Origin of the sequence: Anaerotignum sp. (genome assembly GCF_051877975.1) — a bacterium.
In the GTDB taxonomy this organism is placed as follows: Bacteria; Bacillota; Clostridia; order Lachnospirales; family Anaerotignaceae; genus Anaerotignum_A.
Genome location: NZ_JBJEJK010000015.1, coordinates 1 through 57,671, shown reverse-complemented (window position 1 = coordinate 57,671; position 57,671 = coordinate 1). Strand labels below are relative to the sequence as shown.

Annotated in this window: 53 protein-coding genes, 1 tRNA gene, 1 other RNA gene, 1 pseudogene and 1 other annotated feature; of the genes and pseudogenes, 10 read left to right on the top strand and 46 right to left on the bottom strand. The window is 46.8% G+C overall.

The features are described from left to right. Nucleotides 1-134: 134 nt before the first annotated feature. Both ACI39P_RS02530 and ACI39P_RS02525 read right to left on the bottom strand, forming a co-directional pair. The gene (locus tag ACI39P_RS02530) at nt 135-1,091 is read right to left on the bottom strand and encodes an ROK family glucokinase (protein WP_439719137.1); all 957 of its coding nucleotides are present in this window, start codon (nt 1,089-1,091) and stop codon (nt 135-137) included. Then, nucleotides 1,088-1,612, bottom strand: a complete 525-nt coding sequence (locus ACI39P_RS02525; RefSeq protein WP_439719136.1) for a GNAT family N-acetyltransferase — start codon at nt 1,610-1,612, stop codon at nt 1,088-1,090. Before ACI39P_RS02525 ends, ACI39P_RS02530 begins: the two co-directional genes overlap by 4 nt. Nucleotides 1,613-1,746: 134 nt before the next feature. Between ACI39P_RS02525 and ACI39P_RS02520 the strand changes: the two genes are divergently transcribed. Then, the gene (locus tag ACI39P_RS02520; protein WP_439719135.1) at nt 1,747-3,018 is read left to right on the top strand and encodes a stalk domain-containing protein; all 1,272 of its coding nucleotides are present in this window, start codon (nt 1,747-1,749) and stop codon (nt 3,016-3,018) included. Between the two features lie 86 nt (nt 3,019-3,104). Here the strand turns inward: ACI39P_RS02520 and ybaK are convergent, their stop codons facing one another. The 9 genes from ybaK to rpsT all read right to left on the bottom strand — a co-directional run bounded on the left by ybaK (nt 3,105) and on the right by rpsT (nt 9,606). Continuing rightward, nucleotides 3,105-3,584 carry a Cys-tRNA(Pro) deacylase gene (gene ybaK, locus ACI39P_RS02515; protein WP_439719134.1) on the bottom strand — a complete coding sequence of 160 codons (480 nt, stop codon included), beginning with the start codon at nt 3,582-3,584 and terminating at the stop codon, nt 3,105-3,107. Between the two features lie 13 nt (nt 3,585-3,597). Next, nucleotides 3,598-4,824 (bottom strand): hypothetical protein, encoded by a 1,227-nt coding sequence (locus ACI39P_RS02510; protein WP_439719133.1) that lies wholly within the window; start codon nt 4,822-4,824, stop codon nt 3,598-3,600. Continuing rightward, a complete protein-coding gene (locus ACI39P_RS02505; protein ID WP_439719132.1) occupies nt 4,814-5,224 on the bottom strand; it encodes a DUF6762 family protein in 411 nt (136 codons plus the stop codon). Before ACI39P_RS02505 ends, ACI39P_RS02510 begins: the two co-directional genes overlap by 11 nt. A 142-nt stretch (nt 5,225-5,366) precedes the next feature. Next, on the bottom strand, nt 5,367-5,915 hold the full coding sequence (locus ACI39P_RS02500; RefSeq protein WP_439719131.1) for a GNAT family N-acetyltransferase: 549 nt from the start codon (nt 5,913-5,915) through the stop codon (nt 5,367-5,369). 98 nt (nt 5,916-6,013) lie between these two features. Then, complete coding sequence (locus tag ACI39P_RS02495) at nt 6,014-6,196, bottom strand: rubredoxin (RefSeq protein ID WP_439719130.1); 183 nt, start codon at nt 6,194-6,196, stop codon at nt 6,014-6,016. A gap of 46 nt (nt 6,197-6,242) precedes the next feature. After that, nucleotides 6,243-7,430, bottom strand: coding sequence for a phosphopentomutase (locus ACI39P_RS02490; protein WP_439719129.1), 1,188 nt, complete (start codon nt 7,428-7,430; stop codon nt 6,243-6,245). Nucleotides 7,431-7,434: 4 nt separating this feature from the next. Beyond that, nucleotides 7,435-8,751, bottom strand: a complete 1,317-nt coding sequence (locus ACI39P_RS02485; protein WP_439719128.1) for a thymidine phosphorylase — start codon at nt 8,749-8,751, stop codon at nt 7,435-7,437. Between the two features lie 117 nt (nt 8,752-8,868). Further along, a complete protein-coding gene (locus ACI39P_RS02480; protein ID WP_439719127.1) occupies nt 8,869-9,285 on the bottom strand; it encodes a C-GCAxxG-C-C family protein in 417 nt (138 codons plus the stop codon). A 60-nt stretch (nt 9,286-9,345) separates the two neighbouring features. Continuing rightward, the gene (gene rpsT, locus ACI39P_RS02475) at nt 9,346-9,606 is read right to left on the bottom strand and encodes a 30S ribosomal protein S20 (protein WP_439719126.1); all 261 of its coding nucleotides are present in this window, start codon (nt 9,604-9,606) and stop codon (nt 9,346-9,348) included. A 252-nt stretch (nt 9,607-9,858) separates the two neighbouring features. Here rpsT and gpr point away from each other — a divergent pair, with 252 nt between their 5' ends. Then, a complete protein-coding gene (gpr, locus tag ACI39P_RS02470) occupies nt 9,859-10,872 on the top strand; it encodes a GPR endopeptidase (RefSeq protein ID WP_439719125.1) in 1,014 nt (337 codons plus the stop codon). Nucleotides 10,873-10,929: 57 nt separating this feature from the next. Here the strand turns inward: gpr and ACI39P_RS02465 are convergent, their stop codons facing one another. After that, nucleotides 10,930-12,387, bottom strand: a complete 1,458-nt coding sequence (locus tag ACI39P_RS02465; RefSeq protein WP_439719124.1) for a nicotinate phosphoribosyltransferase — start codon at nt 12,385-12,387, stop codon at nt 10,930-10,932. A gap of 329 nt (nt 12,388-12,716) precedes the next feature. Then, nucleotides 12,717-12,959, top strand: a binding site (T-box leader). Between the two features lie 189 nt (nt 12,960-13,148). On the opposite strand from ACI39P_RS02465, the gene ileS reads away from it, so the two are divergent. Further along, the gene (gene ileS / locus ACI39P_RS02460) at nt 13,149-16,268 is read left to right on the top strand and encodes an isoleucine--tRNA ligase (protein WP_439719123.1); all 3,120 of its coding nucleotides are present in this window, start codon (nt 13,149-13,151) and stop codon (nt 16,266-16,268) included. Nucleotides 16,269-16,464: 196 nt separating this feature from the next. Here ileS and ACI39P_RS02455 read toward each other — a convergent pair whose 3' ends face one another. The 4 genes from ACI39P_RS02455 to nth all read right to left on the bottom strand — a co-directional run bounded on the left by ACI39P_RS02455 (nt 16,465) and on the right by nth (nt 20,154). Continuing rightward, the gene (locus ACI39P_RS02455; RefSeq protein ID WP_439719122.1) at nt 16,465-17,472 is read right to left on the bottom strand and encodes an aldo/keto reductase; all 1,008 of its coding nucleotides are present in this window, start codon (nt 17,470-17,472) and stop codon (nt 16,465-16,467) included. A 115-nt stretch (nt 17,473-17,587) separates the two neighbouring features. Further along, nucleotides 17,588-18,475, bottom strand: coding sequence for a LysR substrate-binding domain-containing protein (locus ACI39P_RS02450; RefSeq protein ID WP_439719121.1), 888 nt, complete (start codon nt 18,473-18,475; stop codon nt 17,588-17,590). A 53-nt stretch (nt 18,476-18,528) separates the two neighbouring features. Next, on the bottom strand, nt 18,529-19,398 hold the full coding sequence (locus ACI39P_RS02445) for a DUF6612 family protein (protein ID WP_439719120.1): 870 nt from the start codon (nt 19,396-19,398) through the stop codon (nt 18,529-18,531). Nucleotides 19,399-19,497: 99 nt separating this feature from the next. Further along, nucleotides 19,498-20,154 (bottom strand): endonuclease III, encoded by a 657-nt coding sequence (nth, locus tag ACI39P_RS02440; RefSeq protein WP_439719119.1) that lies wholly within the window; start codon nt 20,152-20,154, stop codon nt 19,498-19,500. A gap of 256 nt (nt 20,155-20,410) precedes the next feature. Between nth and ACI39P_RS02435 the strand changes: the two genes are divergently transcribed. Beyond that, nucleotides 20,411-20,827: a transcriptional repressor gene (locus tag ACI39P_RS02435; RefSeq protein WP_439719118.1), complete on the top strand. Its 417-nt coding sequence runs from the start codon at nt 20,411-20,413 to the stop codon at nt 20,825-20,827. Nucleotides 20,828-20,859: 32 nt separating this feature from the next. Here the strand turns inward: ACI39P_RS02435 and ACI39P_RS02430 are convergent, their stop codons facing one another. The 15 genes from ACI39P_RS02430 to ACI39P_RS02360 form a co-directional block, all read right to left on the bottom strand. Further along, entirely contained in the window at nt 20,860-21,678 is an 819-nt protein-coding gene (locus ACI39P_RS02430) for a VanW family protein (protein WP_439719117.1), read from the bottom strand. 329 nt (nt 21,679-22,007) lie between these two features. Beyond that, entirely contained in the window at nt 22,008-22,793 is a 786-nt protein-coding gene (accA, locus tag ACI39P_RS02425; protein ID WP_439719116.1) for an acetyl-CoA carboxylase carboxyl transferase subunit alpha, read from the bottom strand. Next, nucleotides 22,790-23,650: an acetyl-CoA carboxylase, carboxyltransferase subunit beta gene (gene accD, locus ACI39P_RS02420; protein ID WP_439719115.1), complete on the bottom strand. Its 861-nt coding sequence runs from the start codon at nt 23,648-23,650 to the stop codon at nt 22,790-22,792. The genes accA and accD overlap by 4 nt, the downstream gene beginning before the upstream one ends. Next, a complete protein-coding gene (locus tag ACI39P_RS02415) occupies nt 23,651-24,976 on the bottom strand; it encodes an acetyl-CoA carboxylase biotin carboxylase subunit (protein WP_439719114.1) in 1,326 nt (441 codons plus the stop codon). It lies immediately after the preceding gene. Nucleotides 24,977-24,982: 6 nt separating this feature from the next. Next, complete coding sequence (locus tag ACI39P_RS02410) at nt 24,983-25,396, bottom strand: 3-hydroxyacyl-ACP dehydratase FabZ family protein (protein WP_439719113.1); 414 nt, start codon at nt 25,394-25,396, stop codon at nt 24,983-24,985. A 12-nt stretch (nt 25,397-25,408) separates the two neighbouring features. Further along, nucleotides 25,409-25,954, bottom strand: coding sequence for an acetyl-CoA carboxylase biotin carboxyl carrier protein (gene accB / locus ACI39P_RS02405; protein ID WP_439719112.1), 546 nt, complete (start codon nt 25,952-25,954; stop codon nt 25,409-25,411). A 74-nt stretch (nt 25,955-26,028) separates the two neighbouring features. Beyond that, nucleotides 26,029-27,258 carry a beta-ketoacyl-ACP synthase II gene (gene fabF, locus ACI39P_RS02400; protein ID WP_439719111.1) on the bottom strand — a complete coding sequence of 410 codons (1,230 nt, stop codon included), beginning with the start codon at nt 27,256-27,258 and terminating at the stop codon, nt 26,029-26,031. A gap of 14 nt (nt 27,259-27,272) precedes the next feature. After that, nucleotides 27,273-28,004: a 3-oxoacyl-[acyl-carrier-protein] reductase gene (gene fabG, locus ACI39P_RS02395; protein WP_439719110.1), complete on the bottom strand. Its 732-nt coding sequence runs from the start codon at nt 28,002-28,004 to the stop codon at nt 27,273-27,275. After that, nucleotides 27,998-28,912 (bottom strand): ACP S-malonyltransferase, encoded by a 915-nt coding sequence (fabD, locus tag ACI39P_RS02390; protein ID WP_439719109.1) that lies wholly within the window; start codon nt 28,910-28,912, stop codon nt 27,998-28,000. The genes fabG and fabD overlap by 7 nt, the downstream gene beginning before the upstream one ends. After that, nucleotides 28,900-29,847, bottom strand: a complete 948-nt coding sequence (locus ACI39P_RS02385) for a nitronate monooxygenase (protein WP_439719167.1) — start codon at nt 29,845-29,847, stop codon at nt 28,900-28,902. Before ACI39P_RS02385 ends, fabD begins: the two co-directional genes overlap by 13 nt. Before the next feature lie 32 nt (nt 29,848-29,879). Next, the gene (locus tag ACI39P_RS02380) at nt 29,880-30,104 is read right to left on the bottom strand and encodes an acyl carrier protein (protein ID WP_439719108.1); all 225 of its coding nucleotides are present in this window, start codon (nt 30,102-30,104) and stop codon (nt 29,880-29,882) included. A 103-nt stretch (nt 30,105-30,207) separates the two neighbouring features. After that, nucleotides 30,208-31,164, bottom strand: coding sequence for a beta-ketoacyl-ACP synthase 3 (locus ACI39P_RS02375; protein WP_439719107.1), 957 nt, complete (start codon nt 31,162-31,164; stop codon nt 30,208-30,210). A 277-nt stretch (nt 31,165-31,441) separates the two neighbouring features. After that, the gene (locus ACI39P_RS02370) at nt 31,442-31,750 is read right to left on the bottom strand and encodes a zf-HC2 domain-containing protein (protein WP_439719106.1); all 309 of its coding nucleotides are present in this window, start codon (nt 31,748-31,750) and stop codon (nt 31,442-31,444) included. Beyond that, nucleotides 31,734-32,240 carry a sigma-70 family RNA polymerase sigma factor gene (locus ACI39P_RS02365; RefSeq protein WP_439719105.1) on the bottom strand — a complete coding sequence of 169 codons (507 nt, stop codon included), beginning with the start codon at nt 32,238-32,240 and terminating at the stop codon, nt 31,734-31,736. The genes ACI39P_RS02370 and ACI39P_RS02365 overlap by 17 nt, the downstream gene beginning before the upstream one ends. A 21-nt stretch (nt 32,241-32,261) precedes the next feature. After that, nucleotides 32,262-32,921: a phenylalanine--tRNA ligase beta subunit-related protein gene (locus ACI39P_RS02360; RefSeq protein WP_439719104.1), complete on the bottom strand. Its 660-nt coding sequence runs from the start codon at nt 32,919-32,921 to the stop codon at nt 32,262-32,264. 149 nt (nt 32,922-33,070) lie between these two features. Between ACI39P_RS02360 and ACI39P_RS02355 the strand changes: the two genes are divergently transcribed. Continuing rightward, a complete protein-coding gene (locus ACI39P_RS02355; protein ID WP_439719103.1) occupies nt 33,071-33,478 on the top strand; it encodes a hypothetical protein in 408 nt (135 codons plus the stop codon). 36 nt (nt 33,479-33,514) lie between these two features. Here ACI39P_RS02355 and ACI39P_RS02350 read toward each other — a convergent pair. Next, nucleotides 33,515-33,588 (bottom strand) — tRNA-Pro (locus ACI39P_RS02350). Nucleotides 33,589-33,702: 114 nt separating this feature from the next. After that, a complete protein-coding gene (aspS, locus tag ACI39P_RS02345) occupies nt 33,703-35,511 on the bottom strand; it encodes an aspartate--tRNA ligase (RefSeq protein WP_439719102.1) in 1,809 nt (602 codons plus the stop codon). Between the two features lie 244 nt (nt 35,512-35,755). On the opposite strand from aspS, the gene ACI39P_RS02340 reads away from it, so the two are divergent. Next, nucleotides 35,756-36,358, top strand: coding sequence for a cytidylate kinase family protein (locus tag ACI39P_RS02340; protein ID WP_439719101.1), 603 nt, complete (start codon nt 35,756-35,758; stop codon nt 36,356-36,358). A gap of 217 nt (nt 36,359-36,575) precedes the next feature. Here ACI39P_RS02340 and ACI39P_RS02335 read toward each other — a convergent pair whose 3' ends face one another. From ACI39P_RS02335 to ACI39P_RS02310, 6 genes and pseudogenes are all read right to left on the bottom strand, one after another. Further along, entirely contained in the window at nt 36,576-37,031 is a 456-nt protein-coding gene (locus ACI39P_RS02335; RefSeq protein ID WP_439719169.1) for a hypothetical protein, read from the bottom strand. 45 nt (nt 37,032-37,076) lie between these two features. Continuing rightward, nucleotides 37,077-37,322 (bottom strand): annotated as a pseudogene (locus tag ACI39P_RS02330) (DUF2089 family protein); the annotation flags it as partial. A 254-nt stretch (nt 37,323-37,576) separates the two neighbouring features. Continuing rightward, nucleotides 37,577-39,871 carry a SpoIID/LytB domain-containing protein gene (locus ACI39P_RS02325; protein ID WP_439719100.1) on the bottom strand — a complete coding sequence of 765 codons (2,295 nt, stop codon included), beginning with the start codon at nt 39,869-39,871 and terminating at the stop codon, nt 37,577-37,579. 91 nt (nt 39,872-39,962) lie between these two features. Next, nucleotides 39,963-45,605: an S-layer homology domain-containing protein gene (locus tag ACI39P_RS02320; RefSeq protein ID WP_439719099.1), complete on the bottom strand. Its 5,643-nt coding sequence runs from the start codon at nt 45,603-45,605 to the stop codon at nt 39,963-39,965. A gap of 267 nt (nt 45,606-45,872) precedes the next feature. Next, nucleotides 45,873-46,062: non-coding RNA, 6S RNA (ssrS, locus tag ACI39P_RS02315), on the bottom strand. A gap of 46 nt (nt 46,063-46,108) precedes the next feature. Then, complete coding sequence (locus tag ACI39P_RS02310) at nt 46,109-46,567, bottom strand: signal peptidase II (protein ID WP_439719098.1); 459 nt, start codon at nt 46,565-46,567, stop codon at nt 46,109-46,111. Between the two features lie 126 nt (nt 46,568-46,693). Between ACI39P_RS02310 and fba the strand changes: the two genes are divergently transcribed. Both fba and ACI39P_RS02300 read left to right on the top strand, forming a co-directional pair. Then, nucleotides 46,694-47,641, top strand: coding sequence for a class II fructose-1,6-bisphosphate aldolase (fba, locus tag ACI39P_RS02305; protein ID WP_439719097.1), 948 nt, complete (start codon nt 46,694-46,696; stop codon nt 47,639-47,641). 196 nt (nt 47,642-47,837) lie between these two features. After that, nucleotides 47,838-48,725, top strand: a complete 888-nt coding sequence (locus ACI39P_RS02300) for an MBL fold metallo-hydrolase (RefSeq protein WP_439719096.1) — start codon at nt 47,838-47,840, stop codon at nt 48,723-48,725. Nucleotides 48,726-48,777: 52 nt separating this feature from the next. Here ACI39P_RS02300 and ACI39P_RS02295 read toward each other — a convergent pair whose 3' ends face one another. From ACI39P_RS02295 to ACI39P_RS02270, 6 genes are all read right to left on the bottom strand, one after another. Further along, on the bottom strand, nt 48,778-49,902 hold the full coding sequence (locus ACI39P_RS02295) for a radical SAM protein (protein ID WP_439719095.1): 1,125 nt from the start codon (nt 49,900-49,902) through the stop codon (nt 48,778-48,780). Nucleotides 49,903-50,012: 110 nt separating this feature from the next. Further along, entirely contained in the window at nt 50,013-51,212 is a 1,200-nt protein-coding gene (gene bioA / locus ACI39P_RS02290) for an adenosylmethionine--8-amino-7-oxononanoate transaminase (protein ID WP_439719094.1), read from the bottom strand. A 12-nt stretch (nt 51,213-51,224) separates the two neighbouring features. Next, nucleotides 51,225-51,908 (bottom strand): dethiobiotin synthase, encoded by a 684-nt coding sequence (bioD, locus tag ACI39P_RS02285; RefSeq protein ID WP_439719093.1) that lies wholly within the window; start codon nt 51,906-51,908, stop codon nt 51,225-51,227. Further along, the gene (gene bioB, locus ACI39P_RS02280; protein WP_439719092.1) at nt 51,901-52,869 is read right to left on the bottom strand and encodes a biotin synthase BioB; all 969 of its coding nucleotides are present in this window, start codon (nt 52,867-52,869) and stop codon (nt 51,901-51,903) included. Before bioB ends, bioD begins: the two co-directional genes overlap by 8 nt. A 6-nt stretch (nt 52,870-52,875) precedes the next feature. After that, the gene (locus ACI39P_RS02275; RefSeq protein WP_439719166.1) at nt 52,876-53,406 is read right to left on the bottom strand and encodes a biotin transporter BioY; all 531 of its coding nucleotides are present in this window, start codon (nt 53,404-53,406) and stop codon (nt 52,876-52,878) included. A 39-nt stretch (nt 53,407-53,445) separates the two neighbouring features. Then, nucleotides 53,446-54,420 carry a biotin--[acetyl-CoA-carboxylase] ligase gene (locus ACI39P_RS02270; RefSeq protein ID WP_439719091.1) on the bottom strand — a complete coding sequence of 325 codons (975 nt, stop codon included), beginning with the start codon at nt 54,418-54,420 and terminating at the stop codon, nt 53,446-53,448. A gap of 252 nt (nt 54,421-54,672) precedes the next feature. Between ACI39P_RS02270 and ACI39P_RS02265 the strand changes: the two genes are divergently transcribed. Further along, on the top strand, nt 54,673-55,209 hold the full coding sequence (locus ACI39P_RS02265) for a DUF308 domain-containing protein (protein WP_439719090.1): 537 nt from the start codon (nt 54,673-54,675) through the stop codon (nt 55,207-55,209). Nucleotides 55,210-55,275: 66 nt separating this feature from the next. Continuing rightward, complete coding sequence (locus ACI39P_RS02260; RefSeq protein ID WP_439719089.1) at nt 55,276-56,670, top strand: radical SAM protein; 1,395 nt, start codon at nt 55,276-55,278, stop codon at nt 56,668-56,670. 256 nt (nt 56,671-56,926) lie between these two features. On the opposite strand, the gene ACI39P_RS02255 is transcribed toward ACI39P_RS02260, so the two are convergent. After that, nucleotides 56,927-57,487, bottom strand: a complete 561-nt coding sequence (locus ACI39P_RS02255) for a TetR/AcrR family transcriptional regulator C-terminal domain-containing protein (protein ID WP_439719088.1) — start codon at nt 57,485-57,487, stop codon at nt 56,927-56,929. Nucleotides 57,488-57,671: the final 184 nt, after the last annotated feature.

Genomic DNA, 57,671 nt, shown 5'->3' with positions numbered 1-57,671 from the left:
AAAGTGGATAGTTCCTGTTATTCTTTAAATTCTCCAAAAGTCTGCGCATTCCTTTTTTTTTGCGCACATTTTTTATTGTTTTTTTGAATTTGGCTTTTTTCACAAAAACGTGAATACATTTTTATTTACTATTCCTACAAATTCTTTTCTGCCTGCAGGATCAGCGCCGCCGCCCCTTGGATGCCGGCATCATTGCCCAGCTTTGCCAGGGCAAACGTTTTGTTTCTGCTATGTTCAAAGACCTTCCCTTGATATGCTTTTTCGATCTTATCCAGCAGGAATTGCCCCGCCGCGCAAACACCGCCGCCAATGACGATCCGCTCCGTATCTGCAATATAAATGGCATTGGCCAAGGCATTCCCCAATCTGTCACAGACAAAATCTGTAATTTCATTGGCAAGGGCATCGCCGTTTTTTGCCGCATCCCAAAGGTCTTTGGCAGAAATCGCTTCCCGCCGGCGCAAGACAGAGTCCTCCGTTTTTTCTGCCAGAAATTTTTCTGTCATGCGCACCATGCCCGTAGCGGAAGCATATTGTTCCAAGCAGCCTTTTTTCCCACAGTTGCAGGCTTCCGTTTCATAAGGGTCTATGGTCATATGTCCAATTTCCCCGGCAACACCGCTGTCGCCCATCAGGATATTCCCCTCCAGCACAACACCGCCGCCAACGCCTGTTCCCAATGTCACCATCAGCATGCTTTTCGCCCCTGCGCCTGCGCCATAGATGGCTTCGCCAAGGGCCGCCACCCGGGCATCGTTGCCGATACGAACAGGAGAAATGCCGATGATACCTTCTGCTTCCGCCGCCAGGTCTACATCGCCCCAGCCAATATTCACCGCACCGTGGAGCACGCCATCCGCCGTTACCGGGCCGGGCGCCGCCATACCAATGCCAAGAATATCCTCCTTCGGAATCTTTTTCTCCCGCAAGCAGCTTTCCAGCGATGCTTTCACATCTTCCAAAAGCCCCTTGGGGTCGCTGCCTTTTCTGGTTGGAATTTCCCAATTGGCCGCAATCCTGCCGGTTTCCGTGACCAATCCTATCTTTACTGTTGTTCCGCCGATATCGATACCAAAACAATATCTCATCATAGATCACCTTCATATCGATACACATTGCTGTGTATCAGTTTTTTATATCTTTTGTAGGTCGTTTCATCGATGGCAGCGGGCTTTGTCATCAATTTCAGTGGAAGTACATCCTGCCCCCGGCGCATGGGCGGCTGCAAATAGGGATACCCATTGTATACAAACCCATGCCGCTCATAGAAGCCGATCCGCCGTCTGGTCAGTTCATCCTCCGGTTCTTCCACCTCCAGAACCGTCGGCCTGCTTTTTTCTGCCAGAAAAGCATCTAAAAGCTTTCCGCCATAGCCACCATTGCGATATTCTTCCTTTACCGCAAAATGCTCGATGTATAGAAAATCTGCAATCTCCCATGCGGCAAAGACCGCGGCAAAGCCGCCATCCCTTCGTGTGCCGTAAAGCCCATAAAGGGGTTCCTGCAGCATTGCTTTCTGCCGTTCCTTTTCCCGCAGTTCATTTTCAGGGAAATTGTTTTCCAGCAATGGAAAGATCTCATCGAAGGTCGCTTCTGTAATGCGTTCAAACATAGTCTTCCACCTCCGCTTACAAAGGATACTATAAACTTTTAAAAAAAGCAAACCTTTCCTCAAATTCTTAAATTTTTCTAAAAAACACCCCAAAGGTTTCTTTCTATGCTATACTGAATTTATAAAGAAAGGATGTGATTTCACTGAAACGAATTTTAAGAGGCACAGTCCTCTTTCTTTTATTATGCACCTGTTTTATTTATACAGCCACGGCGGCATCTATCCGCATCACCCTGAACGATCAGGCTGTTTCCTTCGATGAAGCGCCTTTTATCGAAAATGACCGGGTGCTGGTGCCTGTCCGGGGCATTTTGGAATCTCTGGGCTATACCGTCCATTGGCAGGAACATACCCAAACTGTTCTTGCCCTCAGCGATGATGTAACAATTTCCCTGTCCATCAACAGCAAAACTGCCCTTGTTAACGGCGAAAGCGTCTCCGTTGATGCCCCCGCAAAGATCAAAAACGGGCGCACCTACGTTCCCCTCCGTTTTCTGGCAGAATACAGCGGTGCAGAAGTAAATTGGGACAGCCGCACATCCACTGTTTCCATCTATGCCGCAGATGCCACAGCAGAAAACACCATGAAAAAATCTGTGGTCTATATCCAGACCAATAAAATGCAGGGCAGCGGCGTTATTCTTTCTTCCGATGGGCTGATCGCAACAAATTACCATGTCATTGAAAATGCTTCCACAGCACAGTTCATCTTCTCCGATGGTACGATTTACCAAGGGGCAACCACTGTAGTGGGCCTGAAACCGGAATCGGATATCGCACTTTTGCGTATTAGCAAGGATGGGCTGCAGGCAGCCACGCCGTCCCAATCCTTCCAGGTGGGTGAAGCTGTGACGGCCATCGGTTCCCCCGGCGGGCAGCGAAATACCGTCTCTACCGGTGTTATCAGCGCCTACGATAGGGATTATATCTCCACCACTGCGGTCATTTCCCAAGGCAGCAGCGGCGGCGGGCTTTTCCGTTCCAATGGACAGCTGATCGGTATCACTTCCGCCTATGGTGATGGGCATTATTTTTCTATCCCCATTTCTCAGGTCTTGCAGGTATCTCAAAATCTTTCTGTCCCCCTGAGCCAAATGAAAAACTATACCTATACGCCTCCCGCGCCTCAAAATCTGCGGATGCAAGTGGAAAATGACGGTTATGCTTACGTTTCCTGGTCTCCGGTTTATGCCGCAGAATACTACCGTATCTACACATCAGCTTCCCCCGATGGGCCTTTTACCCCCATGAAAAACCCGAATAACAACAGTGAAAAATGGTATTGGGGCTTTCCTTACTGCTTCGGTATTTCTGCCAATCAAGGCCAGAGCTACTATCTGCATATCTCCGCAGTGGTAAACGGGCAGGAAACCCTCCCCAGCGAAACTATAAAAATCAGCAGGTAACAACCTTAGATTGTTCGGCAAACTAAAAAACAGCCACCCGATTCTACTTGTATCCGGGTGGCTGTCTTTGTTTTCTCTTCATTTTTTCATGCCATTTCTTTTGTCACATCTGCCTGAACGGCTTCTGTATATCGAATCAGATCGTTGGGGGAAAGAATGATCTGCTCCCCTCTTACCCCCGCACTGACGGCAATCTCGTCGAATAAAATGCAGGTCTCATCGATAAAGGTGGGGTATTTTTTCTTCATCCCAATGGGGGAACAGCCGCCGCGGATATATCCTGTCAGCCCCAGCAGTTCCTTCATATGGGTCATTTCAACTTTTTTATTTTTAGATACGACAGCCGCCTTTTTCAAATCCAGCTCCATATCCACAGGGATACAAAACACATTGATCCCCGTTTTATCTCCCCTCGTTACCAGAGTCTTGAACACCTGCTCCGGCGCCATGCCCACCTGTTCTGCCGCATGAAGCCCCGAAAGGTTCGATTCATCGTATTCATATTCCGCTGTGCGGTAAGCAATCCCTGCCGCTTCCAGCAGACGCATCACGTTGGTCTTTGTCATAAAAAGCACCTTCTTAATCGTCCAGAATGATAAAACCATAGTCTACCCCTGTCCGCTCCATAAAATAATTCTTTGCCGCAATATCCGAGGAAACCGGCGCCGCTGTCCAATATTCCCCATTCATATAGGCCACATAACGGGAACCATCCGTCAGGCGGAAATAGGCACAGTTTGCCGTTGCACACTGATATTTGATCTGGCTCTTGCTGGTGATATAGTAATTGCTGAACATGGCTGCCACAGCGCCGCCCTGTTCTGCTTTCACATAATTTTTCCACGCCGCCAGGTTATATTTCGGCAGCAGCTCCACATTAAAATCGGGAATCAGTTTATTCACCGCGTTGATAGGGTAAGCATCCATCTGCACATTGGGATAGACCACTTCCCAAAAACCATTATCATTTTTCAGGATATACTGCTTGATATTTGCTGTATTGGTCGTAGTAGAAAATACAACGACTGCATACTTATTGTCTTTTCTGATCTCGCGCACAAAGAAATCCGAAAATTTCCCTTCATACAGGCAGATATAGTTCAGGATACGACCATATTCCGCAGATGCAGAAGAAAGCCGCCCCACTGTGCCATGGCTCTGGTTATATTTTGCCAGCAGGGAGGTATAATCCTCCTGAGAAATCTGCCCTGCCTTGCCGCTGGCAGAAGCCAGCAGATATTTGCCGTTTTGCTTGACTGCGGCAAATACACAGAATGTATTGCTGTCAGAAGGCACACTGGCCCCGCTGTACTGAGCCAAGTCACTGCCGTCGATAAGCAGGATCTCATATCCTGCCGTATCCAGCCCACTCTCCAGATATCCTTCCTTCACCAACATGGAAGGGGTTATGTAACAGCCGTCATAATAACCGTAGAGCTTGCCGTTTTTGCTCATCCAGCCCCGTTTCGGCCCGTTGATCCTATAATCCTGCTGTGCCGCCGCTGCAACTGCCGTCAGCGTCTCATACTGCTTGGAAGTTTCGCTCTGCCAAAAAGGTTTGGACTGGGTGATCTGCTTTTTCGTATCTGTTTTTTTCTCTTCTTTTTTTTCTTCTTCTGTCTTTTCCTCTTCTTCCTCAGGTGTATCTTCTTTTCCATTGGGCACGATGATCTCTGTGGTGCGGCCGTCCTCCTTTTCTTCCTGCGCCGAAACCGTCTGCTCCACACTGCCAAAATCACACCCACTGGTCATAAAAATACAGAATCCCAAAAGAAGGCAGAAAAGCCGCCGTCTTTTATTCCCCACGGTAATCATCCTCTTTGTCTTTGATCGCTTCATAAACAGAAAGCAGTTCTTCCTTATGGGCATTCAAAATTGTCGTCAGTTTTTCTTCCATAGCATCCTGTTCTTTTGTAAAGGGGAAAGTCACTACCCAAACAGGGTCGTAATGACCATCCTCTTCTTCGATGGAATCCACCAATGCACCTACTGTTTCTGTATCATAATAATCATATACCGCGTCGTATTCCCAATCCTGCAGTTCTCTTTCACAGGTCAGGCGCATCACAACCTGATCCTCTTCCCCTTCTGCATAAATATTGAAAATCAACTCGCTGTTTTCGGAAAGGGAGTAGGCCCCCAATTCCTTTTCCAGAAAACCGGTTTCCGCATCTTTCAGCATGATTACGATTACTGTTTCTTCCATATATGATCTCCTTATATTTATCAATATACATAGTTTTCTATTCTATGATTATACTACAAAAAACTACCTGATGCAACAAACCCCGCCGGATTGCAGGGCTTACTGTATATCTGACGGAAAATCTTAAGATTCTGTTCCCTTTTTATACAGTAATTTCTGGGTAAGGGATAAATTCCTGCGGCGGGTCGGGGTGTTCTCCCAGGGATTTTTCCATCCAGACCATTCCCAGCCACTGCCCCAGCTTATAGGCACAATCAGTAAATTTCCCCGCCTGATGATAGCCCATGGCTTCATGGAAGGCAATGCTGTGAGGGTTGGGATAGGCAATGCAGGCATTTACGTTCTGCACGTTCTGCTTCCGCAGGGCTTCTTCTAAGGCTGCATAGAGCCTCCTTCCGATGCCCCTGCCCCTTTCTTCCATCTTCAGATAAACCGTTGCCTCTGCCGACCAGATATAGGCTCTCCTGGCGTGGAAGGCAGAAGCATAGGCGTAGCCGATGATTTTCCCCTCCTCCTCTGCCGCAAAATAAGGATATGCCTGCAAGGTATGTTTGATGCGTTCCCGAAATTCTTCCAGAGAAGGCACATCATATTCATAGGTCACCGTCGTTTCTGTCACATAGGGTGCATAGATAGCCAACAGCTCCTCTGCATCCCCTTCTGTCACTGGTCTGATTCTGATTTCTCCCATAAATATTCCCCCTTTTTTCTCCGATTGTATCTTATTTTCTTTCTCCTGTCATAATATCTACAGAAAAAGCCCCGAAGAATCATTCTTCAGGGCTTTTCTCATGCCTTGATGGTGGTTTCCGCTTCCACCAGAGCGAAGGCTTCTTTATTGACCCCGCAAATGGGGCAAACATAATCCTCCGGCAAATCCTGCCATTCTGTCAGTTCCGGAATGCCGTTTTCAGGTTCTCCCTTTGCTTCGTCATAAATATAATCACAGGTATTGCATTTGTATTTTTTCACCCATACCACTCCCTTCTAAAAAGCAGTATGACCGAAAAAATCCATTTTATCCTTCTTTCAGAATATCCTGCAAAAAGCTCTCTGCTTCAAATTTCGCCCCCAGCCCCAGATAATCGGAAATGGTCTGCCCCAAATCCGCAAAGGTCTTTCTGATGCCCAGGTCAACGCCTTCTTTCACAGGCTTGCCATATACCAGCACGGGAACATATTCCCGGGAGTGGTCTGTACTAGGGGTTGTGGGGTCGCAGCCATGGTCTGCCGTGATAAACAGGAGATCCTCCTCTTTCATCTGAGCTATGATTTCCGGCAGCTTGCCATCGAAATATTCCAGTGCAGATGCATAGCCCTCTACATCGTTTCTATGTCCATAGATCATATCCGTATCCACCAAGTTGGTAAACAAAATGCCTTCAAATTCCTCTTTGGCATACTGGATGGTCTTTTCGATGCCATCATTATTATTGGTGGTATGGTCGGTACGGGTCATGCCGCGATGCTCGAAAATATCCTCGATTTTCCCCACTGCCGTCACATTCATGCCCTTTTCCTTGGCCAAGTCCAGAATGGTCACGCCGGTCGGTTCCAGGGAGAAGTCCTTTCTGTTTTTGGTACGGGTGAAATCGCCGTTTTTGCTGCCGATAAAGGGTCTGGCAATAACACGGGCCACGCCGTGTTCTCCCGTCAAAATCTTTCTGGCCTTTTCACAGATTTCATACAGCTTTTCCACAGGAATGATTTCTTCATGGGCTGCAATCTGGAATACGCTGTCTGCAGAAGTATACACGATGGGATAGCCCGTTTTCATATGCTCTTCTCCCAGCACATTGATGATTTCTGTGCCGGATGCGGCATAATTGCCTAAAGTTTTTGTGCCGATAGCTGCTTCAAAGGCATCCATGACCTCCTTGGGGAAGCCTGTTTCCGTATAAGTAGGAAAGGGGTTTTTTGTAATGACGCCTGCCATTTCCCAATGGCCTGTGGTGGTATCCTTCCCGATGGATTTTTCCCCCATCTTGCCAAAGGCTCCCTTCGGTGCATCCACCTTCCCCAGCAGTTCGATTTCCTCCCCTTGAATATTGCCCAAGCCCAAGGCGCAGAGATTTTTCAAATTCGTCTGAGGTCTTGCTTTTTTAATATTAACCAGGGTATTGCTGCCAACGTCGCCAAAATCCGCGGCATCCGGCAGTTCTCCGATCCCCACACTATCCAATACGATGATGATCGCTCTTTTCATATCTTCAATCCTCCTGTCTGATGATTTTCCAAATCAGCGGCGGCTGTTCTGCCGCCTGTATTTCCTCAATGGTGATCGCCTGTTTCAGGAAATCCGCCGCAGAGCTGCATTTTTCCTCACTTTCACTATACACGACGGCAAAGGGTTCATCTGTTGCAATTGCATCACCTATACGTTTTTTCATCACAATACCTGCACCAAAATCCAAAGGCTGCCCTTTGAACATACGGCCTGCCCCCGTTTCCTGAGATGCTCTGCCAATCAGTGCCGTATCCATACGGGTGATGTATCCGTCTTTCTCTGCCTTTACCTCCAGCTTCACAGGGGACAAGGGCAACAGCCCATAGTTATCAATGATGCCCACATCGCCCCCCTGCTGCATCAACAGCTCTTTAAACTTTGCAAGACCCTTGCCGTTTCTGATCTGCTCCAACAAAAGGGCTTTGCCCGCCTCTTCCGTTTCCACTCTGCCTGCCAAGAGGAGCATATTCGCCCCCAGGGTCAGGGAAACCTCCAACAGATCGCCGCCAACATTGCCTTTCAGCACCTCCATGGCTTCTATCACTTCCAGACTGTTGCCGATATACATGCCCAAGGGCTGATCCATGCCGCTGATGACTGCCGTCACCTTTCTGCCCACATGTCTGCCCATATCCGCCATGGTGGCCGCCAGCTTTTCTGCGCTTTCCAAATCCTTCATAAAAGCACCGCTGCCGCATTTTACATCCAGCACGATACCATCTGCCCCTGCCGCAATTTTCTTGGACATGATGCTGGCAGCAATCAGGGGAATGCTGTCCACCGTCCCTGTGACATCCCGCAGGGCGTAAAGCTTTTTATCCGCAGGGGTCAGGTTATCCGTCTGGCTCATCAATACGATGCCGCTTTTCTTTCCAAAGCGCAATGCTTCTTCCTCCGTCACATCCACCCGAAAACCGGGAATGGATTCCAGCTTATCGATGGTGCCGCCGGAAAAGCCCAAGCCTCGCCCGCTCATTTTCACCACCGGCACCCCCACAGAGGCGACCAATGGCGCCAGAATCAGCGTTGTGGTATCTGCCACGCCGCCGGTGCTGTGCTTATCCACCTTAAACCCATCGATGGCGGAAAGATGGAACATACCGCCGGAATGGGCCATTTCCATGGTCAGGCAGGCCGTTTCTTCCGCATCCATGCCCTTCAGCAAAATTGCCATCAATAAAGCAGAAATCTGATAATCTGGCAGAGAGCCATCCGTCACGCCCTTTACAAAAAAGGAAATCTCTTCGTTGGTCAGCTTTCCGCCGTCTCTTTTTTTTATAATGATATCCACAAAGTTCATCAGGATACCTCCTTTCGGAGAGCCTATTTGCATATTTTTTATTCATTATACCATGATTTTCTTCCCTTTGAAACAAAGAAAAACGCCAATATCCAAAGATATCAGCGTCCCTTTCTCTTATGATTTCTTTTCCTGCAGCAGATATTTTTCCACGATCTCCGCCGCATCCTGCATACAGCCCAGGCAGCTCCTCAAGGGCACCCCTGTATCTACGCCTTTCAGCTTCCGGCATTCCAATGATTTGTTTTTTGCCAGAAATGCCTCCTGCATGGGCTTCAGGGTATTGTAACAATCCAGTTTTGTCTTTGGATGTTCCAAATCTGCATCGGAAAGCTTCAGCCCCACCAAATACGCCATAGCCGAAACCGCCCCGCAGGTTCCCATCGTGGACATGCCTCTGCCAAAGCATTCCGTCGCGCGAAAAGCTTCTTTTTCCTCCACGCCGAACAGGTCGCTGTAGGCGCAGGCCACCGCCTGAGCGCAGTTATAGCCTTTGGCATGTTTTTCTGTAACCTTATCATATCTCTCTGTCATATTGTCATTCCTCCACAAAAAAAGGATATCCTATAGGATATCCTTTTCGTTCGGTTTTCATTACAGGCTGTTTACCAGTCTTGTCAGAGAAGATTTTTTTCTAGCCACTGCGTTTTTGTGGTAGATGCCTTTGATATATGCTTTGTCGATTGCGGATACAGCATTTTTCAGAGCTGCTGCAGCTGTTTCTTTATCACCAGCATTTACAGCAACGATTACTTTCTTCATCGCTGTTTTTACCTGAGATTTGATCATTTTGTTTCTCAGTGTTTTTTTGTTGATTACTTTGATTCTTTTCTTAGCAGATTTAATATTAGCCAATGTAATTTCCTCCTAGAATACTTTTAATGTGGTTTTCTCTGTCGATATTGGGGGAATATCGCTCTTTCTTCTTACCATTAACCACCTTTGAGGGCTTCTCCCTCCGACACGGTTTGGGGCTTTTTTCACACTCTCTCGAGCACCCCGTGGTTAACTCAACGGATATATTTTACCCTATGAATCAAAATAAGTCAATGAATACTTTTCAAAACTGCGAAAAAAATAAACAAAAAGCAGAAAGGCTGTGAATCCATGAAACAGAAAAAAGAAAATCCGGCAAAACACCCCTTTTCCGTCCGGACAGACCTGGCCATCGAAGCCAGAGAACTGGCCCAGGGCGAAGCCGCCAAAGCCGATGAAATAGAGGGCGTGGAGGTGGAAACAGAAGAACAATCGGATTACGCCCTCACCCATGTACGCATCATTTCCCCGCAGGGCAGCCAGCTGATGGGCAAGCCTATGGGGAATTATATCACCTTAGAATCGGAAAAGTTAAAGGAAAATGATGTGGAATGTCACGAAAAGCTCATTGCCATTCTGGCGGAAAATATCCGTTCTCTGGCAAAGCTGAAAGAAGATGACTGTATCCTTGTAGCAGGCCTGGGCAACTGGAATATCACCCCCGACGCACTGGGGCCGAAGGTTGTCGCCAAAATCCTTGTGACCCGCCATCTGCAGGGTACCTTGCCGGAAGAAATCGACGCCACAGTGCGCCCTGTAGCCGCCATCAGCCCCGGTGTCATGGGCATCACCGGCATCGAAACCGGGGAAATCATCAAGGGCATTGTAGACAAACTGCACCCTTCCCTGCTCATCGCCATCGATGCTCTGGCCGCCCGCCATTCCAAGCGCATCAATGCCGCCATCCAGATGAGTGATACTGGCGTTGCCCCCGGTGCAGGGGTCGGCAACCAACGGATGATGCTGGATGAAAAAAGCCTTGGTATCCCTGTCATTGCCATTGGCGTGCCGACTGTGGTAGATGCCGCCACCCTCGTCAACGATACCATGGATCGCATTTTAGGGGAAATGATTCAGCAGACGAAAAAAGGCAGCGAATTTTATCAAACCCTTCGTTCTCTGAAACAGGAAGAAAAATATCAGATGATTGCCGAAATTTTAGGCCCCTATACGGGAAATATGTTCGTCACTCCCAAGGAAGTGGATGCCGTAGTGGATCGTCTGGCAAATATCATTGCCAACAGCATCAATATCGCCCTCCATCCCGGCGTCACCATGGCGGATATCAATAAATATAATTTCTAGCAAAAAAGCCCAGATAAAAATCTGGGCTTTTCCAATATTTTATTTTCCATTAAAAACTTACATTCCGCTCATGGCTTCGATCAGCTTCAGCTTCATGGCGCTCAGCTTATCGGAAAGATCCACAGGAACGATATCGGGGTTTTTCAGGCGCTTCTGTTCATCCCACAGGGTATCCTTTTCTCTATTGCAGTAAGCCTGAATATCCATGGTTTCCGGACATTCATACACCTGCTTCCCGTCAATAAAGACAGGAACCAGCAATTCTCTCAGGGTATAGGTGCCTGTGGGAAGCTGCATGCTCTTCCATTTTGCATTGGTGTCATAGATATGCAGATCCATATCCTCTGTAAAAACTTCATCCTCCAATGCCAGCAAGTCTGCTTTGATCTTCCCTGTCTTTTTATCATAGATACGAACAATTTTCTTGATGCCGGGGTTTGTCACCTTTTCCACATTATTGGACAATTTGATCTTCGGTTCAAAATCGCCGTCCTCTGTCTGTTCTGCCGCCAGCTTATACACGCCGCCGAAAGCGGGGCAATCGTCAGAAGTGATCAGTTTTGTGCCAACGCCCCACAGGCTGATAGTGGAACCCTGCAATTTCAGGCTGGTAATCAGGTTTTCATCCAGATCGCTGGAAGCGGAGATGATTGCATCGGGGTAGCCTGCTTCATCCAGCATCTGTCTTGCCCGTTTGGAAAGATAAGCCAAGTCGCCGCTGTCCAGGCGGATGCCATAGCCTTTTTCCGGCAGAGTGCCCGCTGCCTTCATTTCGTCAAATACACGGATGGCATTAGGTACGCCGCTCTTCAGGGTATTATATGTGTCCACCAGCAGGATACATGCGTTGGGGAACAGCTTTGCATAGGTGCGGAAGGCTGTCAGCTCATCAGGGAAGCTCATAACCCAGCTATGGGCATGGGTGCCCTTGACAGGAACATTAAACAGCTTCCCTGTCAATACGTTGCTGGTTGCCACGCAGCCGGCAATCACAGCGGCTCTCGCCCCCAATGTGCCCGCATCAGGGCCCTGGGCACGGCGCAGCCCAAATTCCAGAACAGGGTCACCCTTGGCAGCATGTACCACACGGGATGCCTTTGTAGCAATCAGGCTCTGGTGGTTGATGATATTCAGCAGCGCAGGTTCAATCAGCTGTGCTTCGATGATGGGTGCCTTGATCCGCATCAGGGGTTCATGGGGAAATACCACAGTCCCTTCCGGAATGGCATATACTTCCCCTGTAAAGCGGAACTCTTTCAAATATGCAATAAATCCTTCTGAAAAGATATGCAAACCTTCCAGATATGCAATGTCTTCTTCTGTAAAGTGCAGTTCGTTCAGATATTCGATGGCCTGCTGCAGCCCTGCCACAATGGCAAAGCCGTTGCCGCTGGGGTTCTTTCTGTAAAACAGATCGAATACCACCTGTCTTTTATACGCACCGGTTTCATAGTAGCCCTGCATCATGGTCAGCTCATATAAGTCTGTCAGCAGTGCAAAGTCTCTACCTTTCATTTTAAAATCTCCTTTTTCTGGGTCGACAGGGTGCGGGTTCAGATACTTTTTGGACACATCCTGTCAAAACTTAACATTACCGCAAAAAGTATATGTTATTGATTATACATAGTTTTGATAAGAAAATCAAACTTTTTGGGTGTCTTTACATCAGAATTTACATATTATTCGCAAATCATCCCTTTTTATCCTCTTTTTTTCCCAAAATTTCTCCGAAAAAACAGACTTCCTGTATACAGTGGACTTGCATACAACATACTTTTATTTTTCCGCAAAAAAAGGCTTTACAACCCATTTTTCAGATTGTATAATACATTGGTAAATACGTTAGAAACACTATGAAGGAGACAGTATGTATCCTCAGCCTGAGCACAGAGAGATGGGAAAAGGTGCGATCCCGTCCTTGGGGAAGATGCAGAAAATCACTCCGGAGTGGCAGACCGAACAGCTTCGCTCAGTAGGCTCTGTCGTGGCCCGCGTTAAGGGAAAACATCATGATGGTGATGTGTCTAAGCTGGGCGGCGTTTTATGCCGTCAAATCAGGTGGTACCGCGAGCTCCTTCGTCCTGTGTGGATGAAGGGGCTTTTATATTTTCAGAATAAAAGGCGGAAAAACCGCACCATCATACATACCAAAGAAAAAAATACAGAAGAAAACACAAAAGAAAAAACACACCAAAGAAAAACCGATTAGGATACAAAAGAACACATTATCTTCGAAAAGTATCTACAATCATCATTTTAATTAAGGAGGAATTCAAATGTACGACAAAGTCCCCAATAATATGAACTTCGTCGAAAGAGAAGTACAGGTTGAAAAGTATTGGAAAGACAATGATATCTTCGGCAAAAGTATCAAAGCAAGAGAAGGCGCCCCCGTATTCACCTTCTACGATGGCCCCCCCACAGCCAACGGCAAACCCCATATCGGTCATATCATCACCCGTGCGGTAAAAGACCTGATCCCTCGTTATAAAACCATGAAGGGCTATAAGGTTCTGAGAAAAGCCGGCTGGGATACCCATGGCCTGCCCGTTGAACTGGAAGTAGAAAAAACACTGGGGCTGGATGGCAAAGACCAGATCGAAGGCTATGGCGTAGAACCTTTTATCCAGAAATGTAAAGAAAGCGTATGGACATACGAACAGGAATGGCGTTCCATGAGTGACCGTGTCGGCTTCTGGGCAGATATGGATCATCCCTATGTCACATACCATAATGAATATATCGAATCCGAATGGTGGGCACTGAAACAGATTTGGGATAAAGGCCTCTTGTACAAAGGTCATAAAGTTGTTCCCTACTGCCCTCGCTGCGGCACAGCCCTTTCCTCCCACGAAGTGGCACAGGGCTATAAGGATGTAAAAGAAACATCTGCCATTGCGAAATTCAAAATGGAAGGCACAGAAAACACATATTTCCTGGCATGGACAACAACCCCCTGGACACTGCCCTCCAACGTCATCCTGTCCGTAAATGCCAAGGAAACCTATGCAAAAGCAAAATATGAAGATTATTATGTTATCATGGCAGAAGCCCTGATGGACAGCGTTCTGGGCGAAGGCAAATATGAAGTTGTGGAAAGAATGAAGGGTGCCGATCTGGAATATGTGAAGTATGAACCCCTGTTCTCCTTCCAGCCTCATGGCGAAGATTTCAAAGGTTATTTCGTAACCTGCGATGATTACGTAACACTGACAGATGGTACCGGTATCGTTCACACCGCTTATGCGTATGGTGAAGACGACTACCGTGTATGTAAAAAATATGATGTTACTTTCTATCAGAATGTAGATACAACCGGTCATCTGACCTCTCTGGCTGGCCCCTTTGAAGGTCTGTTCGTCAAAGACGCTGACCCTGTTGTTCTGAAATATATGGAGGAAAATGGTTCCCTGTTTGCGGCTCTGCCCTTCGAACATAACTATCCTTTCTGCTGGAGATGCGACACACCCCTGCTGTACTATGCAAGAAGTACATGGTTCATCAAAATGACAGCATTGAGAGATAACCTGGTTCGCAACAACAGAACCATCAACTGGTATCCCGATAACATCAAAGAAGGCCGTTTCGGCAACTTCCTGGAAAATGTAATCGACTGGGGTCTGTCCCGTGAAAGATACTGGGGTACCCCACTGCCCATCTGGGAATGTGAATGCGGCCACAGACATACCATCGGCAGCATCGCTGAACTGAAGGAAATGTCTCCCGACTGCCCCGAAGATATCGAACTGCATAAACCCTTCATCGATGCGGTACACATCACCTGCCCTCAGTGCGGCAAGCTGATGACCCGTGTGCCCGAAGTAATCGACTGCTGGTTCGACAGTGGTTCCATGCCCTTCGCCCAGTGGCATTATCCTTTTGAAAATAAAGAAATCTTCGATGAAAACTTCCCTGCGGATTTCATCTCCGAAGCCGTTGACCAGACCCGTGGCTGGTTCTATACCCTGCTGGCAGTCAGCACGCTGATCTTCGATAAAGCACCCTTCAAGAACTGTATCGTTCTGGGCCATGTACAGGATAAAGACGGCCAGAAGATGTCCAAACACAAAGGCAACGTTGTCAACCCTTGGGATGCATTGAATAAACAGGGTGCCGATGCCGTTCGCTGGTACTTCTATGCAAACTCCGCTCCTTGGCTGCCTTCTCGTTACTACGATGAAGCCGTATCCGAAATGCAGAGAAAATTCATGGGTACTCTGTGGAACACCTACGCATTCTACATCCTGTATGCAGAAATCGACCAGTTCGACCCTACAAAATACGCTCTGGAATATGATAAACTGACTCCCATGGATAAATGGATCCTCTCCAAGCTGCAGACATTGAACAAATTTGTAGATGAATGTCTGGACAGCTATAAGCTGACAGAGCCCGCCCGTGCTATGGTAGATTTCCTGGATGATCTGTCCAACTGGTATGTAAGAAGAAGCCGGGAACGTTTCTGGGCAGAAGGCATGGAACAGGATAAAATCAATGCTTATATGACTCTGTACACTGTTCTGGAAACCATGGTAAAACTGGCTGCTCCTTTCACCCCCTTCATCACAGAAGAAATCTATGCAAATCTGGTGAAGAAGGTAGACACAAATGCGCCTGAATCCGTTCACCTGTGTGATTGGCCCGCATACCACGAAGAATGGGTAGATGCTGACCTGGAAGCAAATATGGACTTTGTTCTGAAAGTCGTTGTAGAAGGCCGTGCGGCTAGAAACGCCAGCGCAATGAAGAACAGACAGCCTCTGGCTATGATGTATGTAAAAGCGGAACAGACACTGCCTGAAACTTTCTGCGATATCATCAAAGAAGAACTGAATGTCAAAGCAGTTGCTTTCACAGATGATGTGGAAGCCTTCACAACATACACCTTTAAGCCTCAGCTGAGAACACTGGGCAAGAAATACGGCAAGCTGGTGCCCGCGATCGGCGCATATCTGAAAGAAGTAGATGGCTCCGCCTTCATGGCAACCCTCCGTGCAGAGGGCAAGGCTTCCTTCACTGTAGATGGCAGCGAAGTTGTTCTGGAAATGGATGACGTGCTGATCGATACAGCGGAAAAAGACGGCTTCGTATCCTCCGGTGATAACAACCTGACTGTTGTTCTGGATACCAACCTGACACCTGAATTGGTAGAAGAAGGTTTCGTTCGTGAAATCATCTCCAAGGTACAGACCATGCGGAAAGAAGCTGACTTCAACGTAACAGACCGTATTCGTGTTTACCACGACGGTAATGCGAAGATCGCAGAAATCCTGGCTGCAAATGATATCAAAGCCGACGTTCTGGCGGAAGAAGTTGTTGCTGGCAAAGGCGGCGAACTGAGCAAAGAATGGAATATCAACGGTGAAAAAGTAACTCTGGGCGTTGCTAGGGTTTAATTTTTCAAAACAATAAAAATAATCCCGAAGGAAAATTCCTTCGGGATTTCTTTTTTTCAGGGACCCCATCCCCGAACCCCTGCAAGGGGGATAATCCCCCTTGACCCTTATTTGCAGAACCAAACATGGTTCTGCGGTATCAGGTTCTTAGGGGGTGACCCCCTAAGTAGGAGTTTGAGGCAAAGCCATCAAGGTTTTATTCGCCAAACTTAGCTGCTGCGTCCTTCAGCATTTCTCTGATGGGCAGGTTATAAGGGCATCTCTTTTCACAGGCACCGCAGCCGATACATGCACTGGCCTTTACAGGCATCGCCCCATATCTGTCCCTTGCCCAATCCCCCAGGCCATATCTGTCCAGATATCCCTGGAACAGGAATACACTGGGAATACCGATGCCAACGGTACAAGGGGCACAGTAATTGCATCTGCGGCAGAAATTATTGCCCAGCTGGCTTCTGATTTCCTCCATCTTCGCCAGTTCCTCTTCGCTCAGGGGTGTTTTATCCTCGCAAGCCGCCAGGTTCTGTTCAATCTCCTTCAAATCGAACATACCAGGGATCACAACGGTTACATCGGGATTCGCACAAATAAAACGGATTGCCAGCGTAGCATCTTCAATCGCACCGCCTGCCAATGGCTTCATGGTGATAAATCCAATGTTCTTTTCAGTACATTTTTTGATCAGTTCCACTGCCTGTGTTTCCACGATATTATAAGGGAACATGATGGTTTCCACCCAATCCAGTTCCAAGGCCTTTTCAAAGACCTCCAGAGAATGGGCAGTCACGCCGATATGCCTGATCTTCCCGGCAGCCTTTGCTTCCTGCAAGGCTTCCAGAGCGCCGCCTGCGGCAATGACCTGTTCCAGCTGTTCCATGTTGGGGTTATGTACCTGATACAGGTCGATATAATCTGTACGCAGATTGCCCAGGCTGATGTCGATATCCTTCGCCATGGCTTCTTTTGTGCGGGACATGCTCTTTGTCGCCAGTACGAATTTATTGCGCAATCCTTCCAAGGCTTCCCCCAGATAAGATTCGCTGACGGTATAACCCCTGGCCGTATCGATATAGTTGATGCCTTTTTCTGCCATGGCTTTCACCAGTTCTTTTGTCACAGAGGCATCTACTCTCTGGATGGGGATGCCGCCAAAGCCCAAACGGGAAATTTTCAATCCTGTTTTGCCTAATGTTACATATTCCATGAAAACTCCTCCTGATATGCAAAAAATTCTCAAAATCCTCTGAAATAAGGATAGCACGAAAATAAAAACACGACAACCAACCCCAGAAAAAATACCCATCTTTTGATGGGTATTTTTATTCCTCCGTTTCTCTTGCAAAATCCATGAGCTTTTTATATTTTCCTTCAAAGAGGCTGTTCTTCATATAAACATAATTGAATTCCCGATAGATTTCAAAATCATCGATATCCAACTGCACCAGGCTGCCTTCCTCCAATTCCCTCTTTACCACAGGAAAATAGGAAAAAGTGATGCCCAAGTTAGCCTTCACCAGCTCCTTGATGGCAATAAAATTGCTGATTTCCTGCACAAAAGGAAAACTGCCGATGGTGAAATTATTTCCCTTTAAAATTTCTTCCAGAATCTCACGGGTGCCGGAGCCTTCTTCCCGCAGGATCAGGCCTTCCGTCCGGATATCCCCCAGCTTCAGTTTCCTTCCTGCCAACTTGCATTCCCTGCTGCAGGTGCCGATGAATCGTTCTTTGCGATACAGCTGATAGGCATATTTATCCTTATCGAAAAAGCCTTCCAGTATCGTAAAATCCAAATCCCCTTTTTCCAACATCTGCAGCAGATTTTTCGTATTATCCACATATAAATGCAGGCGATATTGGGGATTTTCCCGCAAAAACCGACTCATAATGGAAGGAAATACAAATTCGCCAATGGTTTTTGTGGCACCGATCCGCAGATGGATCTCCTCTTCTTCTGTTCGTGCCATTTCCTTCTGGATTCCAATCTCGTTGGCCACCATTTCCGATGCCAGGCGGCGCAGCAATTCACCTTTTTCCGTCAGCTTCAGCAGTTTTCCCGTATAAGAAAATAAACGACAGCCGTAATGCTCCTCCAGATAGCGGATATGTTGGGTCACCGCCGGCTGTGTGATATGTAACGCCTCCGCCGTCTTTGTATAATTCATTTTTTCACATAATTTTAAAAATGTCAGGATACGATTATCCAGCATTGGCTCACCCGCTTTCCAAAAAAGCCCCGCTTTTCCAGCGGGGCCATCCTTCTTTATTCCTCCACAGTCAATACTTTTGCGCTTTTCGCTTCTGCGGGAATCGTAATTTCCCCTACGGCATTGAAATCGCTGCAGACCATAGAAATCATAGTCTTTTTGATAGAAACGGAAACATCCGCTTCTGTTTGCCCCACGGCACCCATGGCTGCATCCATGATTTTCTGCATCAATTCTGTCAGGTCCATTTCATATTTCAACACATAGCCCTCTGCATCGATCCACATGGCAATCGGCAAGTCGCCCATATCTGCATACATCGCCTGCAGCTGTTCTTCTGTTACGCCCATGCTGACAGCAGATTCTGCCACGCCGCTTTCTAAAATCGCTTCTTCCATAGCATCGCCGGAGATAACGCCTTCAATCTTTGTGGTCTCTGTACCATTTATAGTCTCTTCTCCGCTGGCCTGGAAAGATTCAATATTATTCAAATATAATTCCAGATTCTGCTCCGCGTTATACTGCCCCAAATCCCCCAATTCCATAGTCTGTGCATACCATGTATCTGCGGAATACATATAGGTCATCAATTTTCCGTCCACTTCTTCCGCATACAGTTTCATCTGCTGCCCTTCGGAGCCATCCTCCATTTTTACAGACATATCCATCTGCATCTGCAAAGGATTTTGCCTGGTCAGAATATTCGCCACTGTAGTGGTTTCCATCACCTCATCGCCCAGAGACATGTCCATTTCCATGGTCATTTCCGCTGCCATGCTTTCCACCGCTGCCATCGTTTCCTGAGATTTTGCCAGCAGGGCTTCCACCTCCGCCGTATCCATCTGCACTGTGCTGCCGCAGCCCGCAGAAAAAATCATCAGGATTGCAGCCATTGCAGCCGCAAAAAATTTTCTGTTCCCGCTCATCATCCATACCTCCCAAATCAAACTTTTCCAAATCTCATTTGCATCGTATTTTTATTTTAACACATTCTTTCAAAATTATCTTTTACGAACTCTTTAAGATTATGCCTTTTTCCCCTTTTCTTTTTCCTTTTTCTGCCCACCGGTGCAGTAAGGCAGCAAAAAGCATTCCTGACATTTCGGTCTGCGGGCGATGCAGATTTTTCTGCCGTGAGCAATCATCTGGGTATTGATATCGATCCATTTTTCCTTTGGAACAATCTTCATCAGGTCAAATTCAATCTTTACAGGGTCTTCATTTTTTGTCAGCCCCAGAAGATTGGAAACCCGCTTCACATGGGTATCCACCACCACGCTGGGGATATGATACCAATTTCCCCGAACCACATTGGCTGTCTTTCTGCCGACCCCGGCAAGGCTCGTCAGTGCGTCCAAATCAGAGGGCACCTCCCCGCCGTATTCCGAAAGGAGCTTCTGGCAGCAGGCGATGATATTTTTCGCCTTATTGTGGTAAAAGCCTGTGGAATGGATATCCTGCTCCAATTCCTTCAGGTCTGCTTCCGCAAAATCCTGAATGGATGTATATTTTTGAAATAAATCCTTCGTCACCATATTGACCCTATCGTCGGTACATTGGGCAGACAGCATGGTGGCAATCAAAAGCTGCCAGGGGTTTTCATGGTTCAGATAGCATTTCGTGGGGCCATAATGTTCCTGCAGCAGATCTAAAATGATGGTTACTTTTTCTTTTTTTGTCATTCTTTCCGACTCCTTCCCGAAGGGAGACTATTTCCCGAAATTTCCCGAGAAATATTTCCCTTTATCCAATTTGCTGTAAAACCATCCTGCCTTTTGCAGAGAAATAGCCCTACAGCAAAGTTTTTCGCACTTTTTCTGTTTCCTTCTTTCATCCTACCAAACCTGTCTCTTTTTTGCAATATGCGCTTTTTTCCTTCATTGACAAACGCCTTTTCCTATACTATCATGGAAAAGACAGAAGAAAGGGGAAACAAAAATGGAACAGAACATCTTAAAAAAAGCCGAATTAAAATCCACAAAAAAACGCCAGATGCTGCTGTTCCTGCTGCAGAAACAGGCGCGCCCTATGACGGCGGAAGAGCTGCACGAAGCAGCCAACAATATCCTGCCTATGAATGTTTCCACTGTATACCGTACCTTAAACACCCTGACGGAAAAGGGCTTCCTCATCCGTTCTGTACGACAGGACGGCAAAGCTTATTATGCCCTGCCGAAAAAAGACCACTACCATCGTCTGGTCTGCGATCTTTGCGGCAAGGTCATCCCCATCGAAACCTGCCCCCTCAGCGAACTGGAGGAAACCCTGCAGGAAAAAACAGGCTTTCGTATCACCGGCCATTCTTTGGAATTTACCGGCCTTTGCCCGGAATGTGCCGAAAAAACAAAGCTGTAACCAGCAACAGGATCCCTTTTGGTATCCTGTTTTTATGTTTCTTCTATTTTTAATCCCGCCGTATCATACATCACGCAGGCATGGTTTTTCCGCAAAAGCTGTCTTTCTACAGTCTTTCCTGTTTTCTTATCCATCTTGGAACGATAGACCTCCCCTACCCGATACACAATGCCATCCTCCCGCAGAAACTTCTCTTTCTCCGTCTTGATATGGTAACAAAACGCCATAGGCTGATCGCAGCGAAGCTCTCCCCTCAAATAGGTATCATCCACGGCAATCAACAGTTGATAGGTCTTGTCCGTGCCATTATAAAAACGATAATCCAAATAATTGTAGAATATGGAAGTTCCCGTTCCAAAAGGCACCTGCCGCCCAAAATCGGGGAACAGGTCATATCCATCATGGTGATGATGCTCCACGATCTTCAAATCTGAATGCAGCACCATCCAATGGATCAGATTGGTGAACTGGCACATGCCGCCGCCAATGCCGCTGTCGCTCTGTCCTCCCTTCAAAATCAAGCCTTCCCGATAGCCCCGCTTTGCCGTCGTATCCCCCACCAATCTCCAAAAAGAAAAGGTCTCTTCCGGGTGAATCAGGATATGAGATACCTTTGGTGCCGCAATGGCAAGGTTTATGGCTTTGTTTTCCTGCAGACGCGGGTCTACATTGCCCAGCGTTCTGCGGATCAGCGAGCTATGGCGATAAACTGTCACCGGAAGGGGCTGTCCCTTCTCCTTTGCAAAAACCTTTTGGGAAACCATATCCTGCATCCGCCGCTGCATCCTGTTTTTCTTGACAGAAATACGGTATGCCATAGGTGAAAGCTGACAAAACAATCTTCTTTTCATGCCCATTTCCCCTTTTTCTTTTCAGCATAGCATAAAAGGGAAAGAATTGGGAGATTCTTCAGAAATCTTTGATCTTTTGTAAGAAATAATAAAACACGACGACAAAAAGCCCCTTTTTGTTCCCACTGGAAAGAATTACATTTGCATAGTTATTACAGAAATGTTAATATCATTACGTAATCGCGATACAAATTCTTAATAGGAGGTTAACAATTATGTGCAACTTTAATTTTTCTTCCATTCTGGAAATTCTGTGTCAGCTGTGTGGTTTCGGCTGCTAATGACTACATAAAAAAGCGACCTTGCCTTTGCAAGGTCGCCTTTTTCTTTTATTCTGCCCAGCGTCCCAATTTGCGGAACCGCTGATATCTTTCTTCTGAAAGTTCTTTCCCTGTTTTTTTCGACCATCCTTTCAAATCCAGGATGAGCTTCTCTTTCATGCCTTCGCACATGGAATTGAAATGATTGAAATCTTCTGTAATGATTTCCTCTGCAACGCCAAATTCCACCATATCCTTTGCTGTGATATGCAGACATTCCGCCGCATCGGGAGCCAGCTTCGCATCTTCCCACAGGATGCTGGCGCAGCCTTCAGGAGAAATAACAGAAAATACCGCATTTTCCAGCATATACAGCTTATTCGCCACAGAAAGACCCAGTGCGCCGCCGCTGCCGCCTTCCCCGATGACAATCGTAATCACCGGCGTTTCCAATGCCATCATCTGCATCAGGTTATCGGCAATGGCCTGGCCCTGACCCCGTTCTTCTGCTTCATCGCCGCAGAAAGCGCCGGAAGTATCTACAAAACAAATGATAGGTCTCTGGAATTTTTCCGCCTGCTTCATCAGCCGCAGGGCTTTCCGATAGCCTTCCGGCATGGGGCAGCCGAAATTGCATTTAATCCGCTCTTCCAGATTTCTGCCTCTTTCAATGCCAATGAACGTAGCAGGAATTTCCCCCAACATGCCGATACCGCCGATAATCGCCGCATCGTCTGCATATTTTCTGTCTCCGTGCAGCTCTGTTCTCTCTATAAACAGCTTTTCAATATAGGAACGAGCTGTGGGACGGTTCTGATCACGGGCGGTCTGTAATTTCTGATATGCATTCATCATTCCAGCCCTCCCTTTCTGTTATGCTGTCTCAAAAGTTTTTCCAGCGTGCCTCGCAATTCTGTTCTGGGCACAATAGCATCTACAAAACCATGCTCCAGCAAAAATTCCGCCTTCTGGAAATCATCCGGCAGCTTTTTCTTCGTTGTCTGTTCGATGACCCTGCGGCCCGCAAAGCCAATAGTGGCATTGGGCTCAGAAAGAATAATATCGCCCAGCATGGCAAAGCTTGCTGTAACGCCCCCTGTGGTAGGGTCGGTCAATACAGTGATATAAAGCCCACCCCGCTTGCTGTGGTAATCCACAGCGCCGCTGGTCTTTGCCATCTGCATCAGGGAAAGGATCCCTTCCTGCATACGGGCACCGCCGGAGGCTGTAAAGCCTACAACGGGCAAGTCCTGTTCCGCCGCATATTCAAACAATCTGGCGATCTTTTCGCCTACGACAGAACCCATACTGCCCATCATGAAGCCGGGCTCCATAACAAATATCGCACAGGGCTGACGGCGAATCGTAGCTGTTCCGCAGATGACGCCTTCTTCTTCACCAGAAGCATATCTGCCTCTGTCCATCTTATCCTGATAACCGGGAAATTCCAGCGGATCGATGGTTTCAATATTTGTAAACAGTTCCTGAAAGCTATCCTTATCAAAGAGGGCTTTGATCCTCGTTCTTGCGCCAATGCGGAAATGATGCCCGCAATGGGGGCATGTCACCTTATGTTTGGCAATTACCCGCTTTGTTTCATAGGATTTGCATTCGGGACAACGTACTTTCTCTTCAAATGTTGATTTTGGCGTAATACCGCCTTTTTCCAATGTATTTTTGGACTTGCGAAAGTAACCCATGATGTTACTCATTTATCTCACGTCCTTTTTTAAAATTTCCGGCAAAATCAGGGTATCATATTCCCCCTTCTGGAATGCCTTGCTGCGTACCAGCCGCAGCTGATCTTCAATATTCGTATCCACGCCGACAATGACCATTTCGCAAAGGGCCGCTTCCATCTTACGGATGGCTTCTTCACGGGTGTTAGCATAGACAATCAATTTACCAAGCATGGAATCATAAAACGGCACAACCTCGCAATCCTGCATCAGCGCCGTATCAAAATGGATTCTTCTGCCGCCGGGAATATGCAGGAAATCTACCTTCCCTGCAGAGCGGGCATTGATACGACATTCCATGGCGTGCCCCTTCAGGCTGATATCATCCTGTGTCATATCCAAAGGCACCTGACAGGCAATCCGAATCTGCCATTTCACGATATCCACATCGCTGATCTCTTCTGTGATAGGGTGTTCCACCTGCAGACGGGTGTTCATTTCGATAAAATAAAACTGTCCATCGGGAGCCAGCAGAAATTCTACTGTACCCGCATTGGTATAATTTGCCGCTTTCGCAGCCAGAACTGCCGCATCCATCATTTTTTGGCGAATTTCTTCCGTCATCACGGGGCAGGGCGTCTCCTCCAGCACCTTCTGCTTATTCAGCTGCAGAGAACAGTCTCTTTCCCCCAGGCAGAGGATATTCCCTTCGTTATCCGCCAACACCTGCATTTCCACATGGCGCACATGGGTCAGATATTTTTCCAGAAAGACATCCCCATTGCCAAAAGCGCTTTCCGCTTCCCGGGAGGCTGTATGGAACGCTTCTTCCAGGTCCTCTTCCCGTTTCACCACGCGAATGCCTTTGCCGCCGCCCCCTGCTGTGGCTTTCACCAGCAGAGGATATCCAATCTCCTTCGCCAAACGCTTCGCTTCTGCAGCATCCCGCAGAATTTCTGTACCGGGCACCACGGGTACGCCTACCTTCTGCATCAGCTGGCGGGAAGCATCCTTATCCCCCATAGCAGAAATCACGTCCCCCTTGGGGCCAATGAATGTGATGCCGTTTTCTTCGCACAGCTTGGCAAATCCCGCATTTTCGGAAAGGAACCCATACCCGGGATGGATAGCTTCCGCATTGGTCGCCATTGCTGCGCTGATGATGTTTTTCTGATTTAAGTAGCTGTCTGCCGCTGCGTTTCCGCCGATACAAATGCGTTCATCGGCCAAAGCAACGGGCAGAGAATTTCGATCCGCCTCAGAGTAGACAGCCACCGTCTCGATGCCCATTTCCTTGCAGGCACGGATGATGCGGACTGCCACTTCCCCTCTGTTGGCAACGAGAATTTTAGAAAACATACGCCATTACTCCTTGATAAGCGCGAAAGAAAATTCCGCACTGATACATAATTTACCGTCTACATAGCCTTTGCCTTCTGCCCAGTAAAAAGGGCCTTTGTGTTTCAGCAAAGTACATTCTGTTTCAAAGACATCCCCGGGGCGTACGCTGTTTTTGAAGCGCACCTTATCCAAACCTGTGAAGAAGGGAGTGATCCCTTCCGCTTCGCCGGAAAGCAGCACACAAGCAGACTGTCCCAGAATTTCGCAAAGGATCACACCGGGCACGATAGGATTTCCGGGGAAATGCCCCTGCAGGAAAAACTCGTCTCCGCGGATCGTCTTTTTGCCATAAGCCTTGCCCTCTCTCAGTTCTGCTTCATCAATGAGAAGCATATGGTCTCTGTGGGGCAGGATTTTTTTGATTTCTTCCTGATTCATGTTTCTTCCTCCTTATTCTGGAAGGATACGAACCAAAGGCTGACCAAATTCCACGATCTGCCCGTTATCCACACAGACCTCTTCGATCGTCCCCTCCAGTTCCGCTTCGATGTTATTGAACATCTTCATGGATTCCACGATGCAAAGGACATCGCCCTTTTTCACCTTGTCACCCACTTTTACAAAAGGCTCTGCCCCCGCCTGAGGTGCCAGATAAACCGTCCCCACCAGAGGGGATTTCTGTTCCACGCCGGCTGGTGTTTCTGCCTGTTCCGCAGCCACGGCTGCTTCCACAGGCATTTCCGCTGCTGTTTCCACAGGAACGAAAACAGGGGCTTCCACTGCTGCAGCTCTGCCGCTTGCCGCTTCCAAAACAATGCGGTTATCGCCTTCTGTCAAATCCAGTTTTATCAGCTGATTCTGGCGCAAGATTTTCGCCAGTTCTGCAATTTTATTTGTATCCATAGTCTCATCAATCCTTATATATTGTAAAAGTCCTGTCAGCCCCACCCGTGCCCGTTTCTGCAAAAGGCTGGAGTTCTGACAGGCTAACAGCATAGGCAGCCCCCTTCCGTTTGGAACCTCCGCCGGAAAGTCTTACAAATGCCGCTGCGGCCGTAAGCAGCCAACTTTTAGATTTTTCTAAATGCTACACAGGCGTTATGCCCGCCGAAGCCCAAAGATGTAGACATCGCACCTTCTACGTTTGTCTGCACCGCTGTATTTGGTGTATAGTCCAAATCACATGCAGGATCCGCTTCCACAAGGTTGATGGTAGGAGGGATGATATTTTCTTTCACCGCCAGAATCGCAGCAATGGCTTCCACTGCGCCTGCTGCCCCCAACATATGACCTGTCATGGATTTTGTAGAGCTGATGTGTACTTTTCTTGCATCTTCTTCGCCAAAGGCATTTTTGATGGCTCTTGTTTCTGTTTTATCATTCAGAGCTGTACCTGTGCCGTGGGCATTGATATAAATCGCTTCAGGAGCGATGTCCTTCAAGCCTTCCGCCGCAATTTTGATTGCTTTCCCGCTGGCAACAGCTTCTTCCGCAGGTGCTGTTACATGATGGGCATCACAAGTAGAACCATACCCAACCACTTCCGCATAGATTTTTGCACCGCGGGCCTTTGCGTGTTCATATTCTTCCAAGATCAATGCGCCTGCGCCTTCGCCCATAACGAAACCGCCGCGGCGTTTATCAAAAGGCAGAGATGCCGCATTAGGGTCTTCAGAAGCACTCAGCGCCATACAGCTGCCGAAACCTGCCACCGCCAAAGATGTAATGGCTGCTTCACTGCCGCCGCAGATGGCTGCTGTTGTATAGCCATGCAGAATGGCTCTGTAACCTTCGCCAATGGCTGTTGTGCCTGTTGCACAGGCTGTGGAAACAGACACACAAGCATTCTGTGCCTGATAGCGGATCGCAATATTGCCTGCCGCAATGTTGCTGATCATTTTAGGAATGAACAGAGGAGAAACCCTTCTGGGTCCCTTTGCCTGCATCATATCATAGCTTTCGCAGAATGTTTCAAAACCGCCGATGCCACTGCCAAAATAAACCGCCAGGTCTTCCTTTGCAATGTTTCCTTCCAGCCCGCTATCTGTCATCGCTTCTCCTGCTGCCACCATGGCATATTGAGAGAAACGGTCCAGTTTTTTCGCTGCCAGTTTTTCCATATATTGTGTCGGATCGAACTCCTTCACCTCTGCCGCCAGTTTATATTTGCTTTCACTGACGTCAAATCTGGTGATGGAGGCGATGCCGTTTTTGCCATTTTTCAAAGCTTCCCAGAAATCGGGGACGTTATTGCCTACGGGAGTCACCGCTCCGATGCCTGTTACTACTACTCTTTTCATAAGTTCTACCTCTCTCAGCAAGCAAGCCCGCCGTCAATACGGATGACTTCACCTGTAATGTAGTCAGAATTTTCCGACGCCAGGAACAGCGCCAATTTTGCCACTTCCTCTGCTTCGCCGAAGCGTTTCATAGGAATGGCTTCTTTCAATGTATCGTTTTCCAGAGCTTCTGTCATTTCTGTCGCAATGAAGCCGGGGGCGATGGCATTGCAGCAAACGCCTCTGGATGCCAGTTCCTTTGCAACAGATTTTGTCAGGCCGATTACCCCCGCTTTGGATGCGGAATAGTTTGCCTGACCGGGGTTGCCTGTCAAACCGGAAACAGAGCTGATGTTGATGATCTTGCCGCTTTTCTGTTTCAGGAACAGAGGATATACCCCTTTGATCATATAAAATACGCCTTTCAGGTTCGTATCCACAACTGCGTCAAAATCTGCCGCTTTCATCATTGGAACCAGTTTATCTCTTGTGATGCCGGCGTTGTTCACCAAAATCTGGATACCGCCAAAATCCTTGACGATTTCCTTTACTACTGCCGCCGCCGCATCTGCATCGGCAACGTTGCACTGATATGCTTTGGCTTTTACGCCCAACGCTTCCAGCTCTTTTACAGTTTCTTCCGCTTTCACCGTGTTGCCTGCGTAAAGAAAAGCAATATCTGCCCCGTTTTCTGCAAATTTCAGGCAAATGGCTTTCCCAATCCCGCGGGAACCGCCGGTTACTACTGCTGTTTTTCCTTTCAGCATCCCATTTCCTCCTTCACTTTTGCAACTTCTTCCATATTGGAAACATTGTATACCTTTGCGTCAGGCAAAATACGTTTGATCAGTTTTTTCAATGTATCGCCAACGCCCACTTCGATGAATGTATCGAAACCATCCGCCGCCATGCGTTCAATGCTTTCCTGCCAGCGCAGGCTGTGGTTGATCTGATGCATCATCAGGTCGCGTACTTCCTCTGTATAAGGTTCTGTTGTGAAATTGGAGTAAACGGTAACTTCAGGTTTTTTCAGGTCGAATGCCTTTGCTGCTTCCGCAAATTCTTTGCTGGCTTCATCCATAAAAGGAGAATGGAAGCCGCCGCCTACGGCCACGGGCAGACCTCTGCCCCCTGCTTCGCGGACTGCTTTGGAAAAAGCGTCCATTTCTTCCTTCGCACCGGCAACTACCAGCTGACCGGGTGCATTATAGTTTACAGGGTAAACCTGTTGAAATTGCTTACAAACTTCTTCTACCTTGCTGTTTTCCAACTTCATCACCGCAAGCATGCTTGCAGGGTGTTCTGCCGCAGCTTTTGCCATGGCTTTCCCTCTGGCACAGGCCAGCTGGAAACCATCCAGATAGCTGTATGCACCGGCAAAAGCCAGGGCAGGCAATTCGCCCAAAGAAAAGCCTGCCACCCCTTCCGGGGTGATGCCTGCTTCGGATACGGCAATGGCCGCAGCCAAATCTGCCAAATACAGGCAGGGCTGTGTATTCTGTGTTTCTTTCAATTCTTCCGCTGTGCCCTCAAAGCACTGTTGCAGTGTGCCCGCACGCAGTGCTTCTGCGCCGTCAAACAGTGCATGGACGGTTTCGCTGGCTTCATAAAAAGCTTTGCCCATGCCCGCTTTCTGGGCACCCTGACCGGAAAAAACAAATGCTATTTTACCCATTTTGCTGCTCCTTTCAGCAGAATTTCTGCTTCTTCCGCAATTTCACGGATAATCTCTGCTGCAGGCTGTTCTTTGTTTACCATACCGGAAATCTGACCCGCCATAAAGCAGCCTTCTTTCGTATCGCCTTCCACAGCCGCTTTTCTCAGTGCGCCTACGCCCAGTTTATCTACATCTTCAGCAGTTGTTTCAGGGGCATATTCCACCTTCAGGAAATTACGGGCAAACTGGTTTTTGATAACACGGCATGTGCTGCCGTTAAAACGTCTGCCGGTTGCTATTGTGGAAACGTCTGTTGCTTTCAGAATCATGTCTTTATAGTTCCGGTGAACGCCGCATTCTTCCGCCAGAAGGAAACGTGTCCCCATCTGTACGCCTACTGCGCCCAGCATGAATGCAGCTGCCATCCCTCTTCCGTCGCCGATGCCGCCCGCCGCCAAAACGGGAATCTTTACTGCATCCACAACCTGAGGTACCAGAGGCATGGTAGAGAGTTCGCCGATATGACCGCCGGATTCGCCGCCTTCCGCAATGACAGCATCCGCACCTGCGCGGGCCATCATTTTTGCCGCTGCCACAGAAGCTGCTACAGGAATCACTTTGATCCCTGCTTCTCTCCACATGGGGATATATTTTGTAGGGATGCCTGCGCCTGTTGTCACCACAGCTACTTTTTCCTCCGCAACGATTTTTGCCACTTCTTCCACGTGGGGGCTCATCAGCATAATGTTTACGCCAAAGGGCTTATCTGTCAGTTCTCTCGCAATCTTGATCTGCTCCCGCAGATAATCTCCGCCTGCGTTCATAGCGGAAATAATGCCCAAACCGCCGCCATTGGAAACCGCCGCAGCCAGTTTGCCATCAGCGATCCAAGCCATACCTCCTTGGAAAATGGGATATTTGATGCCAAGCATCTCACAAATCGGTGAAACGATCATATCGTCGTCCTCCTTTACTTACCTGTTTCTTACTCTACTTTGCTTTCGATCAGTTTTACCAGATCGCCAACTGTGTTGATTTTGTTTTCGCCCATTTCGATTTCTGTGCCGAATTCTTCTTCCAGGTTCATCAGCAGTTCCATAACGTCCAGGGAATCGATGCCCAGTGTGCCGAATTCTGTTTCCAGTTTGATGTCTGCTACATCACATTCCAGTTTTTCTGCCAACATTTTTGCGATTTTTTCGAATACCATAATTCATTCTCCTTTTTACTCTTATATTCTATATACTTTTAAGACCTTGGGGCTTTGCCCCAATCCCCTTTTCGGGGGCGTGGGGACAATGTCCCCATGGTTCTCACCATTTCAATAAACAGCATGCGCTTGCCAGGCCGCCGCCAAAAGCAGGCAGCAGCAGCAGGTCTCCCCGTTTCAGCTTTCCTGCGCGGTTCAATTCATCCAGCGCAATGGGAATGCTGGCGGAAGAAGTATTGCCGTATTTATCTATATTAACATAAAATTTTTCTTTCGGCACCTTTAATTTCATGCTGGCAAAATCGATGATGCGCTTGTTGGCCTGATGAGGCACAATATAAGCGATATCGTCAAAGGTCAGCCCGTTTCTCTGCAGCAGTTCTTTGCTGTCTCTGCAAATAGCGGTTACTGCAAATTTGAAGGTTTCCTGTCCTGCCATGTGGATATAAGGCTTTTTCTCCTGTCCTCTTTCATAGAAAGGAGACATCCCCACCGGCTGCGGAATATCGATCACATCATCGCCGCCTTTTACATCAAAAATAGAGTCAATATAGTTTTCGCCTTCCCCAAGGACAACCGCTCCGGCCCCATCGCCGAAGATGACACAAGTGCCGCGGTCTGTCCAGTCCAGCAGGCGGCTCAGCCGTTCTGTCCCAATGATAAGAACTTTTTTTGCCTTTCCTCTGGCAAAAAAACCTGCTGCGGTCTCCAGCAAAAAATCAAAAGCGGAACATGCCGCATTGATATCCATCGCCATACAGGAAACACCCAATAAATTCTGCACCATGCAGGAAACAGAAGGAGAAATGCTTTCTCCGCTGACACTCGCCGCCAGAATCAAATCGATTTCCTCCGCTTTGATGCCGCTGTTTTCCAGTGCTGCCAGCGCTGCTTTTGCGCCCATGTCTGCTGCTGTTTCGTTGCTGCTGACATGGCGTTCCTTTACGCCGACCCTCTGGGTGATCCATTCATCATTCGTATCTAAAAATTGTGACAGGTCGTCATTGGTAACGACCCTGGGGGGAACATACATCCCAGTACCCAACACGCGAAAACTCATTTGTTGTCCTCCTATTCCTTTCGCAGGAATTTTTCCCAAGCTATATCTTCCAATTTTTTGGTTACGATAAGTTAGTGCCCTCTTATTGCAAAAAGGTTACAAAAATTTTAAAAAATTTTTCAAAAAATAAAAAAATCTCAGAATCTATTGAATTTTCGCCTTTTTCTATCTCAAAAATTCTTTCAGTCTCAATTTTGTCCTTCAAAGCATAGGGCTGTCCAGTCCAGGTTCGCAGAATGCTTCCTGCCGCCTGCGCAAATCACCGTCAATCCTTTTCTTATCGGTTTTTATGCATATAATGCAATGCCAAAGCTCCCATGGTGGCACTCACATAGGAAAGAAATCCTACCCATAACAGCAGGCGGCGGTTTCGCATTTTTTTCGCCAGCATAGCAAAATTTTCAACATTTCCGGAAAAAGGCAGCTCCGATGCCAAATTCTGGGCAGGGTGATATTTTCTATAGTTTGCTCTGCATTCCGGGCATTCTCTCAAATGCTCCTTCACCAGCCTTCTGCTGGCTTTGCTGGCCTCTTTATCAAAGTACAGAGGCGCTAAATCTGTTACGATATCACATTTCCAGCTCATGTTTCAACACCTCCAACAGCATCTTTTTCGCTCTGAAATAAATCACTTTTGCAGAATTTTCACTGATCTTCAAAATCAATGCGATCTGGGAAAACGGCAATTCCGCATAAATCCGCAGCAGAACCACATCCCGATATTTTTTCGGAATATTTTCCACCATCTGCCGCACCGCATTTTCCACGTCTTTTTTATGCACATGTTCCTCTGGGCTGATATCCCCTTTCACATATCTTTGCGCTATCAATTCCAAGTTGCTGGCATCCAGATGAAGTTTTTTCTTTTTTAAATATTTAAAATAAACATGCTTTCCAATGGCTGCCAGCCAAGTGAATACCTCACAATCCCCCCGGAAACGGTGGAACGAGGTATAGGCCTGCAAAAAAGTCTCCTGGGTCAAATCTTCTGCCAGGTTCGCATCAGCGCACATACGGTACAGAAAGGCATATACTTTTTGATAATTTTCCCGGTAAAGGTTCTCAAAGGTTTTCAAATGATCACCTTCCTTTTATTCTCATTGCAGGATTTTTGTTTCAAACTCCTTGCCCTCTGCGTATTTTTCCAGCAGCTCTTTTGCTTCTTCCAATAATCCGGGCAGATCCGCCTCTCCGTCAAAGGCATAATATACCAGCAGCAGATCCTTTGTTTCTTCTGTGATCATCGTACGGTCGTTATCACTGGTGGGGTTGCCAAAGGGCCCCTCCTCATCAAACAGGACAGGCAGAAATTCAATATTCAGCACATCCTTGCCAATGCCCCGGTACGCCGTGCCCTCGGGCGCCCGCATCCATGTAATCTCTCCTGTGGTATGAGCCAGATCATATGTGCCCATGGAATAACCGGATTTGATAGACAGATAGTTGTTGATATCAACAACATTATTGATATAATATAGCCCCCGTTCCTTGGCAATTCTTCTGCACATGGCTTCCGCAGAAGAACGATACCGGTTTGGGTCTTTGCCCAGAGCTTTGTACGCCTTTCTGGTGGATTGGATCTTCTCTCTTTTGTTTGCCTGAGAAAGCTCCACCTCGGAAAGCTCGGCGATCTTGCTGTTCAGCATGGAAAGAAATTCTTCCGAGTCAGGTGCAACTTCCACCCTGCACCGCAAAAGACCCAGCGCCGCATTGGGGCAGCGTTCCTTCAAACTTGCATCTATTTTCACATTTATCATGGAAGTTTCTCCTTTCAAAAAAACTCTCTCCTTTTCAGCATACCTGAAAAATTCAGAATGTCAAGTTTTCCTTATGATGATGGTTGAAAATTCCCAAAAAATACGTTATTATATTCTCTAGTAAATTTTTTGTTAAAGGAGAGAGAAAAATGGATCAGCGTACTTTAGTTGTTTCCTGCGTAGAATATTACAGCCATCTGAAAAACATCCCCAGCAATAAGGTTTTTGCTTCTTTTGAACATGCAAAATTCATCGATATGATTCTGGATACCCAGAAGATAGCACCCGAAATGGGCCCTGATTTTTTCATTGGTATGATTGATGGTCTGACATATCTGGAAAGCGATTCCACAGTGGAAGAATACAGCCACTATGAAGAACGTACTGCTCTGGTGATAGAAGTGGTTGCCATGCTGCAGAAAAAGCACAAAATGAACGATTTGGAAGCCTGCCATATGTATTACCACTCCAGAACAGCAGAATTTGTCAGTGAAGAAAAGACCAACTGGTATAAAAAATCCCCCAAGGAAATTTATGATTCCATCGAAGCAGAATAAAAAAGAAAGACTGTCTGAAAAAGACAGTCTTTTTTATCGGTGCGACGGGATTTGAACCCACGACCTCAGCGACCCGAACGCTGCGCCCTACCAAGCTGGGCCACGCACCGAAATCTTATAAATAACATATATATTTTCCTCTATTTTTACGAAAATGTCAAGAACCAATTTTGCCGAAAAAACAGTGAGCAGGAGAGAAATCTCCTGCTCTTGATTTTTTCAGATTATTCTGCTGTTTCTTCTGTTTCTGTTACCTTCAGAGCGATCCCCAACTCATCCAGCTGTTTTTCTTCTACTACGCCAGGTGCATCTGTCATCGGGCAAGATGCATCCTTCACCTTAGGGAAGGCGATAACATCGCGGATGCTGGTTGCGCCGCTCATCAGCATGATGACTCTGTCCAAGCCAAAGGCCAGACCGCCATGAGGGGGTACCCCATATTTGAAGGCATCTAACAGGAAGCCGAAGCGTTCCTGGGCATCTTCCGGTGTGAAGCCCAGCAGTTCAAACATCTTCTGCTGGATATCTCTGCGGTGGATTCTGATAGAGCCACCGCCCAGTTCATAGCCGTTCAGAACGATATCGTATGCCTTCGCCCGAACAGCACCGGGGTTGGTGTCGATCAGTTCCAGGTCCTCATCCATAGGTGCGGTGAAGGGATGGTGTACAGCAACATATCTGTTTTCTTCTTCGTCCCATTCCAGCATAGGGAATTCGGTGATCCACAGGAATGCAAAGTCATCGGGTCTTGTCAGCTCCAGCATTCTGCTCAGTTCCAAGCGCAGAGCACCCAAAGAGTCAAATACCACTTTATCTTTATCCGCACAAATCAGAATCAGGTCGCCGGGTTTCCCGTCCATAGCGTCCACGATCTCCTGCATTTTTTCAGGGGTGAAGAATTTTGCAATCTGGGATTTCAGGCTACCGTCTTCATTGATGGCAATCCACGCCAGGCCTTTTGCTCTGTATGTTTTCACGAATTCCACCAGAGAGTCGATCTTCTTTCTGGGGAAAGAACCACATCCCTTGGCGTTGATGGCACGAACGCTGCCGCCATTTTCCAGAGCGGATTTGAATACCACGAATTCTGTGCCTGCTACCACATCAGAGATATTTTTCAGTTCCATGCCGAAACGTACATCGGGCTTATCGGAACCGAAACGTTCCATCGCTTCTGCATAAGTCATTCTGGGCAGAGGCAGCTGGATATCTACATTCATCAGGTCTTTGAATACCTTCTGCATCATTCTTTCGTTGATATCCATAATATCTTCGATATCTACGAAGGACAGCTCCATATCCACCTGTGTAAATTCAGGCTGTCTGTCTGCACGCAGGTCTTCATCACGGAAGCATTTTGCAATCTGATAATATCTGTCCATGCCGGAAACCATCAGCAGCTGTTTGTACAGCTGAGGAGACTGGGGCAGGCCATAGAAATTGCCGGGATGCACACGGCTGGGTACCAGATAGTCACGGGCACCTTCAGGGGTGGATTTGCCCAAGATAGGTGTTTCAATTTCCAGGAAGTTTTCGCTGTCCAGGAAGTTCCGCATCACCTGTACTACCTTATGGCGCAGTACCAGGTTTTTCAGCTGAGAAGGTCTTCTCAGGTCCAGATAACGATATTTCAGACGCAGGTCGTCTTTTACTGTGATATTATCCTCAATCTGGAACGGCGTTGTTTCGGATTCGGAAAGGATGCGCAGTTCCTTTGCGATAATCTCAATCTTGCCTGTTTTCATATTGGGGTTGATATTGCCCTCTGTTCTGGCAGCAACTAGCCCTTTCACTGCCAATACATATTCACTGCGGACAGTTTCCGCTTTTGCGAACAGTTCTTTTTCTGCTGTGTTCCCATCGATAGCGATCTGCACCAGACCTGTTTTGTCTCTCAGCGCGATGAAGATCAGCTGACCCAAGTCGCGGCGGCGCTGTACCCAGCCCATCACCGTTACTTCCTGACCGATCATGTTTTCGTTTACGTTGCCACACATGCAGCTTCTTTTTAAACCTGTTAAAGATTCACCCATGTTCGTATCTCCTTACTTTTATATCATATTTCTTTTCTGTGCTGAAATCGTTGTTCATCTTTAATATCATAATCACTTTTCCCTAAAATGTAAAGTTTTCAGTATAAAAAAGCCGTATTTTTCTTTCTTTCCGCAAAAAAAACTCTTCTTGTCTCTTTTCCAAAAAAGTACTATAATGGATAATTATGAAAACAAAATTTACGGAAATATCCGAAAATTTCTGAACGATAAGGAGTCGATGAAAATGAACCAGCATAAAATCATCACCATCAGCCGTCAGTATGGCAGCGGCGGGCGTATCGTCGGCAAAAAACTGGCGGATGCTCTGGGTATTCCCTTTTATGATAATGAACTGATTACTATGGCAGCGGAAAAAACAGGGCTTTCTGTGGAATGCTTCAAGGATGCGGAGAAAACCTCTGTGGGCAACCTGTTCTTTTCTCTGACCTCCCTGACCCCCAGCCTGGATTCTGTTGGCCTGCCCCTGAATGAAAAAATCTTTCTGGTACAGTCTCAGGTCATCAAGGAAGTGGCAGAAGAAGGGCCCTGTGTCATCGTCGGCCGCTCCGCAAATTATGTCCTGGCGGATAACCCCAACTGTATCAATATCTTTCTGCAGGCAGATCTGCCTGATCGTGTAGAACGGGCGGTAAATACATATCACCATGACCCCCAGGGCGCAGAAGCCATGGTCATCAAGACAGATAAACGCCGTGCCAACTATTATAACTATTTCACCGGTCAGAAATGGGGCAAAGCAGAAAATTATGACCTCATTTTAAATACATCCCGAATGGACTTGGACAAAATCGTAGAAGTCATCAAGACTTATGTTTCTTTGAGATGATATGGAAAAGCAGACCATAACGGTCTGCTTATTTTTTGCTCTTGATGTATGATACTGATTATAACTAAAGGCTTTTGGCTTCAGAAATTCTCAAATTTCGGCTCATTCGAGTTAAAATCCAAGTTAAACAAACCAAATGTATCCCCATTTTGAACTGTTTTAGCAAAGGTTTCCTTTTCTTCTCATACTTTTTTGGAACAAAAAGTATAAAACCGAATCAAAGCATACTCTTATATTCTTCCGTAAGGATCAATTCGCCCCGCCCATTACGGGCAATTCCAGCCCACTCCAAAACAGCGGCCATTACAAATACAGGATCATACACAGAGTCGCCAACCTCATAGCCACGGAACTTTGCAATCGCACCGACAACAGTCGTTTCTTCGCATCCTGCATCACCTAGCTTGGAATTCCTTCCATTCCCTTTTCGTGCTCGTCCGCCCTGTTCCTTCAGAAGATTTACAATGACATCAAAAACAGCATATTCATAGGCTGGCTTAATAGGCAGCTTATCACTGGAAAATGTCACGCCGTCTGGTTCTGCACAAATTTCACAAGGGAGCCCCCTTGCTGTATATACCGTAACACGGCCGCCATTTTCCTTGAGTCTCGCTTTAATCATTTCAGATGCTTTTCTGCTGGTATAATCCACCTTCAAATTACTCGTATCCATTTCTTTAGGTTCCTCCTTTCCCACCGCTTCACCTAAGTTTAATGCAGTAAGCAGCTCATCCAATTTCTTTTTAACCGTAGGATATGACATCTGTAAATCGGACTGCATCTCTTTTAGGCTCCCCCTGCTTTTCAAAAAGGAAAGGAGAAACTTGTACTGTCCTTTGTCAAGTTGATCAAAAATACTAATTTCAAAATCATTTTTTAATTCCATACCACAGTCAGGGCACCGCAATGTAGAAATTCGTAACGTTCCTTGGCACCCAGGACATCTGGAAATAAGCTGTTTCATATCAATCACCTCTATATATAATATAATAATAGTTTTCATATTTTTCAATATAGTTTTTAATAAATTTTATAACTATTTTTATTTAGATGAAAACTAAACATGTTGTTTTCAATTATGGGCAAAAAAAATAGGTACTTGGCTTTTACACCAAATACCCATTATCTCGTTCCAACTCTGCCTGATAAATGCCATAACCGTTTTTCAAATTACTTTCTTCAGAACGTCCATCCGAAAATGTAGTTACTTTTTTCTGCTTACAAAACCTTTTCCACTCTTGTTCCCGGGAAATAATATGCAAGGATCTGAGCGGAGCTTTTTCCTTCCTCTGCCAATTTCTTTGCCCCATACTGGCTCATGCCCACGCCATGCCCATTGCCCCCGCCGTAAAGGGCAATTCCTGTCAGGGTTCCTTCCCCGTTCCGCATTTCCTTCACTGCAAAAAATCCGCTGGGCAGCATTGTCTGTCCCGTCAAACTGTCACCGCTTTTCCTCTGCAGATAGATAGGCTCGCCGATGGTCAGCTTTGTTGGAGAAAGCACCTTGCGAATGGCGTATTCTGTTTTCACCGTCACTGTTCCCTTTTCAAATTCCATCTGCAATTCCATAGCAACGCCGCCTTTGCCCCTTCTTGTCACTGCCATGCCCTGCAGCCTGCCCAAAGCAGAAAGATTTCCTTCCTGTACCGAAACCAGAGACGGATTGGTCGCAGAAACCTCATGCAGCGTCTTTGCCGCAATTTCCGAAAGCTGTCCGCAGCCAAAATATACCTTCCACCGATACCAGGGAGAATCCATATCATATCCTTCCTGTTCCCAATCCTGCCAAAAGGTGAGCCATTCTTCCTCTGTTTGGGGCGTTGCAAAATTCCCATGGGCTTTGGCTTGCAGATAGGCTTTTCCGCCGCCGCTGAAGGAGCCATCCTTCGACCAAACCTCTTGGCTCCCTGCCCCAAATCCGCAGGAAGTGGAATAAAAATAGGTCTGCGCCACTGTTCCCTCTTCCGTCACGGCGCAAAGCCCCTCTGTGGCCTTTACCGCCGCCTCTGCTGTCTCATTTTTTTCATAGCCCAAATATACCTGACTGGCCACCGTATCCGTCACATGGGCACCATAACCGCAGTAGGCATTGCCGTAAAACGAATTATAGGCATAGCTGCGGGCGGTAATGGCTTGCGCCTCCAAAGCCGTCTGTCCAAAACCAGTCGGCATTTCATGGGGCACGACTCCCAAGAGATATCGCTCCAAAGGCAGTTCATTGATGATAGAAAAGCTGTTTTCTCCCCTTCTCTCCATCTCCAGAATGCCTTCATATGTATAAGAAGTCCCATCTGCAAATTCCAATCGAATAGGGCTTTCTGCCGCCACCGTCAGGATACCATAGTCGAACCAAGGCAGATCCGCTGTCAAGGTTGCCTTTGCCCCTGCCGGAAATTCTTTTTTCCCTTTTTCGTTGGAAAGGGTAAATGCCTCTTCCGCCGAAATCGTTACTGTTTCCTGTTCTGTTCCTTTCAAAAATACCCGCATATTTTCCGGCACAGCCTCCTCCTCAATGATGGCTGCGCAAATCTCTCCATCCTTTTCAAAGTAGTTCGCTGTGCTCGTCCCACAGATCAGATCAGAAAAATCCTCCTTTTTCATTTCTTCTCCTGCGGCATCATAAACACGGGCATCGGCCGCCCAATCCCTCTTGCCTTTTTCCGCCAGATAAATCTCCTGTTCATTCACCCGCTTCACTGTACATCGTCCCAGCTCTGCCGCAGGTGTCACTTCCTGGATTTTTCCCTCTTCCAGCTTCACATCGCAGATCCCCTCCTCTATTTTTCCCTGATAGCTGAAGGCCGCTGCGCCCTCTCCTGTTTCCAGCAGCAGTTTCCCGTCCTCTTTCCGGCAATAGATATTTTTCACCACAGGAGACAAGGCCTCCACTGTCAGTAGGGCAATGATTTCTCCATCTTTTTCCAAAAAAGTGATTCTACTATATACATAGGGCTGCAAATCCAGCCCCGCCGCTGTAAATTTTCCTGTATCACAAAGCCCGTCCTTCTGCAATAGCACGGCATTTTCCGTTTCTATCCCATAAAAATATAAGCTGTCCTCTCCTCTTCTGGCCTTCAGCGCTGTTTCCAGCAGCTGTACCCATAATTCATAGGACACCGCCATATTTTTATTTTCATCAGTCAGCACGATACGGCTGTCATATTCCGGTGCCAACCTGTCCATCAATGTTTGGGCCTCCCAAAGGGTCAAGTCATCCTGAGGGCGAAAGGTTCCCTCTTCGCTGCCCGCGAAAAACCCCTGCTCCACACAGCCTGCAATATAGGGATACGCCCAGTCCTCTTCTGCCACATCCGAAAAACCCTCTTTTAAGGTGAGTGCGTCCAGTTCATCCCCAGAATAGAATGCACAAGCAATGGTTTTTGCCGCCAATTCCCGGCTGATGGCCGTATCCCCGCCGAGATGTCCCGTTTGGGCCCGTTGGGGTATATCTCCTTCTGCCGCACATCCTGCCAAAAGCAAAGCCGCCAGCCCTGCCATAATCCATTTTTTCATTGTACCAACTCCTTATGGTACAAGTATATGCCCCTGGCAAAAAAAAAAGAACGGATGAACCATTCGGTTCATCCGCTCTGTAACGTACTATTTAGTTTTCCCAAACTTTTTCAGGTTTGATTGCTGTCCAGTTTTCGTAATCAGAAGCATCTTCACGTTCATATTCATGATAGTTTGTTGCTTCCAGAACAGCATAATAATACCATTTGCCTTCGGGATTATCTTTCCACTGTTTTGCATCTTCATGCAGGCCGTCTTCATCTACTTTACGATCCAGCACACGGTTGATCATAGACATTGTCTCTGCTCTTGTGATGTACTGGTTAGGACGGAACAGGCCGTCATCGTAGCCGCTCAGCCAGCCTTTTTCTGCTGCGGAGTTGATATATTTTTCTGCCCAGTGGCCTTCTACATCAGGGAATTTATTTTCTGTAGCAGGTTCCAGATCATCAAAGTTGGAGATGATTGTTGCCAATTCCGCACGTGTGATGTAGCCGTTAGGTCTGAACAGACCATCATCATAACCGGATACGAAACCACCGTTTTCCATTGTGGAAACGCCCAGGTTGAACCAGTCATTCAGGTTTACATCGGGGAATGTATTATCCGCATCCAGATATTTTGTTCTTACAGAATCCTGAAGCAGACGGAAGAAGATTACAGTTGCTTCCGCACGTGTGATGTTTCTTTCAGGACCTACTGTGTCATCAGGGTAGCCCTGAACATACTGGAAGTGATCTTCTGTATTCAGAACTTCATCCACTTTGGAAGGTGTCTTTTTCTTACTGCTGCTAGAAGAATGGCTGCTGCTGGGAACGTATACATAACCGTCATTGTTTGTATCTCTGCCCAGTTCATTGTTGCCGTCTTTTACGATAACTACATTTTCCAGTTCAGCATTCTTTGCTGCGCCGCTCTTAACTTTTGCTCTGTAAGTCAGTGTTACGCTGTCGCCAACTTCCAGTTCATCGATTGTAGCTGTATCGCCGTCAAATGTAACACCATCAACATTGCCTGTGAATTCGCCTTCGCTGAATACATCGTAATCAGGTTTTTCTGTTACTGTAATATCTTTCAGATCCACTTCACCAGTGTTTTCCACAACGATTGTATATACAGCCCATTCGCCGCGTCTTACACTCTTGTCACCGATTTCTTTTGTAACAGAAATACTGCCTTTGCTCAGCTGAACTTCTTTGTTTTCGTCTCTGTCCAGTTCATTTTCTTCGCCGTCGATTACGATAACTGTGTTGCTGAAATCGTCTTTATCTGCATCAATTTCTGCTGTGTATGTCAGTTCAATGCTCTGACCTGCTTCCAGAATAAGGATCACAACGTTGCCGTCTTCGTCAGTATAAGTATTGTCATACTGTGGATCATCGGAAGCTGTTACTTCAATATTATTTTCCGCAGGGTCAACAATTTCAGGTTCATCTGCTGCAGGTTCATCTGCTGCGGGTTCATCTGCTGCGGGTTCATCTGCTGCAGGTTCATCTGCTGCGGGTTCATCTGCTGCAAGTACATCTACTGCAAGTACACCTACTGCAGGTCCATCTACTGGATCTTCTCCTTCATCAGAATCAGCGCCTTCTTCGGGTGTAGAGTCAGAATCCACACCAGCTCTTATACCCACAAAGTGACCTTTAACCAGGCCCGAACCAGGTTCTTCTACTACAATAATGTTTTCAACAGGTTCGTTGCCCAGATTTGTAACAGTAATTTTGAATTCTACATCATCACCATCTTTGAAAGGTCCTTTGCTGATCAGTGTCTTTGTTACTGCTACGCCTTCTGTTTTAATCACTGTTTCTTCTTCAATAGGTATTTCAGGTTGTTCGGGATCACTTTCATTTACGATTACAGCTTCATTTGCAACGCTGCCCTCTTCTGCGTCTTCCGCTGTGAATGTTTTTACGCAATACAGAACTGCTTCGCCATTCTCATCCAGTCTGCCGGAAACTGTATCTCCGTCAACGGTGAAGGCATCGTCTACGTCAACCCATTCAACATCTTCATCTGTTACGCTGAATGCTGTGCCCGCGTCACCTGTTACAGTAATCTTATAAGCGATCTTGAATTCTTCTACTTCTGCAAGGTCTTCCGCAGAAATCAGGATTGTGCCGTTTTCAGGAACCAGCAGACCGGGGTATGCGAATGCCAAATCCAGTCTCCGAACTTCACTAGCTGTCAAAGCTTCTTTGCTGGAACCACTAATCTGGGCACCATCATCACTAAATTCAGGACCTTCGATTTCCTTAGGAACGACTACATAATGTACGTGCCAGGAAACATCATTCTCTTCATTTTCAGATTCCCAAACTACGGGGTTGTCTGCTCTCAGTACAACCTTATAATCATCAAAGTCTACATCAGGCAATTCAACTTTTACTGCATCTTCTAGGTCTTTTCCTGTAAACAGAGCCACACATGCAGCCGTTACAGAATCAGAAGCAACATCGCCATCGTACGTGCCAGCTACAATTTTATCAGATTCTACGGATTTCAGATGTGCATACCCTGCATCAACCCGAATTTCGTCGCCCAAATCTGTTGTAACATATTCTTCACCTGTCAGTGCGTCATCTTCCAGATAGAAACGAACGATTACTGTTTCAGGTTTCCAGATTGCATACAATGTTGTAGATGCATTGATCAGGAACATATCGCCGGGCTGTACCAGTGCCTGACCATCGGCCGCTTCGCTCCAGCCTGCAAATTCATAGCCTTCCGGTGCTGTAAAGCTGCAGTCTGCCACTGTTACATTTTCGTCTTTGCTGTATGTTTCCGTATAAGCTGTACCTTCGCCGCCGTTAGGGTCATATGTCAATGTGAACTTTCCTGCGGGTGCTGTTCCTTTGCTCCAAATTGCATACAGCGTTGTTGTTTCATTCAGTGCAAATTTGTCTCCGGGCTGAATCAGTGTTGCGCCGTCTGTGGTTTTGCTCCAGCCAACGAAGTTATATCCTGTCCGTGTATAGCCACAATCCGCTGCAGTTACTTCTGTGCCTTTATTGTATGTTGTAGGCATCATAAAGCCGTAGCCGCCGTTGGGGTTATACATCAATACAACCTGTTCTACGGATCCTGCATAAAGAATAGTATCTCTTACGATCTTACCATTCCATTCCTGTGTGCAGGCTTCATCTGTATACCAAATATATCCGTCATCCAAAGCAGGAGGTGTAATTGTGCCGCCGTCTCTGCTGTCAAAGAATACTACATTGGTATCATTGCCGTTGCAAGGAACTGTCTGCCATTCACCAGCATTATCTTTTGCTTTGAATGTTACATCGAAACCAAGATAGATTTCTGTAATATGATCGATGCCGCTCCAGCTTACATCATGAATCTTCTTGATATGATCTGCATCTACAACTACATCCTGATATTCAGGTCTCAGCAGGCTTCCGCCTGTTTTCACTTTGATTACCAGGCCGTCTACCTTTGTAACATCCTTGATAATATCAACAGTATTCAATGTAAACCAATGGTCATATCCAAGTGCCTTATAATTGGCAATTTTGCCGCCGCCGGTTGCTGTTGTGGAGCCGGCTGTTACATTGATCAGGCTTACATCATCAAAATCATACACATCTTCTGTGCTGTCCTTAACTTTGTTTCCGATCGCTTCTGTAAACATCGTGTGGAATTCTGTATCATAAGCACCAATAGGATCTTTTGTCCATTTTGCTGTATAAACTACAGTTCCTGTTACAGTCGGTGTTACTTTAGGATCCCATCTATCGAAAGTATATCCTTCTCTTGTAGGTTCCCCTACAAAGGCAGGTGTCTCATCCCCAAGATGCAGGCCGCTTGTTACCTGATCTGGAAAGATTTCCTGCAGAGCCACACCATCCGTGTAAGTTACTGTATATGTTTCAGCCGGAGGAGGTGTTACCACAGGTTTTACATGCAGAACAAAATTATCTTTTTCAGGTAACCAACTGGTACCATTCCATGTAAATGTCAGTTCTGTTACGTCTGTCTGGCTGTTATCTGCTTCATGCTGTGCAGGGTAATAGTTTGCCTTTTCGCCATCCAGAGTTACTTTAACCGCATATCCGCCAGTTACACTTTTTTCTACATCACCGATGGTGTAGCTGCTGTTGTCGAATCCAACAGGCTGATCTGTTGTATGATCTGTACAAACAATATCCAGGCCAACATTCAGGCTTGTCGGTTTAGCGGGTGCAGGTTCTTCTGCTGTGTAATAATGTACTACTGTACGTGCCGCAGCTGTTGCATCTGTTTTTGCTGCAGTTGTCACTGTGCCGTCCAGTTTTGTTTCGTGATAATAATAAGTTGTTCCATCTTCTGTAATTGTTGCATCTGCAGCGGGCATTGTCCATGTGAACTCTGCATTCTGGGAAACGCTGCCTACGCTAACGATTGTTTTTGCTGTTTTGGCTGTGCCATATTCTGTTTCAGCAGCATCTTCGCCTACCAAAACAGTCTTTTCTGTCAGCTGGCCAACTTCTACTGTTGTGTAAGGCTGAGGGAAAGATGCTTTCCCGCTTGTTGTGCCTACTGTATAGTTCAGCTTTGCGCCATCGCCATTCAGGTAAACCGTTGTTGCCCCTACAGGGAAATCTTCGGCATCCTTCAGTGCAACTGTATAAGTCAGTGTCAATGTTTCGCCGCTTGCCAGGCCTTCTGTTCTGTTCCATTCGATGTTATCTTTATCGTCAGAAACATTCAGACCACTTGCCGCATCAGCAGTGCCCACTTTGGCTGTAACATCGCCTTCCAATGTCACATATTCGCCGATAGGGTCAGTAACAAGGGCAATCAATTTATCAACGATATTGTTAAAAATACTTTCCAATACAGTACTGTCGTTTGCAGTTTTATAATGGCCTGCATCTGTTGCAATAGCTTCCAGCAGAGCATTGCTTGTTGTAAAACCAATTGTGTAAATTTCAGCGATATTCTTTAAATTTGTTACAGTCTTATCTTGTTCTGTAAAAGACTTATCGTTATTTTTACCATCAGTCAAAAAGATAACAACCTTTTTCGCACCGCTGTTATTATTCAGATAAGCATAGGCTTGATCCAAACCGTCTTTATAGTCTGTGCCGCCTTCCGGATCCATCGCATCGATTTTCCCCAGCAGTGTATCCTGATTCTCTGCTGTCGCAGGTGTCAGGCCTATAGAATTGGCTGTTTGAACATTGCTGTCAAAATCAACAATACCAATCTTGACATTTGCCTGTTTTTCAACAATGTCTTTTACCATTTTTTCGGCACGAGCCTGCACGATATCCATTCTGGAATCCGCAGTTCCTGCTTCAACTTCAGAGCAGAGCGGTCTGTCAGAAGAAGAAGGATAAGAATGTACATGCGTATATCCGCAAGTATATCCATAACATTCATAGGTATGCCAATGTTCACGACCCGCTTTTTTTCCGCATATAAGTCCATAACACTCAGATGTGTGTTCATGGTAATCTGTTGCTGTACAGTAGTTCATGGAACCGGAACTATCCAGTACCAGCACGATTTCCACAGCTTCGGATTTGATTTCCTGCTTCGCCTTTACGCTTACTGTCACGTCATAGGTTCCGCCGCCATTATCCTTAGCTGTTTTGTCCAACTCTGCAACGTTTGAGACCGTTGTAGTAGCCGGACTCAAGTTTTCTGCCACCGGCGGTTCATCCGCCAGAGCAGTCGCCGGCATCAGCCCAATGGCCATTACCATTGCCATGAGCCATGCCAAGAGTCTTCTCTTTCTCATGTTCATTTCCCCTTTCATTGCGTTCTAGCAATTTACTTTTTCTCATCAACGAAATACCTTCATGCAAAGTACCCCATGATGATGCTACCATTATATCACACCTTTTCAAAAATTTGTTGTATTTTTCTGAAAAAATCTATCGTTTTTTCTATTTTTTTTTTAAAACCTATTCTATTTTCCAATAAATCCCAGATACTTTTCCCAATAAAAAAACAGCTTCTTCCATAGTTCCCGAAGCTGTCTATTTCTTTTATAACTTTCTAAAAAAATCATCCCGAAATGCCGGTCTTGCCTCTTGACACCTAGCCTAAGCCAGGTGGGTTTCCGCAACTGCAGACTCTGCCTTCCCCCGCCCAAAGGGAATTATCTTGGGGCCTGACATATCTGCCGTATATAGGAGTCCCGCGTCAGTAATGTAGGTTCAAATATGGCAAGTTGTCGTACATTTCAGGATTCTTTGCTCTGATTATACTACAATTGTCCTCGCTAGGCAACATTAAAAATCATTTTTTCTTCATTTTGCAGAAGGGAAGGATTGTCAGCCACACTGCCCCCAGGATAATGGCGATATCCGCCAGATTGAAAATCGGGGCATTTTTTCCCTCAACGGGAATGAATAAAAAATCTGTCACCTTCCCCTTTTTCAGCCGTTCCCAAAAATTAGCATAGCCCCCGCCCAGGGTCACTGCCAGGGGCAGAGCCATCCGCCTGTCGCCCTTTCCCCGCAGCACATTGCAAAAGCTGCAGCTGTAAAGGGCCAGCAAAGCCCCCGTGGAAAGCAGGATGCCTTTTCTCCTTCCGTCAAATCTATTATAAGCCAGCCCGCCGTTTTTTATGTGCCAAAAATACAGGCGGTTTTTGACAATTTCTTTTTTTTGATTCAGCGGCAGTTTTTCTTCCGCCCATTTTTTTGTGCCCAGGTCCAGCCCCAGAATCGCAAAAAATGTAACAATCGCTCTCATTTTTCATCCTCCCATCGAAATCTTTTCCCGGCAAATGCCTTGTCACAAATCCCTTGCCGTATTATAATTCTAATATACGGAAATGCTAAAAGTAAACCCAAAATAATTTAAGAGAGGTGTTTTGATATGGCTTTGGTAACAACAAAAAAAATGTTTGAAAAGGCATTCGCAGGCGGCTATGCCATTGGTGCCTTCAACATCAATAACATGGAAATCGTTCAGGGCGTAGTCGCTGCAGCAAAGGCGCAAAATTCCGCTGTGATCCTGCAGGTTTCCAAATCCGCGCTGAAATATGCTCACCCCAAATATCTGAAGGCAATGGTTGACGCTGCCATCGAAGAAACCGGTCTGGATATCGCTCTGCATCTGGATCACGGCTCCGATTTTGAAGTATGCAGGGATTGTATCGAATACGGCTTCACCTCCGTTATGTTCGATGGTTCCCATCTGGATTATGAAGAAAACGTTGCCCAGACAAAGAAGATCGTAGACTATGCCCATGAAAGAGGCGTAGTGGTAGAAGCAGAACTGGGCAAGCTGGCAGGCGTGGAAGACGAAGTAAAGGTTGACGCTGCAAACGCAACCTATACAGACCCCGATCAGGCAGTGGATTTCGTAAAACGCACCGGCGTGGATTCTCTGGCCATCGCCATCGGCACCAGCCACGGTGCATATAAATTCAAGGGCGAAGCAAAGCTGGATTTCGACAGACTGGCCACTATCACAGAAAAACTGGAAGCAGCCGGTTTCCATAACTTCCCCATCGTTCTGCATGGTGCCTCCTCCGTGGATCAGAAATGTGTTGCTATGTGCAATGAATTCGGCGGCGAAATTGCTGGGGCAAAGGGCATCCCTGCGGAAATGCTGCGGAAGGCTTCCTCTATGGCAGTCTGCAAGATCAATATGGATACTGACCTTCGGCTGGCTATGACAGCGGCTATCCGCAAATCCTTCGGAGAAAATCCTTCCGCCTTCGACCCTCGCGGCTATTTGGGCGCAGGCAGAGACCTGATTCAGGAACTGGTGGAAGACAAGATCAAGAACGTGATCGGCTCTACCGATTCCATGAACTAAATTCCGATGGGGCTTTGTCCCCTCGCCCCCCAAGGGAATGATTCCCTTGGAACCCCATATCCCAAAAAACTGCGTTTTTTGTAAGGAATTTAATTGATATTCCTCGCAAAACGCAGTTTTTGCAAATAAGGTCAAGGGGATTATCCCCTTGCAGGATGGGGGACAGAGTCCCACGAAAGCAAAGGAGGTTTTGCCCATGTACGAACTGGTACAGGTAGCAGAAAATACATACTATATCAACTCCCCTTCCAAGATCGGCGTATACCGTGTCAGCGATGAGGATGTCTGGCTCATCGACAGCGGCAACGATAAGGACGCCGGCAGAAAGATCCAGAAAATTCTGGATGCCCAGGGCTGGAAGCTGACTGCTATCATCAATACCCACTCTAATGCCGACCATGACGGCGGCAATACCCTGCTGCAAAATCGCCTTGGCTGCGCTGTTTACAGCACTCCCTTGGAGGTAGCAGTGGTAGAAAATCCCATTCTGGAGCCTTCCTTCCTCTATGGCGGCTATCCTTTCAAAAAACTGCGGAATAAATTCCTGATGGCGACCCCCTCTAAAGGGCAGGATATCGCCGCGGCAAAACTGCCGGCGGGCATGGAATATTTCCGTCTGCCCGGTCATTTCTGGGATATGATCGGCGTAAAAACCCCCGATGATGTGTATTTTTTGGCGGACTGCATTTTTGGGGAAAACATCATCTCAAAATATCACCTTTCCTTCTTCTACGATATCGCAGCTCAGTTTGAAACACTGGATTTCGTAGAAAAACTAGAAGGCAAGCTTTTTATTCCCGCCCATGCGGAAGCCATGGAGGATATCAAGCCTCTGGTGGCTGCCAACCGCAATAAGATGCTGGAAATTCTGGATAAGCTGCAGGAAATCTGCGCAGAACCTCTGCAGTTCGAACAGATTTTGAAGCGTGTCTTTGAAGTGTTCGATCTGACCATGGATTATAACCAGTATGTTCTCATCGGCAGCACTGTCCGCTCCTATCTGTCTTATCTGGTGGATCAAGGCAAAGCGGAGGTCTATGTAGAAGATAATATGCTGCTTTGGAAAACAAAAACTACGGAATGAGCAAAAATATAGCACCTGATTTTCAAAATCAGGCGCTTTTTTATTGCCAAAATCAGAAGAACAGCTCCCCGGGGCGATAGCCTTCCGGCAGTTCCTCTTCTTCCAGGAACTGAAAGCTTTCATCCTGCAAAATAGGCAGAAATGCTTCGAAGGGAGGTCTGCTGAATTCCGAGCCATAGCCGCTGGCGCCGAACCATCCCCCTTCCTTGCTCTTCATATTCAGGCCACGGGCAAACTTCGTGCGGTTGGAACAATCGTGGACAGCCACATCCCAGCCTTCTTCCTCTGCCATCTTCATCAATTGGAAAGTCAGCTCCCGGCTCCAGATGGGAGAAATATAACCATGGCGATACACATACATATTTTCGCCCTCATAATTCCAGATATTGTTGTTGTTCAGGTGCAGCTCTGCGCAGTTCATGAAATCTACACCTGTGGCAAGAATCTTCTCTTTCTTTTCCAGGAATGCAGCAAAATATTCCGGTGTCATAGGTGTTTCAATCCCTACATATTTGATGTATTTTTTCGCCGTTGCAATGGCTTCAATCACTTTTTCGGAAGCATTGGTAGCCCCCAGATTGAAGCGCAGTTCATCCAGCCCCGCTTCTCCCAAGGCTTTCAGGTTTTCCTCCGTTGCCAAAGTGCCATTGGTATACATATGCTGATGGATGCCTGCTTCGTGGAATTTTCGGATAATACCGTAATATTTTTCAATCTCCATAAAAGGTTCCAGATAAACATAGGAAATGCCTGTGGGTTTTTCCTGAATGGAAAGGAGTAAATCCAAATCTCTTTCATAGAATTTGGTGCCGCCGATTTCCCACAACCCTTCGCCGATGGGCATGCAGTCCTCCAATTCCCCATAGTTATAGCAAAATTTGCACTGGATGTTGCATTTGTTCGTTTTCCGAATGGCAGTCAGGCCTGTCCCCGTCATGCAGGAACGGCATCCCTTGGGAAATTTTTCCGCAGGGCCAACAAAATAGGTTCTGCCATCCACCGACTGCAGTCCTTTGATTTCTGCCATCATCTTTTCATTTCTGGCATCGATGGCATCTTCGATCTGCGCAAAGGTGGCATAGACGATCTCCATCTGCTTGGGCATCAGTTCCTCTTCCTCATCCAACTGGGCAAAAAAGGAAAACCACATCAGGGCATCTTTTTTCGAAATTTTCATAGTTCTCTCCTCAATTCATACAGATTTTTCCCGCTCTCTGCAGGCCTTCTGCCTGTATTATAACATGAGGATTCCCGCTTTTCCATGCTTTCCTCTGCGCCGCCCAAAAATTACCGAGCAAACCATGCCTTCATGGTATCCAGCACCTTGACCAGTTCTTCCTCTGTAATGACATAGGGAACCATGGCATAAAGGTATTTCAGGAAGGGGCGGCTGAACACACCTCTCTCATAAGCGAATTGCTGATACCCCTTCAGCGTTGCGGCATCCTTTACCTCTACACAGACACAGCCGCCCATGATACGGATTTCCTGTATGCGGGGATCAGAAAAGCCTTCCATTTCCCGCCGGGTAATTTCCTCGATTCTGCGGATTTTTTCCATATAATTCTGAGATTCAAAAAGCTCGATGGACTGCAAAGCCACACTGCACGCCAAAGCATTGCCCATAAAGGTGGGGCCATGCATCAGAGCATGATTGGGGTCATCATCATAGAAGCCTTCGAATACTTTCCGATTGGCTACCGTTGCCGCATGGCCGATATAGCCTCCCGTCAGGGCTTTTCCCAACACCAGAATATCCGGCAAGACCAGATCTGCCACAAAACGGTTGCCTGTCCGTCCAAAGCCTGTGGCTACTTCATCAAAAATCAGCAGCACCCCATACTGGTCGCAAAGTTCTCTGGCCCGCTTCAGGAAGGAAATATCATACATCCGCATCCCCCCTGCTCCCTGCAGCAGCGGCTCCACAATAAAGCAATTCAGTCGGTCATGATAATTGGCAAAGGCCTGCTCCAACGCCTCTATTTCCGTAGGGATATGCACCACATATTTGCTGGGGCCATATGCCTTCAAGACAAAATGATAATCCTCATCATCCCCGGCCTCCATGGTTTTGAAGGTATCGCCGTGATAGGCATGTTCCAGAGCAAGGATCATGGTCCGCTGTTCCTCTCCCCGGTTCATATAATATTGCAGTGCCATTTTCAGGGCTACCTCCACCGCCACGCTGCCGGAATCCGAAAAAAAGGTATAATCCAGATCACCGGGCAGAAAGCTTTGCAGCTTTGCCGACAGCTTCTGTGCCGGTTCATGGGTCAGCCCGCCCAGCATCACATGGGAAAATTTCTCCACCTGAGAAATGATAGCCTGATTTAATGCCGGATGCTTGTAGCCATGGATAACACTCCACCAAGAGGACACCGAATCGATCAATTTCTGATCCTTGGTATATAAATAGACACCCTCTGCGTCTACGATTTCATAAGGTACTTTCATGGTTTTCATTTGTTCGTATGGATACCAGATCATTCCGTTTCCTCCTTATTCATATAACGATTGCAGCAGCTCCGCCGAAAGCTCCAGCTCTGTATCTCCGTCCTGCACGCAGGCGATTACTTTTGCCCCCGTCAGATGTTCACACATCTTCCGATTATCCTCCTGCATCGGGTCTCCTGGCTGAAAATGGTTGAAGATAATCCCCTTCAGGGGAATATCGTGGGCTTTCAGATAAAAAGCCGTCAGCCCCACGGCATTGATGGTACCAAGTCCTGCATCTGCTACCAGCAGACACCCCATATCCCCAGCCTTGATGATATCTGCAAGCCAAAGCTCCTTTTCATCAAAGCAAATGGGGCAGAGGATGCCGCCGGAGCCTTCCATGGTCACATATTCATAGCTTTCACAAACCTTCCGGAAGCCATCTAGGACAACTTCCATCTGTACCGGATTTCCTTCTATCCGAGAAGCCAGATGGGGAGAAACTGCTGTCTCATAAACATAGGGACACATTTCCTCCAAGGGCTGGGAAATCCCAGAAACCCTTTTCACATGGAGAGCATCCCCGGGAATCAGTCTGCCGTCTGTGCTTCGTTCATTGCCGCTCATGGCCGCTTTATAATAAGCCGCAGAAACGCCGCTTTCTTTCAGCTTTTTTAAAATCAGACCAGAAACATATGTTTTCCCCACATCTGTCCCCGTTCCTGTGATAAACAGCTGCTTACTCATTTCCAAACCTCACTTCATAGCCCAGATCTTTTATCAGCTTCATATCCGTCTCTACGGTGATACCTGCCGTCGTCAGCATATCCCCGGAGATTGCCGCATTTGCCCCGGATTGGAAACAGCTTTTGCCTTTATCCGCCAGCAATCCCCGGCCCCCCGCAAGGCGGATGGAAGCATCCGGCAGGAGAAAACGATAGACTGCTACGATCCGGCACATATCCTCTTGCGTCAGCTTCTCGTTATGTTCCAGGGGCGTACCGGGAATAGGGTTCAACATATTGACAGGCACGCTGCGGATACCTAATTCCCGCAGAGTCAGGGCCATATCGATGCGATCCTCCACTGTTTCCCCCAGCCCCATAATACCGCCGCTGCATACAGAAAGCCCTGCCGCCTGCGCTGCCCGAATGGCATTGATTTTATCTTCAAAGGTATGGGTGGTACAGATATTCGGAAAATTTCGGCGGGAGGTTTCCAAGTTATTATGTACCCGTGTAACCCCTGATTCCTTCAATTTTCTATACTGTTCTTCCTTTAAAAGCCCGAAAGAGATACAGACCGCAATGCCAGTCTCCTTCCGAATCTGCCGCACCGCCTCGCACATCCGTTCCACTTCCTCATCGGGCAGACGTTTCCCCGATGTAACGATGGAATACCGTAATACCCCTTGGGCATCATTTTTCTTAGCCTGAGCCAAAATTTCCCCATTGGGCAGCAGCGGATATTCTTCTGCATGGGTATGGTTATGGGCAGACTGGGCACAGAAACGGCAATTTTCCGAGCAGTGTCCGCTTTTCCCATTAATGATCGTACAGATATCAAATCCGTTAGAACAAAAATGTTCCCGAATCTCGTCTGCTTTTTTACATAATTCCTCCAAGGGCTGCTGATACAGCCAGAGGGCTTCTTCCCTCGTAATTTGTTTTCCTTGTAAAACTGCATTTCCTAAATCTTCTATCTTCATTGTTTCTTACAACCTTCCTTCCTGAATCAAGGGAATCATCCGCTTCCCGATCATCGCCCCCAGAATACACAAAAGAATATCACCGGGAACTGCCAAAAGAAAACAATACAAAAACAGCGGCCACAGCCCAATGGGGTTTTCCAGATAACACTTGCTGATAAAATAATAATACACCATCCCAAAAAGATATACGATGGCAAGTCCCGCAAAATCCGCCGCCAAGAGACGCTGATAGCCGGGTTTATGCACGCTGTTGGCAATCACCCCTGTCACAAAAGCCCCTGCGGCGAAGCCAATGATATATCCAAAACTGGGCTGGAAAATATACCCGATCCCGCCTCCCTGGGCAAAAACAGGCAGCCCCGCCAGCCCAAGGACAATATAAATGCAAACCGCAAGGCATCCTTTCTTTCCCCCCAGTAAAAGCCCCGCCAGCATCGTAAAGAGATACTGCAAAGTAAAGGGCACCACCGGAACAGGAATCTTGATAAAAGCCCCTACCGCGATCAATGCCACAAACATAGCACATAAAATCATATCTTTTGTTTTTCCGCTTCTCAATGTTCGCCCTCCTCATCAAAATCGGATACTGATCTCCCCGGAAGATAACCGCTCTATGCTGCCATCTTCATAGCGAACAAGCAAATAACATGCTTGATCTACATCTAATGCCATTGCTTTTTTCTCTCCATCCGGCGAGCGTACATAGATTTCTTTTCCAACCACCATGCTTCGTTCCCGATATTTTTCCACATAATCCGCACTTTTTTTTCCTTCATAATATTCCATAAAGTGATTCAAAAACGCAGCTGCCAGGTGGTTTTTCCCATCATTCTGCCGTTCCGGAAAGATTGCACCGGCAATCTGAGAAATCTCTTGCGGAAATCCCTCTTTTGGGGGATATACATTGATCCCAATGCCCAGCACCACATATTCCAGGCTGCCGTTTTCCAGCCCCAAGGCTGCTTCTGTCAGGATCCCACTGACCTTTTTTCCATCCATATAGATATCATTGACCCATTTGATCTGCGCCTGTTTCCCGGAAACCTCTTCGATGGCTTCGCAGGCGGCTACAGCGGCCATTGTTGTCAACCCCATCGCCTGCACCGGTGTAAATGCCGCCGGGCGGAGCAAAAGGCTCATATAAATGCCCGTATCAGTAGGGGAATAGAAGCTGCGCCCCATTCGCCCTCTGCCTTCCGTCTGGGCATTGGCGATTACCGTGCAGCCCTCTGCCGCTCCAGCGTTGGCTTTTTCCCGCAGCAGGGTATTGGTTGACCCTACCTCCGGCAATACATGCAATTCCAAAGCCCCGCAGGTTGGGTTCAGATATTTTTGAATTCCCTGGGCAGAAAGGATATCTGTGTGTACCGAAAGGCAGTAGCCTTTGTTCGGAACAGCATCGATCTCATATCCTTCGCTTCGCAGATTTTTTACCGCTTTCCAGACAGCCGTCCGGGAAACAGAAAGTTTCTCCGCGATTTCCTCGCCGGAAAAATAAGTTCCTTTCTGTTCTTCAAATAAAGAGAGAAGTTTTTCCTTCGTTCCCAATGTATCCACCTCCATTGGAAGGAATGATATCATAGTTTTCCCCAATAGTCAACCAATTTAATTAAACGGTTAACAATAGAAGAATGGCATTTCCTTTTCCTTTCAGAATCCCCTTTTCGACAAAAAAACAAAATTTTAGACAAAACTGTCCAAATGTCTGATTTTTGGATATTCTGCATTTTTTGTCCATTGTCGATTCTTTCAAATCTGTGTAGATTATAGGCATAAGATCAGACTATACTTTTGGAGGAGGTGATTCTTCTGAAACAACTGAAAATCGCATGGACAGGCTACATCCTGATTTCCGTTGTATTTTATATCTCAGGCATTCTGTGCATCGTCTTTCCGGAAATCATGTCGCAAAATGCAGTTCTCATGGGCGGGTGTATTTTGATCGCCTATGGAATCATCAAAATCATCGGTTATCTTTCCAAAGATTTATACTGCCTTGCCTTTCAATATGATTTTGCCTGCGGTCTGTTTTTGATCGTACTTGGAATAATCGTACTGTTCATGAATACCAAATATTATGGGCATCTATTATCCGGATTAGGCGTCCTAATCCTCTTGGACAGCCTGCTTTGCATCCAAACATCCATTGATGCGAAAAATTTCGGATTACCTTCCTGGCCGATGATATTGGCAGTTTCCATCCTGTCCGGAAGCTTCGGCGTTCTTCTGCTCATCATGGATACACAGCTATTCGCCGGGCTCGCCCTTTTGGCGGAAGGATTCATGCGGCAGTATATCGTACAATGTACCGTCCGTTTGTCAAACACGCAGATCTGAAAGACAAAAGAGTAACAAGAAACAAGAAGAATCCATAATGAAAATAAAACCTAGGAGGAAAATAAAATGAATGCATCGACAACACTGAAAAAGCTCGGTATTGAGCAAACATTTAACTATGTCTACAAAGACCCCGACAAAAACATGCCAAAACTGATGGACTGGGCAGATAAATTTGCCCGCGGGGAATTTGCTTCCCAAAGAAAGGCCATCCGGGAAGCTATTACCGATCCAAACCATCCATACTATTCCTACATCCGCCGTATTTTTACAGAAGTAGATCCCAACGTTTCCAAAACTTTGGCCGTAAATCTTTTCATCAACTCTGCCCTGGTTGGTTGGCAAAAAGAAGAGGAATGCCGAAAAAAATATGACTGCAACATTCCTTGGGCAATCCTGCTGGATCCCACCTCTGCCTGCAATCTGCACTGCACCGGCTGCTGGGCTGCGGAATATGGGCACAAGCTGAATCTGACCTTTGATGAGATCGACGATATCATCCGTCAGGGGAAGGAACTGGGCGTGTATATGTATATTTATACCGGCGGCGAACCTTTGGTGCGGAAAAAAGACCTGATCCGTCTCTGCGAAAAACATTCGGACTGCGTATTCCTGTGCTTTACTAATTCCACACTGATCGATGAAGAATTTGCAAATGACATGCTCCGGGTCGGCAATTTTGTTCCTGCCATTTCCCTGGAAGGCTTTGAAGAAGCCACCGATGGGCGCCGCGGCAAAGGGGTATATCAGAAGGTCAGAAAGGCCATGGAACTTCTTAGAAGCAAAAAGCTGATTTATGGGATTTCCTGCTGTTATACCAGTGCCAACTATGAATCCATCACTTCTGAAGAATTCTATGATTCTCTGATTGAAATGGGTGCATATTTTGTCTGGTTCTTCCATTATATGCCCGTTGGCAATGATGCCGTTCCAGAATTGCTGCCTACTCCTGAACAGCGTATCGGGGTATATGAAAGAATCCGTCATTATCGGGCTACAAAACCCCTGTTTGCAATGGACTTCCAGAATGACGCAGAATATGTAGGCGGCTGCATCGCAGGGGGGTATCGCTATCTGCATATCAACGCCAACGGCGATATCGATCCATGTGTATTCGTTCATTACTCTGATTCCAATATCCGTGAAAAAACCCTTCTGGAAGCACTGCGTTCTCCCATGATGATGGCTTATCATAGAGGGCAGCCCTTCAACGAAAATATGCTTCGCCCCTGCCCGATGCTGGAAAATCCCCAGAAACTGCGGGGAATGGTCACCGCCGCCGGCGCACATTCCACCGACCTTCAGTCTCCTGAAAGCGTGGAACACCTTTGTGCAAAATGCGACCCCTATGCAGAACACTGGAAACCTGTTGCGGATAAGCTTTGGAAAGAATCGCAACAGAAAAAAGCGGAACAATGCACCAATGAAGCAACAGAAGCAATCATAAAAAATAATTCCTAAATGAAAAAGGTACCACTTTAGCAGGTTCCTCAAAAGAAAACGGACATTGAAAAAAAATAAAAGGGATGAATCTTTAAAATATAAGGATTCACCCCTTTTAAATGCGTTCTCCTAAGGATGCGCCATTTGTGGTACCTTTTTGTCATACACATAGATACATACAAAAGAAACAAACATTTTTCAGCATGCTCCCTCTGCGATAATCATTTGCAGAACTTCCTTTCTTCTCCAAATGCCTTCGGGCAGAGGCACAATATTAATTCTTTTTCTTCCCCTGGGGGAAAAGGGAATTTTCCTCGAAATTCCAAAACAATTCATAGATTTTCTCACAAAAAACGAAAAGATCATAAGAGGCTCCTTCGTCCAGCCAATCCAAAATGATCCCAACGAAGGTGCATTTATAAAAGCGGATAAATATTTCCTGATCCTCTGGGGAAATCTCAATCGTTTTCGCCACACTGTCCACATAGGAACGCATAATATGAATCCCCATTTTACTCAGGTATTCCATGAATGCTTCCCGTTTTGTAGAACGATATAAATGAAGAATCGCGTTTTTTCGTTTGGCGCACTCCTCTGCCATATATGTCAGGCAACTGATGGGGGAGATAAATTCGCAATGATCTTTGATGACTTCATCCAGCCACTTGTCAATCGTATATTCAACCAAATCGGGAATATCCCGAAAATGGTAATAAAATGTATTGCGGTTCACCTGACACCGTTCCACCACATCATGTACTGTGATCTTGCCATATGTTTTTTCTACCAGAAGCTGCCAGAATGCTTCGCTGATTGCCTCTTTTGTCCGATTCATAGTATTGCCCTCCGTAATCATATAGGAATATTATACAATAAATCGCCGCAATTTTCAACGACCGCAACCGCTGCATCCAGCCCCTTAAACGGCAGCATCCAATATTATCGCTTTTTTCTTTTCAAAAACAATAAATATCCACCGGCCTAGCCGGTGGTTTTTCATTTGCGGGCATAGCCCTGCT

Bases quoted from the DNA above. Each gene is read 5' to 3' on its own strand.
- ybaK (WP_439719134.1), bottom strand. From the start codon at position 3,584: ATGACAAAGACCAACGTGATGCGTCTGCTGGAAGCGGCAGGGATTGCT.
- ACI39P_RS02260 (WP_439719089.1), top strand. From the start codon at position 55,276: ATGAATGCATCGACAACACTGAAAAAGCTCGGTATTGAGCAAACATTT.
- ACI39P_RS02360 (WP_439719104.1), bottom strand. From the start codon at position 32,921: ATGATAAATGTGAAAATAGATGCAAGTTTGAAGGAACGCTGCCCCAAT.
- ACI39P_RS02335 (WP_439719169.1), bottom strand. From the start codon at position 37,031: ATGGATACGAGTAATTTGAAGGTGGATTATACCAGCAGAAAAGCATCT.
- ACI39P_RS02295 (WP_439719095.1), bottom strand. From the start codon at position 49,902: ATGAAAATTTCGAAAAAAGATGCCCTGATGTGGTTTTCCTTTTTTGCC.
- ACI39P_RS02410 (WP_439719113.1), bottom strand. From the start codon at position 25,396: ATGAATCAGGAAGAAATCAAAAAAATCCTGCCCCACAGAGACCATATG.
- ACI39P_RS02445 (WP_439719120.1), bottom strand. From the start codon at position 19,398: ATGAGCGGGAACAGAAAATTTTTTGCGGCTGCAATGGCTGCAATCCTG.
- ACI39P_RS02275 (WP_439719166.1), bottom strand. From the start codon at position 53,406: ATGATTTTATGTGCTATGTTTGTGGCATTGATCGCGGTAGGGGCTTTT.
- ACI39P_RS02300 (WP_439719096.1), top strand. From the start codon at position 47,838: ATGTACGAACTGGTACAGGTAGCAGAAAATACATACTATATCAACTCC.
- bioA (WP_439719094.1), bottom strand. From the start codon at position 51,212: ATGATCTGGTATCCATACGAACAAATGAAAACCATGAAAGTACCTTAT.
- ileS (WP_439719123.1), top strand. From the start codon at position 13,149: ATGTACGACAAAGTCCCCAATAATATGAACTTCGTCGAAAGAGAAGTA.
- ACI39P_RS02455 (WP_439719122.1), bottom strand. From the start codon at position 17,472: ATGGAATATGTAACATTAGGCAAAACAGGATTGAAAATTTCCCGTTTG.
- fabG (WP_439719110.1), bottom strand. From the start codon at position 28,004: ATGCTGAAAGGAAAAACAGCAGTAGTAACCGGCGGTTCCCGCGGGATT.
- gpr (WP_439719125.1), top strand. From the start codon at position 9,859: ATGAAACAGAAAAAAGAAAATCCGGCAAAACACCCCTTTTCCGTCCGG.
- ACI39P_RS02430 (WP_439719117.1), bottom strand. From the start codon at position 21,678: ATGAAAAGAAGATTGTTTTGTCAGCTTTCACCTATGGCATACCGTATT.
- ACI39P_RS02465 (WP_439719124.1), bottom strand. From the start codon at position 12,387: ATGAAAGGTAGAGACTTTGCACTGCTGACAGACTTATATGAGCTGACC.
- ACI39P_RS02530 (WP_439719137.1), bottom strand. From the start codon at position 1,091: ATGATGAGATATTGTTTTGGTATCGATATCGGCGGAACAACAGTAAAG.
- accA (WP_439719116.1), bottom strand. From the start codon at position 22,793: ATGATGAATGCATATCAGAAATTACAGACCGCCCGTGATCAGAACCGT.
- ACI39P_RS02340 (WP_439719101.1), top strand. From the start codon at position 35,756: ATGAACCAGCATAAAATCATCACCATCAGCCGTCAGTATGGCAGCGGC.
- ACI39P_RS02500 (WP_439719131.1), bottom strand. From the start codon at position 5,915: ATGGGAGAAATCAGAATCAGACCAGTGACAGAAGGGGATGCAGAGGAG.
- ACI39P_RS02375 (WP_439719107.1), bottom strand. From the start codon at position 31,164: ATGAGTTTTCGCGTGTTGGGTACTGGGATGTATGTTCCCCCCAGGGTC.
- ACI39P_RS02325 (WP_439719100.1), bottom strand. From the start codon at position 39,871: ATGAAAAAATGGATTATGGCAGGGCTGGCGGCTTTGCTTTTGGCAGGA.
- ACI39P_RS02320 (WP_439719099.1), bottom strand. From the start codon at position 45,605: ATGAGAAAGAGAAGACTCTTGGCATGGCTCATGGCAATGGTAATGGCC.
- ACI39P_RS02435 (WP_439719118.1), top strand. From the start codon at position 20,411: ATGGAACAGAACATCTTAAAAAAAGCCGAATTAAAATCCACAAAAAAA.
- ACI39P_RS02355 (WP_439719103.1), top strand. From the start codon at position 33,071: ATGGATCAGCGTACTTTAGTTGTTTCCTGCGTAGAATATTACAGCCAT.
- fabD (WP_439719109.1), bottom strand. From the start codon at position 28,912: ATGGGTAAAATAGCATTTGTTTTTTCCGGTCAGGGTGCCCAGAAAGCG.
- ACI39P_RS02525 (WP_439719136.1), bottom strand. From the start codon at position 1,612: ATGTTTGAACGCATTACAGAAGCGACCTTCGATGAGATCTTTCCATTG.
- nth (WP_439719119.1), bottom strand. From the start codon at position 20,154: ATGACAAAAAAAGAAAAAGTAACCATCATTTTAGATCTGCTGCAGGAA.
- ACI39P_RS02380 (WP_439719108.1), bottom strand. From the start codon at position 30,104: ATGGTATTCGAAAAAATCGCAAAAATGTTGGCAGAAAAACTGGAATGT.
- ACI39P_RS02480 (WP_439719127.1), bottom strand. From the start codon at position 9,285: ATGACAGAGAGATATGATAAGGTTACAGAAAAACATGCCAAAGGCTAT.
- ACI39P_RS02370 (WP_439719106.1), bottom strand. From the start codon at position 31,750: ATGAGCTGGAAATGTGATATCGTAACAGATTTAGCGCCTCTGTACTTT.
- fabF (WP_439719111.1), bottom strand. From the start codon at position 27,258: ATGAAAAGAGTAGTAGTAACAGGCATCGGAGCGGTGACTCCCGTAGGC.
- ACI39P_RS02255 (WP_439719088.1), bottom strand. From the start codon at position 57,487: ATGAATCGGACAAAAGAGGCAATCAGCGAAGCATTCTGGCAGCTTCTG.
- ACI39P_RS02310 (WP_439719098.1), bottom strand. From the start codon at position 46,567: ATGAGAGCGATTGTTACATTTTTTGCGATTCTGGGGCTGGACCTGGGC.
- accB (WP_439719112.1), bottom strand. From the start codon at position 25,954: ATGCTGTTAGCCTGTCAGAACTCCAGCCTTTTGCAGAAACGGGCACGG.
- ACI39P_RS02505 (WP_439719132.1), bottom strand. From the start codon at position 5,224: ATGGAAGAAACAGTAATCGTAATCATGCTGAAAGATGCGGAAACCGGT.
- bioD (WP_439719093.1), bottom strand. From the start codon at position 51,908: ATGAGTAAGCAGCTGTTTATCACAGGAACGGGGACAGATGTGGGGAAA.
- fba (WP_439719097.1), top strand. From the start codon at position 46,694: ATGGCTTTGGTAACAACAAAAAAAATGTTTGAAAAGGCATTCGCAGGC.
- bioB (WP_439719092.1), bottom strand. From the start codon at position 52,869: ATGAAGATAGAAGATTTAGGAAATGCAGTTTTACAAGGAAAACAAATT.
- accD (WP_439719115.1), bottom strand. From the start codon at position 23,650: ATGAGTAACATCATGGGTTACTTTCGCAAGTCCAAAAATACATTGGAA.
- aspS (WP_439719102.1), bottom strand. From the start codon at position 35,511: ATGGGTGAATCTTTAACAGGTTTAAAAAGAAGCTGCATGTGTGGCAAC.
- ACI39P_RS02450 (WP_439719121.1), bottom strand. From the start codon at position 18,475: ATGCTGGATAATCGTATCCTGACATTTTTAAAATTATGTGAAAAAATG.
- ACI39P_RS02485 (WP_439719128.1), bottom strand. From the start codon at position 8,751: ATGAACTTTGTGGATATCATTATAAAAAAAAGAGACGGCGGAAAGCTG.
- ACI39P_RS02415 (WP_439719114.1), bottom strand. From the start codon at position 24,976: ATGTTTTCTAAAATTCTCGTTGCCAACAGAGGGGAAGTGGCAGTCCGC.
- ACI39P_RS02490 (WP_439719129.1), bottom strand. From the start codon at position 7,430: ATGAAAAGAGCGATCATCATCGTATTGGATAGTGTGGGGATCGGAGAA.